This window comes from Pseudomonas sp. 05N36 (assembly GCF_056397385.1).
On sequence record NZ_JBFTNH010000011.1, the window covers coordinates 1 to 57,671 of the forward strand.

50 protein-coding genes (1 of these 50 running past the window's edge) are annotated in these 57,671 nt (G+C 60.3%); 26 read left to right on the forward strand and 24 right to left on the reverse strand.

Features of this window, described 5'->3' with window-relative positions:
* Positions 1-212 precede the first annotated feature (212 nt).
* On the reverse strand, positions 213-683 hold the full coding sequence (locus AC1DIH_RS15210) for a DUF1289 domain-containing protein (protein WP_019690966.1): 471 nt from the start codon (positions 681-683) through the stop codon (positions 213-215).
* Positions 684-1,091: 408 nt separating this feature from the next.
* On the opposite strand from AC1DIH_RS15210, the gene acnB reads away from it, so the two are divergent.
* Positions 1,092-3,692, forward strand: coding sequence for a bifunctional aconitate hydratase 2/2-methylisocitrate dehydratase (acnB, locus tag AC1DIH_RS15215; RefSeq protein WP_427536645.1), 2,601 nt, complete (start codon positions 1,092-1,094; stop codon positions 3,690-3,692).
* A 194-nt stretch (positions 3,693-3,886) separates the two neighbouring features.
* Here the strand turns inward: acnB and AC1DIH_RS15220 are convergent, their stop codons facing one another.
* Positions 3,887-5,545 carry a SulP family inorganic anion transporter gene (locus AC1DIH_RS15220; protein WP_477772284.1) on the reverse strand — a complete coding sequence of 553 codons (1,659 nt, stop codon included), beginning with the start codon at positions 5,543-5,545 and terminating at the stop codon, positions 3,887-3,889.
* Between the two features lie 229 nt (positions 5,546-5,774).
* Positions 5,775-7,055, reverse strand: coding sequence for a serine/threonine transporter (locus AC1DIH_RS15225; protein WP_477772285.1), 1,281 nt, complete (start codon positions 7,053-7,055; stop codon positions 5,775-5,777).
* Positions 7,056-7,546: 491 nt separating this feature from the next.
* Between AC1DIH_RS15225 and AC1DIH_RS15230 the strand changes: the two genes are divergently transcribed.
* Both AC1DIH_RS15230 and AC1DIH_RS15235 read left to right on the forward strand, forming a co-directional pair.
* On the forward strand, positions 7,547-8,071 hold the full coding sequence (locus tag AC1DIH_RS15230; RefSeq protein ID WP_477772286.1) for a cysteine hydrolase family protein: 525 nt from the start codon (positions 7,547-7,549) through the stop codon (positions 8,069-8,071).
* Between the two features lie 217 nt (positions 8,072-8,288).
* Positions 8,289-9,239, forward strand: a complete 951-nt coding sequence (locus AC1DIH_RS15235; RefSeq protein ID WP_477772287.1) for a 2-hydroxyacid dehydrogenase — start codon at positions 8,289-8,291, stop codon at positions 9,237-9,239.
* A gap of 15 nt (positions 9,240-9,254) precedes the next feature.
* Here the strand turns inward: AC1DIH_RS15235 and tssA are convergent, their stop codons facing one another.
* From tssA to AC1DIH_RS15260, 5 genes are all read right to left on the reverse strand, one after another.
* Positions 9,255-10,355: a type VI secretion system protein TssA gene (gene tssA, locus AC1DIH_RS15240; protein WP_477772288.1), complete on the reverse strand. Its 1,101-nt coding sequence runs from the start codon at positions 10,353-10,355 to the stop codon at positions 9,255-9,257.
* Entirely contained in the window at positions 10,352-14,170 is a 3,819-nt protein-coding gene (locus AC1DIH_RS15245; protein ID WP_477772289.1) for a type VI secretion system protein, read from the reverse strand. Before AC1DIH_RS15245 ends, tssA begins: the two co-directional genes overlap by 4 nt.
* Positions 14,167-14,934, reverse strand: a complete 768-nt coding sequence (locus AC1DIH_RS15250; RefSeq protein ID WP_477772290.1) for a DotU family type IV/VI secretion system protein — start codon at positions 14,932-14,934, stop codon at positions 14,167-14,169. The genes AC1DIH_RS15245 and AC1DIH_RS15250 overlap by 4 nt, the downstream gene beginning before the upstream one ends.
* 18 nt (positions 14,935-14,952) lie before the next feature.
* Positions 14,953-16,284 (reverse strand): type VI secretion system baseplate subunit TssK, encoded by a 1,332-nt coding sequence (gene tssK, locus AC1DIH_RS15255; RefSeq protein WP_477772291.1) that lies wholly within the window; start codon positions 16,282-16,284, stop codon positions 14,953-14,955.
* A gap of 62 nt (positions 16,285-16,346) precedes the next feature.
* On the reverse strand, positions 16,347-16,817 hold the full coding sequence (locus tag AC1DIH_RS15260) for a type VI secretion protein (protein ID WP_347929649.1): 471 nt from the start codon (positions 16,815-16,817) through the stop codon (positions 16,347-16,349).
* A 205-nt stretch (positions 16,818-17,022) separates the two neighbouring features.
* Here AC1DIH_RS15260 and tssB point away from each other — a divergent pair, with 205 nt between their 5' ends.
* From tssB to AC1DIH_RS15315, 11 genes are all read left to right on the forward strand, one after another.
* Positions 17,023-17,583 carry a type VI secretion system contractile sheath small subunit gene (gene tssB / locus AC1DIH_RS15265; protein ID WP_427533773.1) on the forward strand — a complete coding sequence of 187 codons (561 nt, stop codon included), beginning with the start codon at positions 17,023-17,025 and terminating at the stop codon, positions 17,581-17,583.
* Between the two features lie 28 nt (positions 17,584-17,611).
* A complete protein-coding gene (tssC, locus tag AC1DIH_RS15270) occupies positions 17,612-19,099 on the forward strand; it encodes a type VI secretion system contractile sheath large subunit (RefSeq protein ID WP_427533774.1) in 1,488 nt (495 codons plus the stop codon).
* 74 nt (positions 19,100-19,173) lie between these two features.
* The gene (locus AC1DIH_RS15275; RefSeq protein WP_427533775.1) at positions 19,174-19,674 is read left to right on the forward strand and encodes an Hcp family type VI secretion system effector; all 501 of its coding nucleotides are present in this window, start codon (positions 19,174-19,176) and stop codon (positions 19,672-19,674) included.
* Positions 19,675-19,689: 15 nt separating this feature from the next.
* Complete coding sequence (gene tssE / locus AC1DIH_RS15280; protein ID WP_477772292.1) at positions 19,690-20,133, forward strand: type VI secretion system baseplate subunit TssE; 444 nt, start codon at positions 19,690-19,692, stop codon at positions 20,131-20,133.
* The gene (tssF, locus tag AC1DIH_RS15285) at positions 20,117-21,907 is read left to right on the forward strand and encodes a type VI secretion system baseplate subunit TssF (protein ID WP_477772293.1); all 1,791 of its coding nucleotides are present in this window, start codon (positions 20,117-20,119) and stop codon (positions 21,905-21,907) included. Before tssE ends, tssF begins: the two co-directional genes overlap by 17 nt.
* A complete protein-coding gene (tssG, locus tag AC1DIH_RS15290) occupies positions 21,871-22,896 on the forward strand; it encodes a type VI secretion system baseplate subunit TssG (RefSeq protein WP_477772294.1) in 1,026 nt (341 codons plus the stop codon). The genes tssF and tssG overlap by 37 nt, the downstream gene beginning before the upstream one ends.
* Before the next feature lie 2 nt (positions 22,897-22,898).
* Positions 22,899-25,448, forward strand: coding sequence for a type VI secretion system ATPase TssH (gene tssH / locus AC1DIH_RS15295; protein WP_477772295.1), 2,550 nt, complete (start codon positions 22,899-22,901; stop codon positions 25,446-25,448).
* Positions 25,449-25,514: 66 nt separating this feature from the next.
* Positions 25,515-26,006: a nucleic acid/nucleotide deaminase domain-containing protein gene (locus AC1DIH_RS15300; RefSeq protein WP_477772296.1), complete on the forward strand. Its 492-nt coding sequence runs from the start codon at positions 25,515-25,517 to the stop codon at positions 26,004-26,006.
* A 239-nt stretch (positions 26,007-26,245) separates the two neighbouring features.
* A complete protein-coding gene (locus AC1DIH_RS15305; protein ID WP_477772297.1) occupies positions 26,246-27,211 on the forward strand; it encodes a hypothetical protein in 966 nt (321 codons plus the stop codon).
* A gap of 42 nt (positions 27,212-27,253) precedes the next feature.
* Positions 27,254-29,263: a type VI secretion system Vgr family protein gene (locus AC1DIH_RS15310; protein ID WP_477772298.1), complete on the forward strand. Its 2,010-nt coding sequence runs from the start codon at positions 27,254-27,256 to the stop codon at positions 29,261-29,263.
* A gap of 13 nt (positions 29,264-29,276) precedes the next feature.
* Entirely contained in the window at positions 29,277-29,819 is a 543-nt protein-coding gene (locus tag AC1DIH_RS15315; RefSeq protein ID WP_477772299.1) for a toxin-antitoxin system YwqK family antitoxin, read from the forward strand.
* 57 nt (positions 29,820-29,876) lie between these two features.
* On the opposite strand, the gene AC1DIH_RS15320 is transcribed toward AC1DIH_RS15315, so the two are convergent.
* Complete coding sequence (locus AC1DIH_RS15320) at positions 29,877-30,269, reverse strand: DUF4280 domain-containing protein (protein WP_477772300.1); 393 nt, start codon at positions 30,267-30,269, stop codon at positions 29,877-29,879.
* Positions 30,270-30,458: 189 nt separating this feature from the next.
* On the opposite strand from AC1DIH_RS15320, the gene AC1DIH_RS15325 reads away from it, so the two are divergent.
* The 3 genes from AC1DIH_RS15325 (at position 30,459) to AC1DIH_RS15335 (ending at position 33,771) form a co-directional block, all read left to right on the forward strand.
* The gene (locus tag AC1DIH_RS15325; protein WP_477772301.1) at positions 30,459-31,526 is read left to right on the forward strand and encodes a phosphotransferase family protein; all 1,068 of its coding nucleotides are present in this window, start codon (positions 30,459-30,461) and stop codon (positions 31,524-31,526) included.
* 35 nt (positions 31,527-31,561) lie between these two features.
* Positions 31,562-32,329, forward strand: coding sequence for an SDR family oxidoreductase (locus AC1DIH_RS15330; RefSeq protein WP_477772302.1), 768 nt, complete (start codon positions 31,562-31,564; stop codon positions 32,327-32,329).
* Between the two features lie 326 nt (positions 32,330-32,655).
* Positions 32,656-33,771, forward strand: coding sequence for a Gfo/Idh/MocA family protein (locus tag AC1DIH_RS15335; protein ID WP_477772303.1), 1,116 nt, complete (start codon positions 32,656-32,658; stop codon positions 33,769-33,771).
* A gap of 28 nt (positions 33,772-33,799) precedes the next feature.
* Here the strand turns inward: AC1DIH_RS15335 and AC1DIH_RS15340 are convergent, their stop codons facing one another.
* Together AC1DIH_RS15340 and AC1DIH_RS15345 are read right to left on the reverse strand one after the other, a co-directional pair.
* On the reverse strand, positions 33,800-35,227 hold the full coding sequence (locus tag AC1DIH_RS15340) for an FAD/NAD(P)-binding protein (RefSeq protein WP_477772304.1): 1,428 nt from the start codon (positions 35,225-35,227) through the stop codon (positions 33,800-33,802).
* Between the two features lie 70 nt (positions 35,228-35,297).
* The gene (locus AC1DIH_RS15345) at positions 35,298-35,861 is read right to left on the reverse strand and encodes a helix-turn-helix domain-containing protein (protein WP_477772305.1); all 564 of its coding nucleotides are present in this window, start codon (positions 35,859-35,861) and stop codon (positions 35,298-35,300) included.
* Here AC1DIH_RS15345 and AC1DIH_RS15350 point away from each other — a divergent pair.
* The 7 genes from AC1DIH_RS15350 to AC1DIH_RS15380 all read left to right on the forward strand — a co-directional run bounded on the left by AC1DIH_RS15350 (position 35,856) and on the right by AC1DIH_RS15380 (position 43,194).
* Entirely contained in the window at positions 35,856-36,881 is a 1,026-nt protein-coding gene (locus AC1DIH_RS15350) for a DMT family transporter (RefSeq protein ID WP_477772306.1), read from the forward strand. The two genes, AC1DIH_RS15345 and AC1DIH_RS15350, sit on opposite strands and share 6 nt — an antisense overlap.
* Before the next feature lie 243 nt (positions 36,882-37,124).
* Complete coding sequence (locus AC1DIH_RS15355; protein ID WP_477772307.1) at positions 37,125-40,043, forward strand: monovalent cation/H+ antiporter subunit A; 2,919 nt, start codon at positions 37,125-37,127, stop codon at positions 40,041-40,043.
* The gene (locus AC1DIH_RS15360; RefSeq protein WP_003202835.1) at positions 40,043-40,387 is read left to right on the forward strand and encodes a Na+/H+ antiporter subunit C; all 345 of its coding nucleotides are present in this window, start codon (positions 40,043-40,045) and stop codon (positions 40,385-40,387) included. The genes AC1DIH_RS15355 and AC1DIH_RS15360 overlap by 1 nt, the downstream gene beginning before the upstream one ends.
* A complete protein-coding gene (locus tag AC1DIH_RS15365; protein ID WP_477772308.1) occupies positions 40,384-42,069 on the forward strand; it encodes a monovalent cation/H+ antiporter subunit D in 1,686 nt (561 codons plus the stop codon). Before AC1DIH_RS15360 ends, AC1DIH_RS15365 begins: the two co-directional genes overlap by 4 nt.
* Positions 42,066-42,554 carry a Na+/H+ antiporter subunit E gene (locus tag AC1DIH_RS15370; RefSeq protein ID WP_477772309.1) on the forward strand — a complete coding sequence of 163 codons (489 nt, stop codon included), beginning with the start codon at positions 42,066-42,068 and terminating at the stop codon, positions 42,552-42,554. The genes AC1DIH_RS15365 and AC1DIH_RS15370 overlap by 4 nt, the downstream gene beginning before the upstream one ends.
* Entirely contained in the window at positions 42,551-42,829 is a 279-nt protein-coding gene (locus AC1DIH_RS15375) for a K+/H+ antiporter subunit F (protein ID WP_477772310.1), read from the forward strand. The genes AC1DIH_RS15370 and AC1DIH_RS15375 overlap by 4 nt, the downstream gene beginning before the upstream one ends.
* The gene (locus AC1DIH_RS15380; protein ID WP_427530783.1) at positions 42,826-43,194 is read left to right on the forward strand and encodes a Na+/H+ antiporter subunit G; all 369 of its coding nucleotides are present in this window, start codon (positions 42,826-42,828) and stop codon (positions 43,192-43,194) included. Before AC1DIH_RS15375 ends, AC1DIH_RS15380 begins: the two co-directional genes overlap by 4 nt.
* A 142-nt stretch (positions 43,195-43,336) precedes the next feature.
* Here AC1DIH_RS15380 and AC1DIH_RS15385 read toward each other — a convergent pair whose 3' ends face one another.
* The 4 genes from AC1DIH_RS15385 to AC1DIH_RS15400 form a co-directional block, all read right to left on the reverse strand.
* Complete coding sequence (locus AC1DIH_RS15385) at positions 43,337-43,774, reverse strand: DUF3995 domain-containing protein (RefSeq protein ID WP_477772311.1); 438 nt, start codon at positions 43,772-43,774, stop codon at positions 43,337-43,339.
* A gap of 139 nt (positions 43,775-43,913) precedes the next feature.
* On the reverse strand, positions 43,914-44,927 hold the full coding sequence (locus AC1DIH_RS15390) for an ABC transporter substrate-binding protein (protein ID WP_477772312.1): 1,014 nt from the start codon (positions 44,925-44,927) through the stop codon (positions 43,914-43,916).
* 119 nt (positions 44,928-45,046) lie between these two features.
* A complete protein-coding gene (locus tag AC1DIH_RS15395; RefSeq protein WP_123583364.1) occupies positions 45,047-45,250 on the reverse strand; it encodes a hypothetical protein in 204 nt (67 codons plus the stop codon).
* Positions 45,251-45,721, reverse strand: a complete 471-nt coding sequence (locus AC1DIH_RS15400) for a hypothetical protein (protein ID WP_371917629.1) — start codon at positions 45,719-45,721, stop codon at positions 45,251-45,253. It abuts the gene before it with no gap.
* Positions 45,722-46,131: 410 nt separating this feature from the next.
* Here AC1DIH_RS15400 and AC1DIH_RS15405 point away from each other — a divergent pair, with 410 nt between their 5' ends.
* Positions 46,132-46,323, forward strand: a complete 192-nt coding sequence (locus tag AC1DIH_RS15405; protein WP_477772313.1) for a hypothetical protein — start codon at positions 46,132-46,134, stop codon at positions 46,321-46,323.
* Between the two features lie 159 nt (positions 46,324-46,482).
* Complete coding sequence (locus tag AC1DIH_RS15410; protein ID WP_477772314.1) at positions 46,483-46,713, forward strand: hypothetical protein; 231 nt, start codon at positions 46,483-46,485, stop codon at positions 46,711-46,713.
* A 42-nt stretch (positions 46,714-46,755) separates the two neighbouring features.
* On the opposite strand, the gene AC1DIH_RS15415 is transcribed toward AC1DIH_RS15410, so the two are convergent.
* The 9 genes from AC1DIH_RS15415 to iolD form a co-directional block, all read right to left on the reverse strand.
* On the reverse strand, positions 46,756-46,959 hold the full coding sequence (locus AC1DIH_RS15415; protein ID WP_054596745.1) for a hypothetical protein: 204 nt from the start codon (positions 46,957-46,959) through the stop codon (positions 46,756-46,758).
* Between the two features lie 135 nt (positions 46,960-47,094).
* Positions 47,095-48,747, reverse strand: a complete 1,653-nt coding sequence (locus tag AC1DIH_RS15420; protein WP_477772315.1) for a methyl-accepting chemotaxis protein — start codon at positions 48,745-48,747, stop codon at positions 47,095-47,097.
* Between the two features lie 173 nt (positions 48,748-48,920).
* Entirely contained in the window at positions 48,921-49,325 is a 405-nt protein-coding gene (locus tag AC1DIH_RS15425; protein ID WP_019691009.1) for a TraR/DksA family transcriptional regulator, read from the reverse strand.
* Positions 49,326-49,861: 536 nt separating this feature from the next.
* Positions 49,862-50,884, reverse strand: a complete 1,023-nt coding sequence (locus AC1DIH_RS15430) for an ABC transporter permease (protein ID WP_477772316.1) — start codon at positions 50,882-50,884, stop codon at positions 49,862-49,864.
* Between the two features lie 70 nt (positions 50,885-50,954).
* Positions 50,955-52,520: a sugar ABC transporter ATP-binding protein gene (locus tag AC1DIH_RS15435; protein WP_477772317.1), complete on the reverse strand. Its 1,566-nt coding sequence runs from the start codon at positions 52,518-52,520 to the stop codon at positions 50,955-50,957.
* A 70-nt stretch (positions 52,521-52,590) separates the two neighbouring features.
* Positions 52,591-53,517 (reverse strand): sugar ABC transporter substrate-binding protein, encoded by a 927-nt coding sequence (locus tag AC1DIH_RS15440; protein ID WP_477772318.1) that lies wholly within the window; start codon positions 53,515-53,517, stop codon positions 52,591-52,593.
* Positions 53,518-53,871: 354 nt separating this feature from the next.
* Positions 53,872-54,924 carry a Gfo/Idh/MocA family protein gene (locus AC1DIH_RS15445; protein WP_477772319.1) on the reverse strand — a complete coding sequence of 351 codons (1,053 nt, stop codon included), beginning with the start codon at positions 54,922-54,924 and terminating at the stop codon, positions 53,872-53,874.
* Positions 54,925-55,177: 253 nt separating this feature from the next.
* On the reverse strand, positions 55,178-56,188 hold the full coding sequence (iolG, locus tag AC1DIH_RS15450) for a bifunctional inositol 2-dehydrogenase/D-chiro-inositol 1-dehydrogenase (protein ID WP_477772320.1): 1,011 nt from the start codon (positions 56,186-56,188) through the stop codon (positions 55,178-55,180).
* A gap of 34 nt (positions 56,189-56,222) precedes the next feature.
* Positions 56,223-57,671, reverse strand: partial view of a 3D-(3,5/4)-trihydroxycyclohexane-1,2-dione acylhydrolase (decyclizing) gene (gene iolD / locus AC1DIH_RS15455; protein WP_477772321.1) — the 3' portion only. The gene runs 483 nt beyond the window's last position; the window shows 1,449 of its 1,932 coding nt (coding positions 484-1,932); the start codon falls outside the window, past its right edge; it ends in the stop codon at positions 56,223-56,225.

Here is a 57,671-nt window from a genome sequence, read left to right on the forward strand (position 1 = left end):
ACCTGGCCAGAGGACCTGGCCAGAGGTTTCAAGAAGACTCAGGCCCTGGTAATCCTTGCCCGCAAACTCGCCCGGGTGGCGTTCGCCCTGATGAAAAACCAGAGCGAATACCGACCGAATCGACCGCTGCAGGGTTGTCCTGCAACATAGAATCTCCCACAGTAGATTTATGTACACTCGCAAGAGATTAGTCGGCTGTCAGGCCGCCAGGATCAGCCGCCAAACGCATCCTTCAGGAAACCTGGCGCGATATAGCGCTGGTAATGCGCTTCCGACAGCAGGAAGAATTCCCGATCAATGGCATCACGCAACTCCGGCAAGTTCCAGTCGCGAAACTCCGGCAACAACACCATCCCGTAGGCCTCCAGATTATTGATGACCCGCGCCCCCCGGGCAATCAACTGGTACGCCCAGCAATATTGCGACTGATGCGGCACAAAACGGATCTTGCGCTGCTCCAGCTGCTCACGCAGACGCCAGGGATCGAAAATCTCGATTTTCCCGGCCATCACCTGCACCAACAGCTGCTCAAGACGCAGCCAGACCGCGCGCTTTTCTTCTTCGTTGTAACCGTTCCAGTGAATCACCTCATGGTGGAAACGCTTGCAGCCGCGACACACCAGATCACCGTAAACAGTGGAACAGAGGCCGACACAGGGAGTCTTGATGGTTTGATTGGGCATAGGTAGGCAGAACGCGAGAAAGCAAAACAGGTCGGCATGTTAGCCCTTTGTCTAACATTCATCACCCCTCAAAGTTCAGGGCCTAACTTACCTTTAATTTTTTTTTGCCGTAGAATCAGCCAGCCTTTTAAGGCGCCAATGTCCGTTAGAAGCTGTTTTCAAAGCGTCACGAGCACAGTCGTTCCTTCAGAGCGGTGTTGGCGATGAGTATTTCCAGCGGGGAAAAACTCAGCGCCAACCCTCATCAGCTCCCCGTTCTGCAGGCGTAAAACTTTGAAAGCAGCTTCTGTAAGGAATTGTCGGTAATTCTGGCTAAGCGGCCCACAACGCCACGCAGCGCATGAGTACGGCAATTTCGGGATGAGCGTCCCGGACACCCATTTGGGACCACTGATGAGGGTAATAACTGTGCTTGAAGCCTACCGCAAACATATCGAAGAGCGTGCAGCACTGGGTATCGTTCCCCAGCCGCTTAACGCCGAACAAACTGCAGGCCTGGTTGAGCTGCTGAAGAATCCTCCTGCTGGCGAAGAAGCTTTCCTCGTTGACCTGATCACCAATCGCGTTCCGCCTGGAGTGGACGAAGCAGCCTATGTAAAGGCCGGCTTCCTGTCCGCGCTGGCCAAAGGCGAAGCCACTTCTCCCCTGATCGACAAAAAGCGCGCGGTTGAACTGCTTGGCACCATGCAAGGCGGCTACAACATCGTGACCCTGGTTGACCTGCTCGACTCCGCCGAACTGGCCGCCGTCGCTGCCGCCCAACTCAAGCACACCCTGCTGATGTTCGATGCTTTCCACGACGTCGCGGAAAAAGCCAAGAACGGCAACGTCCACGCTCAAGGCGTACTGCAATCCTGGGCTGACGGCGAGTGGTTCAAGAACCGCCCGGTGCTGGCCGACAAGATCAGCCTGCGCGTATTCAAGGTCACCGGCGAAACCAACACCGACGACCTGTCCCCTGCCCCTGATGCCTGGTCGCGTCCAGACATCCCGCTGCACGCCCTGGCCATGCTGAAAATGGCCCGTGACGGTATCGTGCCGGATGAGCAAGGCGTTACCGGTCCGATGAAGCAGATCGAAACCATGCGCGGCGAAGGTTTCCCGATCGCCTACGTCGGCGACGTCGTGGGTACCGGTTCTTCGCGTAAATCGGCAACCAACTCGGTGCTGTGGTTCTTCGGCGACGACGTACCTTACGTGCCGAACAAGCGCGCTGGCGGTTTCTGCTTCGGCAGCAAAATCGCTCCGATCTTCTACAACACCATGGAAGATGCCGGCGCACTGCCAATCGAATTCGACGTCACCAACATGAACATGGGCGACGTGATCGACCTGTACCCTCATGCTGGCAAAGTCTGCAAACACGGCACTGATGAAGTCCTGACCACCTTCGAAATGAAGACCCCGGTCCTGCTCGACGAAGTCCGTGCTGGCGGTCGTATCCCGCTGATCATCGGCCGTGGCCTGACCGAGAAGGCGCGTGCCGAACTGGGCCTGCCACCGTCCGACCTGTTCAAGAAACCGGAAGCTCCGGCTGAAAGCACCAAGGGTTTCACCCTGGCGCAGAAAATGGTCGGCAAGGCGTGCGGCGTAGCCGGCGTTCGTCCAGGTACCTACTGCGAACCGAAAATGACCACCGTCGGTTCCCAGGACACCACTGGCCCGATGACCCGTGACGAACTGAAAGACCTGGCGTGCCTGGGCTTCTCGACCGATCTGGTGATGCAGTCCTTCTGCCACACCGCGGCCTATCCAAAGCCGATCGACGTCACCACTCACCACACCCTGCCAGACTTCATCATGACCCGCGGCGGCGTTTCCCTGCGTCCGGGCGACGGCATCATCCACAGCTGGCTGAACCGCATGCTGCTGCCGGACACCGTCGGCACCGGTGGTGACTCGCACACCCGCTTCCCGATGGGCATCTCGTTCCCGGCCGGTTCCGGTCTGGTCGCGTTCGCCGCAGCCACTGGCGTGATGCCACTGGACATGCCGGAATCGATCCTGGTGCGCTTCAAAGGCAAAATGCAACCGGGCGTCACCCTGCGTGACCTGGTTCACGCCATTCCTTACTACGCGATCCAGGCTGGCCTGCTGACCGTAGAGAAGAAAGGCAAGAAGAACGCCTTCTCCGGCCGCATCCTGGAAATCGAAGGCCTGGACAACCTGAGCATCGAGCAAGCTTTCGAGCTGTCCGACGCTTCGGCTGAACGTTCGGCTGCCGGTTGCACCATCAAGCTGTCGAAAGAGTCGATCACCGAGTACCTGAGCTCCAACATCACCCTGCTGCGCTGGATGATCGGCGAAGGCTACGGCGATGCACGCACCCTGGAACGTCGTGCTCAAGCGATGGAAGCCTGGATCGCCAACCCTGAGCTGATGGTTGCCGATGCTGACGCCGAATACGCTGAAATCATCGAAATCGACCTGAACGACATCAAGGAGCCTGTGCTCTGCGCGCCGAACGATCCGGACGACGCCCGTCTGCTGTCCAGCGTTGCTGGCGAGAAGATCGACGAAGTGTTCATCGGTTCGTGCATGACCAACATCGGTCACTTCCGCGCTGCCGGTAAACTGCTGGATCAGGTCAAGGGCCAGCTGCCAACTCGTCTGTGGCTGTCGCCGCCGACCAAGATGGACGCTCACCAACTGACCGAAGAAGGCTACTACGGCATCTACGGCAAGGCTGGCGCGCGCATGGAAATGCCGGGCTGCTCGCTGTGCATGGGTAACCAGGCTCGCGTTGAACCGAACTCCACCGTAGTGTCGACCTCGACCCGTAACTTCCCGAACCGTCTGGGCGATGGCGCCAACGTCTACCTGGCTTCGGCCGAGCTGGCGTCGGTGGCTTCGATCCTGGGTCGCCTGCCGACCGTCGAGGAGTACATGGCCTACGCGAAAGAAATCGACACCATGGCCAGCGATGTCTATCGCTACCTGAGTTTCGACCAGATCGCCGAGTTCCGTGAAGCTGCAGCGAACGCCAACATCCCGGTCGTTCAAGCCTAACGCCTGTGGCGAGGGAGCTTGCTCCCGCTCGGCTGCAGAGCAGTCGTAAAATCAGCCCCGCATTCTATCTGAATACTCGCGGTGTTTGATTTTTGGGCCGCTTCGCGACCCAGCGGGAGCAAGCTCCCTCGCCACAAAAAAACGCCGCGCACCGTAAGGTGCGCGGCGTTTTTTTATGCCCGAAAGTATTGCCCTTAGCCTTTAAGCGCCTCCTGCACCGCCCCGTCGACGCTCAAGTCACAGAGAGTGACCTGCAAACGCTTGACTTCAGGTAGCGCCGAGAGTGCCGCTTGCGCCTCGAGCTTGAGACGCGCCAGCACCAGGCGCTTGCCTTCGTTGCGTACCCGCAAGAAGAACTCCTGCAACGCCTCGATGCTGGTGCCGTCCAGGTTCGGTGACTCTTCCAGGCTGAGAATCACTGTATGAATCGGCGTTTCAGAGTGCCGAATCAGGTGCAAGGCACCGCCAAGAATTCGCTCCGCATTAGCGAAAAACAGCGCTTCGCCCGGTCGGACAATCAGCATCCCCGGCACGGCCTTGGCCAAAGGATGACGTTGCACGTCGACAAAATCGTGACCGGTGCCGATGTGCCCGAGAACCTGGATATCCGCCGCCGACATCTGCTTGAGCATCAGCAGCACACTGATCGCCACCGCCACCAGCAAACCGTCCAGCACCCCCAACACCAACACGGCCGCCACGGCGCAGATCACCAGCAGGCGATCACGTCGCCAGATGAAATAGCGCCCCAACGGTTGCAGGCTCAAGCCACGGCCCAGCGCATGCATGACGATTGCGGCCAGAATCGGCTCAGGGGTCAAGGCAATATAAGGCAACACCGTCAGGACAATGATCAGCACCACCAGCGCTGCCACGCCCCCGGCAAATCGCGACGTCGCACCGGCGGCCTCATTCGCGGAAGTTGCGGAATAGCCTGCCCCTGCCGGCATCCCGTGAAACAACCCGGATAGCAGGTTCGACGCCCCCAGCGCCAGCAAATCCCGGTTCGAGGACACCCGATCACCATGCTTGAGTGCAAACGAGCTGATCGAGCCGTAGGACTCCGCATACAGGATCATCACCATGGCAAAGCCCAGTTCCCCGAGGCGCAACCAGTCGGCAAAGGGCAGTACCGGCAGCTTCGGGACCTCAAGGCCAAGGTCGATAACCCCGATCATCCTGACCCCGTAGGCCGGCAGGTTCAGCCATTGTCCCGCCACGATGCCGATCACCACCACCAGCAAGCCACCCGGCAAGCGCCGGAGCCGCCCGAACAACCACAACAAGGCCAGCGCCACCGCAGCCACACCGGCGCCGGCCCAGTTCCACTGAGGCAATTGCTCCAGCAACTCCGGCAAAAAGCGAATCGGATTGCCGTTGCTCAGGTGCACGCCGACCACGCTGGCGAGTTGTTTAAGGATGATCGTCAGCGCCAGGCCAAAGGCAAAGCCGCGCAATACCGGTTTGGCGATAAACGACGTCACACTGCCCAGCTTGAACAATCCGGCCAGCAAAAAGAACGCGCCGGTCACCAGTACCAACCCGATGGCCAGGCTTGCACGAAGTTGTGGGTCGCCATTGGCCAATGTCGCGGTGGCGGCCGCCAGCACGGCGGCTGACGAAGAGGTTGCGGAAACGATGGCAAACCGGCTGGTGCCAAACAGTCCATAGCAGAGTAACCCGGCGAACAGCGCAATCACCCCGGCCTGCGGCGCCAGGGCCGCAATACTCGAATACGCGACAGCCTCGGGCAGCAGCAGACCGGCAATCGATAAGCCGGCCAACAGGTCCTGCAAACGGTTGGGACGCTCGGTGGTGGTTGGGGGCGATACAGTCGGCGGATCAGTCGGCAATCAGGTGTCTCCAGGCAATCAATTCCAAGCCGGCCAGATCGACAACGGCACAAAACAGAACATCGATCACACTGCTTTGCAGGCACAAGCGTAGCCTCAAATCCGCCATGACATGTGAGCTGGATCAGTTTGCCCCCGATAACCGGCGCAGAGGGTTGCGCCGAGCTTTTCGACCGAGCAAAAAAACGGCCGCTGCACGTATAAGCGCAGCGGCCGTTACCTCACTGAATCAGGCGGCCAGCGAGTAGATCAGCGCTGAAATCGCCACCAGGCCCACCAGCGTCACGAAGACGTTGGAGGCCTGGCCGCGATAACGCGCCATAGCCGGCACCTTGCGGATCGCGTACATCGGCATCAGGAACAGAATCGCCGCGATGACCGGGCCACCGAGGGTTTCGATCATTCCCAGGATGCTCGGGTTCAGCGTCGCGACGATCCAGCAGACCACCAGCATGAACGCTGCGGTCATACGGTCCAGGGTCTTCGGTGCCGGACGGCGACCGCTCTTGACGATCAGCCCCTTGAGGCCTTCGCTGGCGCCGATGTAATGGCCCAGGAACGACTTGGAAATAGCCACGAACGCAATCAACGGCGCGGCGAACGCGATCGTCGGGTTGCTGAAGTGGTTGGCCAGGTACGACAGGATCGACAGGTTCTGCGCCTTGGCCTCGGCCAGTTGTGCGGGCGACAGGGTCAGCACGCAACTGAAGACGAAGAACAGCACCATCACCACCATCAGGGCGTGAGCGCGGGAGAGGATTTGCGAGCTGCGCTCTTCGGCGTGCACGCTATAACGACGCTTCTGGTCCACCGCAAAGGCCGAGATGATCGGCGAGTGGTTGAACGAGAACACCATCACCGGAATCGCCAGCCACAGCGTGTGCAGCAACGCCGAAGGCGCAGGCAAGGTGCTCGCGGTGGCGAGAATGCCGCCGTTCCAGTGCGGAATCAAAAACACTGCCAGAAACAGCAACGCAACGATGAACGGGTACACCATCAGGCTCATGGCCTTGACGATCATCTGCTCGCCGCAGCGCACCACGGCCAGCAGACCGAGGATCAGCACGAACGACAGAATCGCCCGCGGTGGCGGCATGATGTGTAACTGGTGCTCGAGGAAACTGCCCACGGTGTTGGTCAGGGCAACGCTGTAGATCAGCAGGATCGGGAAGATCGCGAAAAAGTACAGCAAGGTGATCAGGGCGCCGGCCTTGATCCCGAAATGCTCTTCTACGACCTCGGTGATGTCTGCCCCTGCCCGACCGGACAACACGAAGCGAGTCAGGCCACGGTGCGCGTAAAAGGTCATGGGGAACGCCAGCAACGCCAGGATCAACAGCGGCCAGAAACCGCCGAGGCCTGCATTGATCGGCAAAAACAGGGTACCCGCACCAATCGCCGTGCCAAACAGGCCCAGCATCCAGGTAGTGTCATGGCGATTCCAGCTGCTGAGGCTCGCTGGTGCCGCCGCTTCATAGCGTTCATCAACGCTATTGGCCTGATCATTCATCCGGTCAGATCTCCGCATTCCGGTCACTTGCCACTCGGTCAGGACGAGTCAGAAAAGGCTGACAGGCAGCGCCCTGGCCGAAACAGGGGCGCGATTGTCCGGGATTAATGAGCAGAAGCAAAGACTTAGCTGAGGAATGGTTATGCAGATCAGATGGTCGGAAAAGGCGTTACGCGCCACAGCCCACACAATCCGCCGGCTGAACGCAAGAAATCCGGAGAAGCTGCTTTATGGGGGGGCGCTTAATCGGCGAGTCGAGTGCAGTCAATAATCGCCTTGCGACTGCATTGACATGTTCGCCGAACCCACAGCATGATCGGCCTCATGAACTTCCCTGCGCTGAACCTCACCCGCACCACCACGACCGCTTCCGGCGGGTCGTGCGGTGGCTGGCTGAGATAAAAACAGCGCAGTGAACCCCAGGCCCCGCCAGCGATGGACGGGGCCTTGTTGTTTCTCCCGTCCGTTCGGCAATTCATGGAGAAACACCTATGCCATCGGCACTTTTGATCATCGATATGCAGGTCGGTCTGTTAAACGGCCCGGACAAGCCCCACGACGGCGAGCGAGTACTTGCCAACATCCGGCAGCTCATTCACCGGGCCCGAGAGTGTGAAGTGCCGATTTATGCGGTACGCCACACCGGCCCTCAGGGTTCGCCCATCGAGGCTGGCAGCCCATTCTGGCAATTGCTTCCCGAGCTGGAGCTGGATGCCAATGTCGACACCCTGCTTGATAAAACCCGCCCCAATTGTTTCCTCGGAACTCGACTGACACAACAACTCACCGACGCCTCGATAAACCATGTGTTCATCGTCGGCATGAAAACCCAGTATTGCATCGACAGTACCTGCCGAGCCGCAGCCGAACAGGGCTTTGAGGTTACGCTCGTCGCCGATGCTCACACCTGCATGGACACTGCGGCGTTATCGGCCAAAATGATCATTGAGCATCACAATGCAACCCTTGGCGGGCCGTTCGTGAAATTAATGAACACAGCGGACGCCAGGTTCTGATGCGCTGAAAAGATCGCAGCCTATGGCCGCTCCTACATTGACCACGTTCGCCGCAACGATTGTGATCGCGTAGGAGCTGCCGCAGGCTGCGATCTTTTGATCTTGCTTTATTACTTTCGTCAGCTCCTACACTGAGTTCTGCAACTTTTGGTAATTGCCAAACCACTCTGTAGTCAGCAATCTGAACCGCTTATTCCAATGCCTACAGGAGCCCAGCATGCCTGCAACCGTACTGGTACTGGTTGAAACCATTAACGACTACCTGCCGATTCTCGAACATCAAGGCTTCCACCTGATTCTCGCCCCCACCCCCGCCGAACGTGCCGAGGCCATCGCCAGTCACCGCGGGCAGATCGACGCCGTGCTGACGCGCGGCCCGCTGGGGCTTTATGCCGATGAAATTGCTGCGCTACCAAACCTGAAAATCATCTGCGTGATCGGTGCCGGATACGAGCAGGTCGATCTGCAAGCCGCCAGTGACCGGGGCATAACCGTCACCAATGGCGCTGGCGTCAACGCCTCGTCGGTGGCCGATCATGCGATGGCCTTGTTGCTGTCGCTGGTGCGTGACATCCCTCGGTGCGACGCGGCGGTGCGCCGCGGTGAATGGCCGAAGATCATGCGCCCGTCACTGGCCGGCAAGCGCCTGGGTGTTCTGGGGCTCGGCGCCGTCGGCATGGCCATCGCCAAACGGGCCGCCAATGGCTTCGACATGACGGTGAGTTACCACAGCCGCCAGTTGCTCAGCGACGTCCCCTACGATTTTTGTTCGACGCCCACCGAACTGGCTCGGGCCTCTGACTTTCTGATCGTGTGCACGCCCGGCGGCATCGGCACGCAGCACCTGGTCAACAAGCAGGTGCTGGATGCCTTGGGCCCCCAGGGTTTTATCGTCAACATTGCCCGCGCCAGCGTGGTTGCTACCAGCGACCTGATTAGCGCGCTCGAGCAACGGCGGATCGCCGGTGCTGCGCTCGATGTATTCGATGAAGAGCCTCAGGTGCCGGATGCACTCAAGGTATTGAGCAACGTGATCCTCACGCCGCATGTGGCCGGCCTGTCGCCGGAAGCGACCAAGGGAACCGTTGAACTGGTCGGGCAGAACCTGATGGCGTTTTTCTCCGGTCGTCCGGTGTTGACGCCCATCAAGTTGCCCAAGCCGCTCTGAGAGGAGTGGCGATGTTCAGAGCACACCCAATAACGTCCAGAGTCGGCGCGACTCCGCGTCAGCCGATATCAACTCGCCCAACAGTTCACTCAGCGGTTTATTGCCCCACTCCACTCCGCGCCTGATCAAGTAAGGCACCGGGCTGTGGGGCTCGGTTCGCGCCAGGTACTCGGCAATCAGCAGCAACTGCCGATAAGCCTCTTCGCGACTCACCGGTTCACGCAGTGCCTGTTGGGCTGGCGCGGGTTCTGGCTCCAGAGTGTTTTGTGGCGCCTGGACCTGCGGTGGCTCGACCGGGGCCTGGGTGGGTTGACGTGGATGCATGGCGATGAACTCCTGAACGAGCGTCAACAGCGCCTCGATGATGCTCCGCAATGATTTGTAGCCTGGCGCCTGATTGCCCAGGTAGGCATCACTCCAGTCCTCCAGCCGTTGCAGATGCTGCAAGCTCAGCAACAGGCTGCCTTGGCTGCGCAACCAGAAGGACAGCGGTGTCGCGCGTATCTGTTCGGTGAGTTTTTTCTGCTCGTTGCGTGCAGCTTCAGCTGAGGTTTTTGCAGCCTTGGTGTCATTGACCATCACCTGCTGCACTTGCAAGCGCCGCCAGTCATCCAGGCAGAAATCCGCAAATTCGCTGGTGCGCGTGTCGAACAGCGGCACCCGGGTGAGCAGGATTTCGCTGTAGCGTCGCGCCAGCCATTCGAGAGGAATCACCCGCCACGACTGATCGCCCTCCTCGGCCTGAGGGTGAAGTTGCTCGGGGTAGCGCTCGCATAGACCCGCCACCAGCGCCAGGCTGCCCGGCAACCCTTCCAGGCCGTCCAGATGCAACCAGGCCTCGCCGAGCCAGGCACTGAGCATCAAGTCCTTGCTGCGCTCCAGCAGCAAGCGGCTGGCGAGTTTTGCCTGTTCCGGCCATTGGGCACGCTTGATCGACGACTGCCAGACCCCTGTCGGCAAACTGGTGTCGTCCTCGCGGCGCAGCTCGCGCAACTGATCGAACTCAGGCTCATAGCGCAGGTCCTGGCCACAGGGCGCTTCATCGCTGATCGGTTCGATCAGCTGTGCGATCAACTCCGGCAGCGGCGATGACAATGATAGTGACGGCAAACTCACAAGCCCTCCTCGTTCGTCACGATGGCCGCCGTCGAACCCGTCGAGACAAAGGGTGAACGCGGCGCACGGGTCGGCAACGGTTGAATGGACAACGGCAGTTTTGATCCCTGAGTCATCCATGACAGGCGCATGAACATCTGTGTCGGCTCCTCAATGCTGGTGCTCGCGGCGACCGGCAAGCGCAAGGTCAGTGGAAACTCCGTGTAGTCCATGCTTGGCTGGCGCTGATTCGACTGGTGCGAACGCATCAGCCGCAGCAACGACCAAGGGCCGCCGTACTCCCAGCCCGCTTCCAGGTCCCGGATCACCAGGTTCGGTTGCAACGGGTCGCTGACCGGCCGCTGAGGACCATTCCTGGCCCAGCGCAACGTCAACCTGACGGGCTGGCCGACCATCCAGCGCAAGTTCTGCTGGGCCTCGCCGGGATAGCTGATCTGTTGATTGCCGGCATTCAAGCCCCAGGCGATGACCTGATCGGCGCCGTGCTCTTCCTCGCGATCAGTGCGCCAGCGCACATCCATCTCCACCCCGAGAATGCCGCTTTTATCTCGCACAAACAGCGGCCCGAGCCAGGTGCTGGCCTGTTTCAAGCGATTGAGAAAGTCCTCGGCGGCCAAGCGTTCCGGTGTCCGGCTGAGCTGCAATCCGGCTTGCGCCACCGGTAGGCGCTTGTCGATCAACTCCAGCAAATGCTGGACCCGCGCCGGGTCGGCATCGGTCACCTGGGTGCCATTGGAGAACGGAAAACGCTCGGCCAGGTACTGATTGAAATAGTTGGCCAAGTCGTTCCACGCCGCCGAAGCCTGTTGCTGTTGCAGCGACTGGCAGCGCTGCATCGCGGTTTGCTGCAGTTCCTGAGCCCTCAGGGCAAGCGTCCCACGGCCACCGGAAAGGTTGGCGGTTTGCAGGATTTGTGCGCAGGACCCGGCATCCATGTCGATAAAGTCCCGGCTCACCAACTGTTCGATCTGTGCCGCAGAACTGGCAGGATTCTGCTCCTTGTACTTGAGCAGTTCATCATTCAAGGCACTGAACTGCACAACTCGTTCGTAATCCAGTCCCGACAGATTCTGCTGCTGGACCTTCAGCCACTCCAGCGCCGACGTACGTTGTTCGGTAATACCCAACATGGTGTTGAACTGCTGCTTGAGGCTCAGCTTCAGGTCCTGCACATCACTGGCACCGTACAGCTGCAAACCGAGGTTTTTCGAACCATCCCAGCGCGCAATACTGGTCCTTTCGCTGAACAGCGGCTGGGCGATTATTTCGTTCAGGCCATTGGCGACCTCGGCCAACGCGCGGCGGTTGAGTGCGTTCTGCAAACGGGTGGCCAGGTCACTGCGGCGCAACTCGACAAAGGCTTTTTGCAACGCCACCGCCTGCGAGGCCTGCACATTGAACCCTGTGCCTTGCTGCACCTGGCCGCCCTGCTCCTCCAAGCTGAACCACATCGCCTTGGCCGCCGCCCCTTCCGCCGCCTGAAGCAGCGCGCCCCGATAGGCTGGCGGGATACGTGGCAACTCTTCGCTGACGTAACTTTTGTAACTGGCGAAGTAATTCAATGCGCTGTTGAGACCATCGCTGTCGGCGCTCTGCCCCTGTGAAGCACTGAGGCTGGAATCGTCCTGACGCAGTGCGATGGCCACAAAATCGCGCTTGAACAACGCCTGCACGGCGTTGTCCAGCTGGCTGACATGCTCTTGCAAGGCCAGTTGTCCGCTGCCTTGCTGAACCAGCAAATTGCCACGCGAGCCGGCCTGGGCAATCCATTGATCACGAAAGCTCTGCTGCAACTTCGACGCCTGCATGTCCAGTTGTTGCTCCAGTTGCGGCCCGAGCAAGGCGCTTTGGCGGACTTTGTCCATCAGCTCGCGGTAGCCCGGCACCAGGTCTTGGCCCTTGCCTCGTCCCCACGCCGAGTTGGTCAAGCCAATCAGTGCTTGCAGGTCGTCAATCAGCGCCCTCAAGTCCTCGAGTTCGCTGAGTGAGTTGCCACTGCCGGACTCCAGCCGCTCCAGGTGCAACTTCAGGTAACCGGCCTGACGCACGAAGTTGTCAGCCAGGAAGTACTGGTCCAGCCAGCGCTCCATCAGGCCTTCAAAATTCGTCGAGATGGTCGAGCGTTCCGTGCTCAGGTCCAGCGCTTTCAACCCGCTGGTGTCGGAATTGAGCAACACCCGGTTATAGAAGGCCGAGCGCCGCAACGTGCCGACGTTGAGGTTCAGCGACAAGGCGTTATTGCTCAGCAGCACCAGGTCATCGAGGGGGCTGCGGGGATTATTCAACGCCTGATTGAACCACTGGTTCTGTTGTTCGAGACGCACCGCGCGCTCGACCAGTTCCTTGGCCTTGACGTAGTTTTGCCATTGCGCCGGGTCTTCGCTTTCCACGTTCACTCGACGTTCGGTATTGCGGATCGCCTTGAGCTGCGCCAGGTCCGACACCAGCAACTCTTGCAGCGGCACCAGCAACTGCCGCTGGGCAGTCAGCCGCAACTCGTCTTCCAGTTGCGCATCCAGCGAGGAAAACCAGGAAGTGGGAAAGACCACCGAACTGAACGTCCAGCGCGGGGCTCGCTCCAGTACCCGCCAGAAACTCTCGACGTTACGTCGCGTCGGTTCCAGTCGATGGCTTTCGTCCGTGACCGCGACATAATTTTTCTGCGCACCTTGCAGCAAGCGTGACAACTCATGGGCATCCTTGACCGAGTCGTGCCAGACCCAAACCATACCGATCGCCCACACCAGGCCGACCACCAGCGCCACCACGCCAGTCACCCGTTGCCAGCGTTGGCGCAGCCGCAAAATCCGCGGTACGACCTGAGCCACGCCACGCTCGGCGACGATCCGGCGCTGCCACAACTGCCGGGCAAACGCGCTCTGCTGCAACACCGAGTCATAAGCCGAGAAGCTGTCTCGAGTACTCTCCGGCGCTTGGTCGGCGGTGAAGTAGATCCCGCGAAAACGCGGCGCCTCGCCTTGTGCGTTGCCCTGGAAAACCGGTTCAAGCAGGGTTTGCAGTGTGCGCCGCAGCGCTTCGAAACGGTCCGGCAGGGCAAACAACTCGCTGCTCAAATGCCCGGACAAGGCGCCGATCTCGATGATCGATTCCGACAATGCCCGACTCACCTGATCCAGCGCCTGATCACTCCAGTGCGATTGCCAGACCGCTTCAGGCGAATACGGCGACGACCAGCCCAATGCCCGTTCCCTTGCTTCGGACGGCAATGCAGCAATCAACGCCTGGAAGCCCGGCAATTCTTCCATCCCGGTAATGACCACGTACACCGGCAGGCTCAGACCAAAACGCTGCAACAGATCGATGAAGCGCCGCCGTGCCGCCAGACCGAGACTGGCGGCCTGCTCCGGATCGCCCAGTTGACTGGCTGGCACGGTCCAGATCACCGCGTCCAGCGGCCGCTGGCCACGCAGGCGCACAATCAACCCCAACAGTCGCCACCAGCCACCCCGCTGCAGGTTCAAGCCTTCATCGGGCAAAAACAACGCCTGTGGCACCACCAGCACTGCACCCTCGGGGTCCGACCACCAGCGCCCGAACCAGGCCGGTTTGTCGGTGGGTTGCAAACGCCATTGGGCACACAGCTGGGTGCCCTGGGTTTCGTTGCCGAGCATCAGCAGCCACGGAATCTGATAGCGATCCTGCGTGCCCTGCTCCTGCTCCATGTGCCGGACCGACAGATAAAAACTGCGAATCGCCGCGCCGCTCTGGGTCCGCAACCACCACACCGCCACCAGCAATACCGCCAGCAGCAACAGCACCGCAACGACAGTCAAGACAATCCCCAGGGTGCTCATGAGTCTTGCTCCTGGGCCGCTGCCATATCGGAAAGGTGCATGACCGGCTCGAGCTCTTGATGAATATCGCGCCAGAACATCTGCCCCAACCCGGTCATCAACAGCACGACGCCGAGGATCGCCAGCGCCAGACGAAAGCCGTCGGGTAGCGACAAACGCAGGGGCAACTGCACGGGAGTCACCGCCGAAGGCTGCTCCAGCCGGGCGCTGACATCGGCGTAATCAGGCTCGTGTTGCCAGGCAAACGCGAACAACGCCAACCGCCACTTCTCATGCTGGAGCTGGTTCTGCTCGCCGCGCAGACGCCCCTCAAAACCCAGTACCAGGCATTGCAAATAGACATTGGCCAGATCCCGGGTGGCTGGCACCTGGTCGTCGAGCAGTGCCTTGATCGCCAGTGGCAGCCGTTCGCCCGCCTGACGACTGGCGTACATCCGTGACTCCAACGGTTTGTCCTGCCAGCCGAGCTGACCCGGCCAGGCGGTAAACAACAGGGTCTCGTCGATCAGCGCGACAAACGCATACACCACGGCGGTCACCTGTTCGGTGGCGGCATCACCGACTTTGGCAAACGCGGTTCGCCACAAGCGCTGGGTAATCTGCGTGGAAAACTCGACGACGGCTTCGACCAACGCTTCATCGTCACTGTCTTTGGACTGTTCGTTCCAGGCCAGCGACCACTCTTGCCAGGCCTGACGAAAAGCACTGCTCAGTGGCGCTTCGTGGAGGCCTCGTGCAGCGCCGCCGACGTTCCCTTCAGGCATTCGATTCCCCTTCCCTGATCAAGCGTTTTCACTGGCTTGAGCGACAAACAGCACCACTTGCCACGGGCTGCTCGCCAGCTGCGAGGCCGGCGCGACAATCTGCAACGGCAGTTGCCCGTCGAACCATTGCCCCTCTGCGGTGACCACAAACAACCGGGTATCTTCGCCCACGCTGTAGGCCACCTGCTCATTGCGACTCATGGCCTCATGCGCCAGGCCGCGCATGCGTTGGCGACCGAGCAGGGCAACGTGCGGCGCGGAGGCGATGATCGCGCGGCTCAACCATTCACTCGCAGACTGCTCGCTGGCGCCATTGGGCATGCGCAAGCCGATCACCAGGCGCTGGCTCGGTTGATCGTCGGGCAACTGGATCGAGAAGAGGTGTTCATGACGTTCGAATGGCAGGCTGCGATAGCCGGCGCGAATCAATTCGAGGGTCTTGTCCAGCCAGTCGAGCACGCTCTCGTAGCCGCGCTGCAACTCGAGAAAATCCAGCGCGGCGAAGGCCGGCACCCCTGCCAGCGGATCAAGCGCCGACCAGGCACCGGCCAGCCCCAGCAGCAGACCATACAGCGCCTGAGGCGTCGCGAGCCGACTGCTCAACAAACCCTCGACTTCCGGCAGACGTGCCCAGAGTGCCGTCAGTTGGCGGCGGATTTCTGCGGCGTCATCCTGGTTACCGGCTTGCTGTGCCTGGCGCAAGCGACCGGCCAGAAACATGCATTTCTCTCGTGCCCGGGCGCACAGACCGGCGACCCAACGGCCCAACACCGACTCCGGCAGCAGACACGGCGTTGGTGCGGTGTAGGGCAACTGCAAAAAGCCGCCGCCTTCCTTGCGAATACGCACCAGCGGTACACAGATCGAATCGGCCTTGTTCAGTTGCGTGCACAAACGCGGATTGGGCCGCCATACCGTAATCGACTCGGGGTATTGACCGCTGGTGAGGTCTGGCAAGGCATCGCCGATTACCGATTGCAAGCGTCCGGTGAGCGGCAGTAATTGCCCGGCACGCCACAACGGGCTGACCGCCAGGTACACGGTCACGGTGGCATTGTCCGTTGCATCGACCGCTTCGCTGACATCGAGCTCCAGCATCGGTCCCACACCGGCCTGCACATTGATCGGCAAACCATCCGGCAACGTCGCCTGCAAGGCGAGCAAGCGAACGTGCCCGGCACTGAGTGCCGAGGGGTCGATGTCGAGATGGGTGACACCCCAGAACCAGGGGTTGCAGGCCTTGGCAAAATGCGCGACCAACGCTTCGGCGCGCAGACCCTGCAACTGAAAATGCTGGGGCAGCAACTGCATGCCCTCGTGCCAGCAAACCGCGTCAGGTAGCAAACTCATACGATTCCCTTCGACGTCGAATGGCGCCGCTTGCCGCGGCCTGGCGATCTTTTCAGTGCAGATCAGTGCGCAGTGTCGCTGACCAGTGTCATCTCGCGACTGTCGAACTTCAGCCAGGCCTTGCTCTGATCGTCCAGTCGAAGTCGGTGCGCTCCGGGTGTGTTATAGCTCGCGAAGATCAAAAGTCCAGCGGCCCGCTTGCCGCCCAAGGGGAAGGGTTGTTGATCGATAAACTGCCCTGGAACCAGCTCCAGCCCCCAGACCGTCATCAGTTGTCGGTAGTCCCGTTGAAACTGCTCGCGCTCGCTGAACCATTGCCGAGCGGTCAGCGCCGACAGCTGTTTGAGCAGGTCCGGATCATTCACCGCGACAAAATCCACGGCAATCGGCGTGTCGTCATTGGCATGGGCGGCGACGTCCAGCGTCAGGCGATCGAGATCGACTCGCGGCCCGAACAAGGAACAGCCCGCGAGTAACAGGAACGAGAGAGAGATAAAAAAACCTGCGCGCACAATGAATTTTCCTTTTCTCATGACGGTCCAAAATTGTTTTTGTTTGCATTTTTATAGACCTGTTCTAGCGTCTTGGGTAGTTCGGTCGGTACGACGAATGTGGAAGGTTCGTCAAAGGAATGACAGTTCCAACTGCCCTCCCTTTCTAACCTACGGTTCGGTAAGGGAATGCGATGAACGGGCCCTCCGGTGCATTGCTCCCGCCCATGCATCGGAGTCAGCCACCATGGCAGAAAGTACTCAGCACAAGCTCGACAGGGTCCGTCCACCCCGTGTGCAAATCACCTATGACGTTGAAATAGGTAACGCCATCGAGAAGAAAGAATTGCCTCTGGTGGTCGGCATTCTTGCCGACCTTTCCGGTAAACCCCTCGAGCCCCTCCCCAAGCTGAATGAACGGCGTTTCACCGAGATCGATCGCGACAACTTCAACGAAGTGCTCGCCTCCATCGCCCCGCGCGCCACCTTGCAGGTCAACAACACACTCACCGGCGATGACAGCAAGCTCAACATCGAGCTCAAGTTCGGTCATATCGATGACTTCGACCCGGTCAAGGTGGTCGAGCAAGTGACACCGTTGCGGCGCCTGTTCGAAGCGCGTCAGCGTCTGCGCGACCTGCTGACCAAACTCGATGGCAACGATGACCTGGACAAGTTGCTACGCGATGTCATCGCCAACACCGAAGGCCTGCAAGAGATCAAGTCGGCCCGGCCTGAAGCGCAGCCCGAAGCGCAGCCTTCTGCACCTGCCGGCGATGCCGACGCGGCGCCAGAAGCTCAAGCCTGATCGTCCATTCACTTAGGGAGAAATTGCCATGCCCGCCTCATCCAGCGCCCAGGCCCAAGCCAGCGAGAATGTGAACGAGACCTTGTCTCTGCTCGACCGAATCATCGCCGAAGGGCGAATGGCCCACGACGAAAGCCAGAAGGATTACGCCCGCGACATGCTCGCGGAGTTCGCCACCCAGGTTCTTGATAAAGGCATGGCCGTCGACAAGGACACTGTGGCGATGATCAACGACCGCATCAGCCGGATCGACGAGCTGATCAGCGCCCAGCTCAACGAAGTCCTGCACCATCCGGACCTGCAAAAACTCGAAGCGTCCTGGCGCGGCCTGCACCTGCTGGTGCAGAACACCGAAACCAGTTCCAGGCTGAAACTGCGCCTGCTCAACGTGACCCAGAAAGAACTGCAGAACGATCTGGAAAAAGCCGTCGAGTTCGACCAGAGCGCGCTGTTCAAAAAGATCTACGAAGAAGAATACGGGACCTTCGGCGGTCACCCGTTCAGCCTGCTGGTCGGTGACTACACCTTCGGCCGGCATCCGCAGGACATCGGCCTGCTGGAGAAACTCTCGAACGTCGCCGCTGCCGCCCATGCGCCGTTCATTGCCGCTGCCAGCCCGCGACTGTTCGACATGAACAGCTTCACCGAGCTCGCGGTGCCGCGTGACCTGTCGAAAGTCTTCGAGAGCCAGGAGCTGATCAAGTGGCGCTCCTTCCGTGAAAGCGAAGACTCGCGCTACGTCTCGCTGGTGCTGCCGCACTTCCTGCTGCGCCTGCCTTATGGCCCGGACACCAAGCCGGTGGAAGGCATCAACTACGTTGAAGACGTCAACGGCAGTGACCACAGCAAATACCTCTGGGGCAATGCGGCCTGGGCCCTGTCGCAACGCATCACCGAGGCCTTCGCCAAGTACGGTTGGTGTGCGGCAATTCGCGGTGCCGAAGGCGGTGGCGCCGTCGAAGGGCTGCCCGCCCACACATTCCGCACCACCTCCGGCGATCTGTCGCTCAAATGTCCGACCGAAGTGGCAATCACCGACCGTCGTGAAAAAGAGCTCAACGACCTCGGCTTCATCGCCTTGTGCCACAAGAAAAACAGCGACGTGGCGGTGTTCTTCGGTGGCCAGACCACCAACAAGTCCAAGGTCTACAACACCAACGAGGCGAATGCCAACGCGCGGATCTCGGCCATGCTGCCTTATGTACTCGCGGCGTCCCGTTTCGCCCACTACCTGAAGGTCATCATGCGCGACAAGGTCGGCAGCTTCATGACCCGCGACAACGTGCAGACCTACCTCAACAACTGGATCGCCGACTACGTGCTGATCAACGACAACGCCCCACAGGAAATCAAGGCGCAGTACCCGCTGCGCGAGGCCCGGGTGGATGTCTCGGAAGTCGCCGGCAAACCGGGCGTCTATCGGGCCACGGTGTTTCTGCGACCGCACTTCCAGCTCGAAGAGCTGACGGCCTCGATCCGCCTGGTCGCCACCCTGCCGCCACCGGTAGCCGCCTGACCTGCCTCCCGCCGGCCTGGCCGGCGGGATTCCCTTCGTTTATCTAGCGCGTTTTTCTTCAGGAGTTACATGCGATGGATGCAATCATTCTCGACCTCGGCGGCGACATCAAAGGCGACAGCCTGCTCGAAGGTTACAAGGACAAGATCGAAGTCATGTCCTACAGCCACAACGTCGCGATGCAGGTGACCAACGACGTCAGCAACTCCGAGCGTACCTCCGGCAAACCACACATCGGCGAGTTCACGCTGACCAAGTTCGTCGACAGCTCGACCCCGTCTCTCAATGAGTATTGCTGCGCCGGCAAACCGATCCCGGAAGCCAAGATCACCATCGGGCGCAACGCGGCCGAAGGCAGCGGCCAGTTGATGCCCTTCATCATCTACACCCTGACCAACGTGGTGCTGTCCAACGTCAGCGTCAGCGGGGGTACGGGCGGCAAACCGGTGGAAACCCTCTCGCTGAACTTCACCAAGATCAAGTGGGAACTGACCGCACAGAAAGACGATGGCACCAAGGAAGGCACGGCCGCTTCGACCTGGGACATGGCCGCGAACAAGCTGATCAAGGGCTGACGGAGTACCCCGACCATGACCGGCACCGGCATTTTGCCGCCGCTGTTCGAACGCCTTGCCGCCAGCGAGGCGGATACCGTGCAGGCGTTCGATCGCCAGGCACTGTTGGAGTCGGTCCGTATCGAGTTGCTGCGTTTATTCAACACCCGTCGTGGCCAGCGCCCGCTGACCACGCCACCCAGCGTTATTGACTACGGCATCGCTGACTGGACTGCACTGCAGCAACAGCGCAGCGATGACCGTCGTCAACTGACGCGGCAGATTCGTGAAGCCATCGACGCCTTCGAACCACGCCTGCGACTCGGCACGGTCGACGTCACGCCGGTCCCCGAAAATCCGCAACAGCTGAGTATCAAGCTGCAAGGTGAGCTACGCAGCGGCAAGCAGCATTGGCCTGTCGCATTTGTCATCGAGAACGCCGGCGATGGCCTTGAGGTGCGCGATGAGCGACTCGATTGACCCGCAACTGCTCGATTACTACCAGCGAGAACTGACCTGGCTGCGCCACGCCGGGAGCATTTTCGCCGAACGCTACCCCAAGGTTGCCAGACGCCTGGAGCTGTCTCCCGGCGAATGCCCGGACCCACATGTCGAACGTTTGCTGGAAGGTTTCGCCTTGCTCGCGGCGCGCCTGCAACGGCGACTCGACGACGATTACGCCGAGTTCAGCGACGCGCTGCTGGAACAACTCTATCCGCTGACCATGCGGCCGCTGCCGTCCTGCGCCATCGTCCAGTTCGAACCGGATCCGAGCAAGGGCAACCTGGCCGGTGGTTACCCGCTGCCGCGCGATACGCCGTTGTACGTCACCACCCGCCACGGTGAGAGCATCCACTTTCGCACCAGTGCCGCCGTTCACCTCTGGCCGCTGGAAATCAACGAGGCCTTGCTGCTGGGAAGCGACGAAGCCCAGGCTCTGACCGGCGTCGCCCAGGCACGCTCGGCGCTGCGCCTGAGTCTGCGCTGCCTGGGCCAAAGCCAATGGGCGGAGCTCGGCATCGAGCAGTTGCGCCTGCACCTGGCGGCATCGCCGGTGATCAACGCAAAACTCTACGACTTGCTCGGCGCCCATGCGATTCAGCTCCTCGCCGGGCCGCCCGGCAGCACACCAAAAGCGCTGGCCGGGCTGCCGAAAATCGTCGGTTTCGCCAACGATGAGGTACTGCTACCCGATGAAGACGGTGTGCATCCGGGGATGCGTTTACTCGCCGAGTACTTTGCCTTTCCAGACAAATTCAGTTTTTTCGACGTGCCGCTGGCGGGTGCACTCAGCGACAGCCAGACGCTGTACCTGTACATCGTTTTCAACCAGGCCCCCGGCAGCCGTATGCACTTGCAGGCCAGCGATATCGCGCTCGGTTGCACGCCGGTGATCAACCTGTTCCCGCGAACTTCCGAGCCACTGCGCCCGGACGGCACTCGGAGCGAATACCGCCTGGTTGCCGACAGCCATCGGGAAAACAGCGTCGAAATCCACAGCATTCGCGCCCTGCGCGCCAGCACCTCGCAGGGCGTGCAGCGTGTGCCGGCGTATTACGGCAGCCAGCACGGCGGCAATCATCGCTGCTATTGGCACGCCCGGCGAATCAGCGGCATGACCCCAAACCGCTTGGGCACTGACCTGATGCTGAGCCTGGTGGACACCCAGCTCGACCCGTTTGAAGAGGTGACGGAACTGAGCCTGACCGCCGAGCTGCTTTGCACCAATCGACACCTGGCCCAGAGCCTGTCGGCCGGAACACCGCTGGGTTTCGAGCGGCCGGGGCCGGTCGCCTCGGCGCGCTTGCGTAATCCGCCGAGCCCGCAAAGCCTGCCGCGGCTGGACGGTGAATCGCGCTGGCGACTGGTATCGCAACTGACCCTCAATCATTTGTCATTGGTCGAAGGTCCGCAGGCGCTGGACGCACTCAAGGAAATCCTGTCACTGCATAACCTGCGTGACGAGGCCAGCGCCCTGCGGCAGATCGAAGGCCTGCTGAGCCTGAGCTGCGAGCGCGTCATTGCGCATGTCGGTGAAGACGCCTGGCGCGGCTGGCGCAATGGACTGGAGGTTCGCCTGCAACTCGATCCGCAGCATTTTGTCGGCACCAGCGCAGTGCTGTTTTCAGCGGTGCTGGCGCAGTTTTTCTCACTCTATGCCACGGCCAATCGCTTCGTGCGTACGGTGCTGGTTGAATCGGACAAGGAGATCAAGGCATGGCAACCCCAAGCCGGCATGCCGCTCTCCCTCTGAGCCTGAGCCAACGACTGCGCCGCGATCCTCAGGCGTTCGAGTTGTTGCAGGCCTTGTTGCTGCTCGAACGCGAGCATCCACAAGCCGAATCGCTGGGTAGCGGCACTGCACCGCAGGCTGAAGCGCTGCATCTGCGCGGCCCGCTGACGCCGTTGTTCGCCGCCAGCCAGGTTGAAAGCCTGACCGACGATAGCGACCTCAAACCGACCCTGACCACCCCGGTTTTCGGCCTCGGCGGGCCGGACGGCCCCCTGCCCTACGCCTATCAGGAATGGCTGCAACAACGTGCCCGCGCCAAGGATTATGCGCCCGCCGAGTTCCTCGATCTGTTCCAGCACCGACTGCTCAGCCTGCTCTACAAAGTGCTGCGCAAACACCGGATTGCCGTGGGCTTTTCAGTGCCTGGCGCAACACCGGTGCACGCTCAGTTGCGAGCGTTGACCGGCCTGCTGCCCAAGGCCCTGCACGATCGTCAGGCGATTCCCGATGCCGCCGTGCTGGCGTGCAGCGCGTTGTTTGCCGACGGGCGCCGTTCGCTCGCAGGCTTTGCCGCCATCGTGCGCGAACAGTTCGAATGGCCGGTTGAGCTCAGCGCCTATGAAGGTGCCTGGCGCGAGATTCCACCCGCCAGTCGCAGCCGCTTGCAGCCCGGTGGGCGCAACCTGCAACTGGGGCGCAGCGCCGTGGCCGGCACGCGGGTCTGGGACGAACATGCCGGCATCCGTCTGACCCTCGGCCCGCTGACATCCGCCCAGGCCGCCGCCTTCTTGCCGGACGGTGAAGCGCACGCGGCCTTGGCCAGCCTCAGTGCGCTGTATTTCGGTCCGGACCTGGAGTGCACACTGGTGCTGCTGGTGCGTGGCGCCAGCCCAATCAAACTCGGTCGTCAGTCACCACCACTGTTGAGCTGGAACGGCGGCCTGCAGCGCCAATCCAGCCTTGCCATGCAACGCATCGAAACTCGTCTTCGTCAGCTGGAGATCACCTGAACATGGAACTGGCCAGCCTGATCGGACGCCTCAACCCGGACAACCGCCGCGCCCTGGAACGGGCCGCCCAGCGTTGCCTGCAACGTGGTCATCATTACGTTGAAATCGAGCACCTGTTGCTTGAACTGCTGGAAATCGAGGGCGGTGACTTCGCCTACCTGCTGCCGCGCTTCGGCCTGGAACGCGATGCCTTGACGGCGGAAATCAACAAGGCCCTGGAATTGTTCAAGACCGGCAGCACCCGCACCCCGGCACTCTCGGCGCACACCATCGGCTTGCTGGAAGACGCCGTGGTGCAGGCCAGCGTGCTTGGCCTTGAGAGCATCCGTTCCGGCCTGTTGCTATTGGCGCTGCTCGACCGCGATGAACGCCGCAGCCTGTTGCTCAACAGTGCTTCGTCGCTGCTGCGCATTCCTCGGGATGCCCTGCGCAGCAATCTGCTGGAATGGACCGAAAGCTCCCGCGAGCACGTTGGCGCCGCCCGCTCGGTCGCCGCAACCGCCGGCAAACCGCAGCAGAAACAGGACTCGATACTTGATCAGTTCACCCAGGACCTGACCGCCGACGCGCATGCCGGGCGCATCGATCCCATCGTCGGGCGTGACGGCGAAATTCGCCAGTGCGTCGACATCCTGCTGCGCCGTCGCCAAAACAATCCGATCCTGGTTGGCGCGCCCGGCGTTGGCAAAACCGCAGTGGTCGAAGGCCTGGCCCTGCGCATCGCCGCCGGGGACGTACCGCCGTCGCTGCAAGAAGTCAGTCTGCGAGTCCTTGACCTTGGTCTGTTGCAGGCCGGCGCCGGGGTCAAAGGTGAATTCGAGCAGCGGCTCAAAGGGGTGATCGACGCCGTCCGTAGCGCGGAAAAACCGATCATCCTGTTCATCGACGAAGCCCACACCCTGATCGGTGCCGGCGGTGTCGAGGGTGGCAGCGACGCCGCCAACCTGCTCAAACCGGCGCTGGCCCGTGGTGAACTGCGGACCCTGGCTGCGACCACCTGGCTTGAGTACAAGAAATACTTCGAGAAAGACCCGGCCCTCGCCCGACGCTTCCAACTGGTACAGGTCGAAGAACCGGATGAAATCACTGCCGTGGAAATGCTCCGCGGGGTCGCCGCCAAACTCGAACAGCACCACGGCGTGCAGGTGCTGGATGCGGCGATTCATGAGGCGGTGAAACTGTCCCATCGCTACATCTCTGGCCGACAACTGCCGGACAAAGCCATCAGCGTGCTCGACACTGCCTGCGCGCGGGTCGCCCTCGGCCAACACGACGTACCGCCACCACTGGAAAGCCTGCGTCATCGCCAGCAAAGCCTCAAGGATGAAGTCGAGCGCCTGCGCCGCGAACAGGCCACCGGCCTCGATCACCGTGAGCGCATTACCGTGCTCGAGACCGAGTCCACCAGCAACGTGCAGGCCATTCGCGAACTGGAGATCCGCTGGAGCGAAGAACGCGTCGCCGTGCGCGAGCTGCTGGAAACCCGGCGCGAACTGCTGGCCTTGAGCGAACGCGCCGACAACGACAAACCGGACGACGTCACTGATGGACGCCTCGACCATCTGGCCGCCGAACTGCTGCGCCTGGAAGCCGGCCTCGACGCCATTCGCCAGGACGACCCGCTGGTGCCGGAGCAAGTCGATGCGAAAACCGTTGCGGCAGTGATTGCCGGCTGGACCGGCATCCCGGTGGGCAAGATGCTCGCCGACGAAGCCCACGCCGTGCGCACCCTCGGCCAGCGCATGAGCCAACGGGTGATGGGCCAACGCACCGCGCTGAACACCATCGCCCAACGCTTGCAGGCGTATCGCGCCGGCCTCACCGACCCGCAAAAACCGGTCGGGGTGTTCCTGCTGGTCGGCCCCACCGGCGTCGGCAAAACCGAAACCGCCTACGCCCTGGCCGATGCGCTGTATGGCGGCGAACGCAACCTGATCAGCATCAACCTCTCGGAATACCAGGAAGCCCACACCGTCAGCCAACTCAAAGGCGCCCCGCCCGGCTACGTCGGCTACGGCAGCGGCGGCGTGCTGACGGAAGCGGTGCGGCGCAAACCCTATTCCGTGGTGCTGCTGGACGAAATCGAAAAAGCCCACCCGGATGTGCTGGAGGCTTTTTACAACGTCTTCGACAAGGGCCTGATGGAAGACGGCACCGGCCTGGTGGTCGACTTCAAGAACACCGTGATGCTCGCCACCAGCAACGTCGGCGCCGAACTGCTGCTCGACACACCGACCGCGCACCTGGACAGCGATGCCTTCAGCGAAGCCCTGCACAACGTGCTGCTGAAAACCTTCCGCCCGGCGTTCCTGGCGCGCATGACCGTGGTGGCGTACCGGCCGTTGGATGAGGCGACGCTGGAAGGGATTGTGTTGGCGAAACTGGAGAAATTACGTGGCCGGTACAAAGCTGCGACCGGGAAACAGTTTGAGTTTGATGCCGGGATTGTGCAGGCGGTGTTGGCCAAGTGCAGCGCGGCGGGTGCTCGGGATGTCGAGAATGTGTTGATGACGCAGGTGACGGGGAAGTTGGCGGAGTGGGTGTTGGAATAGTTAACCTAATTTGCCTTGGGCATCCCGAAATACAAGTTATTTATGGATATAAATTCAGGAGTTCATATGCTATCTCCAAGAAAATTCGTCAATCGCCGCGACAAGGCCTATCACAACAACAGACTGAACAGCGTTCAACAACTGGACAAAGTCGCAAGCTATCTATTGGGACTTAACTATTCCGGGTACGCCTCACCAACACCAAAATCCCAAAGCTTAATCCAAATGGACTGCGTGGCTGTAGCCGTTGTCAACAATGAATGGTTAATAGCTTCCAACACCCAGCGAATTGGTGATGATGAAATTATCAGAATGGCCAACGAGTTGGGATTCGATATTGTATATGCACTAATCAAAAGAGGTAACGGTCACATGCACGCTGAAATGCAAATATTAGAAGAGCTTGCAGCGTCGAAATACAGCAGTGCAAACGTTTTCATCGGCGTTTCAAAACCCTGTTGTAAAAAATGCGCAGAATGGATTGTTCATGCAGGTGCAAAATACACTGCCCATCATGATTCAGATGTAGTTCACTGGGAGAAGCCCGACCTTAGTTAAAATAAACTGATTTTTTTGAAAGTACTGGATTGCAGAGACCAAGCTAAAAATTAAATCAGTTTCCATTCCACATCGCTTTCCAACATAAAATAAAAAAGGACAAAAATAATGCCTACAGTGGAAAAGGGGACTGATTTATTTTGGATCACCCTGCATGGGTGGCCTAAGCATGTGCAGATAAATCCGCCCCTTTTCTCTGTATTGATTAATCATCTGGTAGGTCAATCCCAGGAGTGCCCATGAGCTTTCTCTACCATTCCACTCATATCAACAATCTGGCGGGGATAAAGACCCAGGGTCTTGCACCGCCCAATAAACGGGCCGCAAGCTCTGTCGCGGGAGCCACCACCGCCGATCAGTTGGCCAATCAACTGAGTAAACAAAAGACATTCAACAAATTCAACTTCTTGTATTTGTTCAATAAGGGTGCCGACCTGGATCAGATACGGACCTATCCAGCCAGTGAACTGCCCCTTCCTAGCATGGTGATCACCGGTGAAATAAGGGCAGAGTCCAACTTCAACTATTCAGTGGACAAGGTCACCCTCGGCAACAAAGTAGAGCAAGGCTGCAAAGACTATCTGGACGCACTCAAGTCCCGCTCTGGCGCACTGACTTCAGTACCCAGCACGGTTTCAGGTGCAGCAGCGTCGAGCTCAAGCAGCAGCACATCGTTGCCTGTGCGCAACTCATCAATGTTCAAAACCCAGTGGGAGGGCCTGATCGCGGATTTTTCGACGACGCACCCTGGGCATTTTCTGTCCAAATTAGCCAGTTTCCAGCGCGAGTATTACTACCGTGCCGAGAACGCAATCACTTCCGAACACATCTACTTGTTCCAGTACAGTGCATTGAAGAAGTACTACTCCGGGTACGTCGATACGATTTCCGGTGGTGATCATCATCGGATCGCCATTCTTCGCCTGGATAACTCGGTGCTGAATGACAGTCAATCTGACCCCTCGCAGCCGGAAGGCCTGATTTCGAAAACTGTCGTTGCCGCTGAACACCTCAGCTATGTCATCGGACTGACCAAACTGCAAGTCACTAACTCCTCGGCAGACGCCATTGCACAGTTCGATGCCTTGCAATGGCTGCCACTGGCGCAGTACGCCCCGGCATCCGCTTCGGCAATACCCGCTACCGATGCCAGCAGCTCTTCGAGTACGGCGCCTCAGCCAGCCAGCCTGGGTGAAGAAGGTTAAGTTCGATGACCGGTACAAGCCGTTTCCAGCCGAGACCACCCGATGCCCCGCACAACTGATAGCAACACTACCCTCTCCCTCACCGCCACCTCGCTGTCGGCGCTTTATCCTGAGTCAATCTCCGGCGAAGAATCGCTTAACGCCCTGAGTTCGCAAACCCTCAACGGCCTCAACGACGGCGCGTCCCTCACCCTGGCCAGCGCCGTCGCCAGCCACATCACCACCACCCTGCACAACGACGCCCTGACCCGTCCGCTCGATGCACTGGTCGCCGAGATCCGCCAACTCCCCGCCGACGCGACTGCCGAGCGCTATCAACTGCTGCTACGTCCCTGGCTCTGGTGGCTGACCCTGGCCAGCAACAACCGAGTGTTCCAGAACCTCGCCACCTCGGACATCGTCACCACCATTTTCAAGGCCCACGGTTTCACCGATTTCCAGTTGAAGCTCACCGGCAGTTACACCCCACGCGAGTACTGTGTGCAGTACGGCGAAACCGATTTTGCCTTCGTTTCACGGTTGCTGGAGGAAGAAGGGATTTTCTGGTTTTTCACCCATGAAGACGGTAAGCACACGCTGATTCTGGGGGACAGTAACGATGCCTTCGTGCCCATCCCCAACGGGCCGAAGGTGACGTATCTCGGGCAACGAATGGGCGAGCGCGAATTACATGGCATCCGTTCCGGGCAAGTCTGTGTGCAGGCGGTGGCCGGGGTGTATCGGGCGACGGATTATGAGTTCACCACACCGACCACGTCCCTCTACGATCAGGCTGAAGCCGTGGCCGGGCCGCGCTCCATCTATGAGCATCCGGGTGGTTACAACGCCAAGGCCCGGGGCGATGCGCTGACCAAGCAGCGGGTGGACGGTTTGCGCAGTCAGGAAAAGCGCTTTGTCGGCGAGAGCGATTGCCGCTGGCTGGTACCGGGGCACTGGTTCACGCTGGCCGGTCACGATGATGCGACGCTGAATATCGATTGGGTGGTGACGGCGGTCACTCATGAGGCCAGTCACGACAGCTACCGCAACCGTTTCGAAGCCATCCCCAAAGCCACGCCTTATCGCCCGGCGCGGGTCACGCCCAAGCCACGGATGCATACGCAAACGGCGCTGGTGGTCGGCAAATCCGGCGAGGAAATCTGGACCGACCAATACGGCCGGATCAAGTTGCAGTTCCCCTGGGATCGTGACGGCAAGAATGACGAAAGCAGTTCCTGCTGGGTTCGCGTGGTGTTGCCGTGGAGTGGCAAGGGTTTTGGCATGCAGTTCGTGCCACGGATCGGTCAGGAGGTGATCGTGACCTTTATCGACGGCGACCCGGACCGGCCACTGGTCACCGGTTGCGTCTACAACGGTGACAACGCCCTGCCCTATGCGCTGCCAGCGAACCAGACCCAATCCGGAATCAAGACCAACTCATCCAAAGGTGGCGGCGGTTTCAACGAGTTGCGCTTCGAGGACAAGAAGGACGCCGAAGAGGTGTTTCTGCAGGCGCAGAAGGACTTCAAGATCAACGTACTCAACGACACCACCGCCAGCGTCGGCCATGATGAAATCCTCACGGTAAAGAACGCCCGCACCCGCACGGTCAAGGAAGGCGACGAGACCGTGACCCTGGAAAAAGGCAAACGCAGCGTGACGATCCAGACCGGCAGCGACAGCCTCGATGTCAAAGACAGCCGCACGGTGAAGGTCGGTGCCGATCAGAAGCACAGCACCGGCGGCAACTACGAACACAAGGTCACTGGCGATTACAGCCTGACGGTGGACGGTAACCTGACCATCAAGGTGAGCGGCACTCTCACACTGCAAAGCGGTGGCAGTTTCGCGATCAAGAGTGGCGCCGATCTGGCGGCCCAGGCCAGCACCTCGATCAGTCAGAAGGCCGGCACCTCCCTGAGCAATCAGGCCGGCACGGAGCTGACCAACAAGGCCGGCACTTCGCTGACCAATGATGCGGGGGTCAGCCTGACCAACAAGGGCGGCGCCGAACAGACCGTGGACGGCGGCGGCATGCTGACCATCAAGGGCGGACTGGTGAAGGTCAATTGAGGAGCGAGCGAGGATGCCATCGGAGAAACTGGAACTGGAACGTGGTGACAGCCGGCTCGACGGACGAATGCTCGACGGCCGGCTGGAAGGCCCGCTGCACATCAAGGAAGCCGGAAAGCCCCAGGCCGCCTTGAATTACAGCCAGGGCGAACTGCAAGGCAGGAGCCTGCTGTATCACCCCAATGGCAAGTTGTCGGCACAACTGCCTTTTGTGCATGACAAGTTAGAAGGTGTCGCGACGTTTTATGCGCCGCAAGGCTGGCTGCAACGCAAGGCCACGTATCGTCGGGGCCTGCTGCATGGTGAAGCCAGTAACTATTTTCCCGATGGGCAAGTGGCTGAAGTGGAGTATTACCGCGACGGTGTACGTGAAGGGGTTTACCAGCGTTTTCACCCTAACGGCAAACCCGCCGTCAACGCCCGCTACCTCAACGGCCAGTTGCTTGAACCTGAGCAAGGCTTTGCCAGCGATGGACGACCGTTGGATGCCGAGGGCAAACCGATCTCACGAATGCGCTGGTGGTATCGGCGTTGGGCCGATCCAACACAAGCCTGACGCTGCCCTGTAGCAGCAGGCTACGCCAGCTGCTACAGGGCAGCGGTGCTCTTGGGATCATGGGATCAGCATCTGCATCTGCCCCGGCATTGCGATCTTGATCACCCCGCCCCAGTTGCACATCAAGCTGCAGTTGGCATCGAGGGCAGGCATTCCCCCCAGCAACAGGGTCGGCGCTCCGGGCATCCACGGGGCAGCAGTGGCCGGAATGCAGGGCATCGGCGTCAGCACGCCGAGGGCGGCCGCCATGGCCGCGGCGACCATTGGGTTGGCCGGGCTCATGCACATGCCAAACGGCATGATGTTCAGCAGCGGAATGTGATCCATGATGTTCGCCGCCGGCATGCCCCCGGTCAGCGTGCGGTTCACCGGCAGCACGTTGAGCACCCCCGGCGCCGCACCGAAACTGCATTGCAGGGTCGCGGTGGCGCACACTTGCGGACAGCCCATGTCGAATCTCCTTCCTGGACGCGATGCTCCTCTGAACCATAGTCCGCCGAGCCTGTTCTCGCACATCAGGAACGCTGATTATCCGGCAACACGCTAACCTATAAGACCTTGCCGCGCTTGTGGCGCCCCCGGCACGCCATTAGATTAGTCAATGATGTCTGGCCTCCAAAATAAGCAGAAGGGATAAGCATGGCGCTTACTGACCAGTCCACCCGTATCCGCTCTGGCGAAGAACTGGATGCCAGCCTGATCGATCCGTACCTCAAGGCGCACATTCCGGGCCTGAGCGGGTTGCCACAGATCAGCCAGTTCCCCGGTGGCGCTTCGAACCTGACATACCTGCTCGAATACCCCGAGCAGGAGTTCGTGCTGCGTCGGCCGCCGTTTGGCCACAAGGCCAAGTCTGCCCACGACATGGGCCGTGAGTTCCGCATTCTCAATCAGCTCAAGGACGGTTTCCCGTATTGCCCGAAAGCCTACGTGCACTGCACCGACGAATCGGTGATCGGTGCCGAGTTCTATGTGATGGAACGGGTCAAGGGGATCATCCTGCGCTCCGAACTGCCAGCGGAACTGGGCCTCGACGCCGCTAAAACCGAAGCCCTGTGCAAGAGTTTCATCGACAAGTTCGTCGAACTGCACCGCGTTGATTACCAAGCCTGTGGCCTGGCCGACCTGGGCAAGCCGCAGGGTTATGTCGCGCGGCAGATTCGTGGCTGGAGCGAGCGCTACGAAAAAGCCCTGACACCCGACGCTCCGAGCTGGGAAGCGGTCAAGGCTTGGCTCAACGACAAGATGCCAGCCGACCATCCAACGTCGAGCATCGTCCACAACGACTACCGTTTCGACAACGTGATCCTCGACCCGAACAACCCGATGCAGATCATCGGCGTACTGGATTGGGAACTGACCACCCTCGGCGATCCGCTGATGGACCTGGGCAACACCCTCGCCTACTGGATCGAAGCGAGCGACCCGGCGCCGGTGCAACTGATGCGCCGTCAACCGAGCCACGCCCCCGGCATGCTGACCCGTCGCGAGTTCGTCGATTACTACGCCGAACGTTCGGGAATCCGGATCGACAACTTCGACTTCTACTACACCTACGGGCTGTTCCGCCTGGCCGGTATCGTGCAGCAGATCTATTACCGCTTCTTCCATGGCCAGACCCAGGACAAACGCTTCGCGCAGTTCATTCACATGAACAAGCTGCTGGAGCAGATGAGCCTGCAAGTCATCCAGAAATCCAGCCTCTGATCGCGCCCGGCGCCTGCCCACCTCAAGGAAAAACCATGTCCAAGACCCATTTGTTCGACCTCGACGGTAAAATCGCTTTCGTCTCCGGCGCCAGCCGTGGCATCGGTGAAGCGATCGCCAAACTACTGGCCCAGCAAGGCGCCCACGTGATCGTATCGAGTCGCAAACTCGACGGCTGCCAGCACGTGGCCGACGCGATCATCGCTGACGGCGGCAAAGCCACCGCTATCGCTTGCCACATCGGTGAAATGGAACAAATCACTCAAGTGTTCGCCAGTATTCGCGAACAATTCGGTCGCCTGGACATCCTGGTCAACAATGCCGCGACCAACCCGCAGTTCTGCAACGTGCTGGACACCGACCTCGGCGCCTTCCAGAAAACCGTCGACGTGAACATTCGCGGCTACTTCTTCATGTCGGTGGAAGCCGGCAAGCTGATGCGCGAAAACGGTGGTGGCAGCATCATCAACGTCGCCTCGATCAACGGCATTTCGCCGGGCATCTTCCAGGGCATCTACTCGGTGACCAAGGCGGCGGTGATCAACATGACCAAGGTCTTTGCCAAGGAGTGCGCGCAGTTCGGCATCCGCTGCAACGCCCTGCTGCCAGGCCTGACCGACACCAAATTTGCCTCGGCGCTGGTGAAAAACGACGCGATCCTGAAGACCGCGTTGCAACAGATTCCGCTCAAGCGTGTGGCGGATCCGAGTGAAATGGCTGGGGCAGTGCTTTATTTGGCGAGTGATGCGTCGAGTTATACGACTGGGGTTTCGCTGAATGTGGACGGTGGTTTCCTGTCCTGATTTTCTGTCTCCTGTGGCATAGGTATCTACATAAATGCAATGCAGGACTACTCCCGTAGCAGCTGCCGAGCCCGCGAGGCTGCGTTCGGCTCGGTCCGCGCTCGGGCGAAGCAGTCGTAAAATCAGAACGCGCGGTACATCAGACAGATCCCGCACACCGGGTTTACGACTGCTCCGCAGCCGAACGCAGCCTCGCGGGCTCGGCAGCTGCTACGGGAAAAGGGGCGCCCCCAGAATTTAGCGAATTTTAATTCCATTGTTTGCATTTAGAGAATATTTATTCCATAACTAGGCATCCTGAAAACAATAATCCAAAGGACCCTGTTATGCGCGAACTCGGAATCGGACTTATCGGCACAGGCTTCATGGGCCGTGCCCACGCCCTGGCCTTTCGCAATGTCAGCGCGGCGTTTGAACTGCCCTTCACGCTGCGCCTCGCCGCGCTTGCCGACGCCGATCCCGCTCGTGCACAAGCGTGTGCCACGGCCTGGGGCTTCGAACAGGCTCACAGTGACTGGCAACAGTTGATCGACGATCCCAAGGTCAACCTGATCGCCATCACCACACCGAACCATCTTCATTACCCGATGGCCATGGCTGCTATCGCCGCCGGCAAACCGCTGTACTGCGAAAAGCCACTGGCGGTCAGTCTTGAGCAGGCCAGTGCCATGCACCTGGCAGCCAAAACCGCTGGCGTGGTCACCCGCGTGGGCTACAACTACCAGCACAACCCGATCATTGGCTTAGCCCGCGAGCTGATTCGAAACGGCGAGCTGGGCGAGATCATCAGCTTTCAAGGCGAATTCAGCGAAGACTTCATGGCTGACCCGAACTCGCCATGGTCCTGGCGCTGCGAGGCCGAACATGCCGGCGGCGCGCTGGCGGACCTGGGCAGTCATTTGCTGGCCATGGCGCGCTATCTGGTGGGCGATGTCGAGGCAGTGTGTGCCGATACCCAAACGGTGCACCGCCAGCGTCCAGCCACGGCGGGCAGCCTGGAACAACGCAGCATTGCCATCGACGATCAGGCCCAAGCCCTGCTGCGCTTTGCCAACGGCGCGCGTGGCACCTTCAGCAGCAGTTGGCTCAAGCATGGCTACAAGAATCATCTGAGTTTCGAGATCAGCGGCACCAAGGGCACCCTGGCGTTCGATCAGGAGCGCTTGAATGAGTTGCGCCTGTGCCGCGCCGGCCAGGACGGTTTCCAGCGTTTACTGGCCGGACCGAACCTGCCCGGCTACGCGGCGTTTAGCCCTGCGCCAGGGCATCAACTGGGCTACAACGAGTTGAAGACGCTGGAAGTGCATGCGCTGATCATGGCCCTGGCCGGACAAGGCCAGGACGGCACGGATTTCGAGGAGGCCTGGGAAGTGGAGCGCTTGGCAGCGGCGATTCGGCTGGCAGCGCGGGAGCAGCGCTGGGTCAATATCAGGGAGGTCTGATCGCTCCAGCGCTGCGTCATGGCAACGCTCAGCGCACCAGGCGTAGTGCCAGCGCCTTGGCCTGGCTCGCCACGTCGGTCACTGCCGTGCTTTCCCACCACATTCCGCGCAGGGGTGGGCCCATGGCGAACAAGCGCTGGGCAACCTGCCCCTCGGCATCGATCACCGCCCCGCTCGGATCCGCTGCGATCCCCAGCGCCAATGGCCCCGGTTGTATCAAGCCGCGGGCCAGCAGTTGCTGCGGCAAAGGTCGGGCGACCCGGCGCCAGTCGTATTCGATGCCGCTGGAGTTGATCAGCGCATCGCCACTGACCACCGTCACTTCAGACTCACCGCGAAGACGAATGCGAATGCTCACCTGCCCCTCCCCCGAGGGTGCCAGGCCCTTGAACGACGCAGCCTGAATCCGCAGCCGTCCTTCCTGGTGCAAACGCGCCACCAGCTCCGCACTCAAGGGCGGCGAGCGATGATGATGACTTTCCCACCATGGCCGCACATGCCGCACAAACTGCCGGCGTTGCACATCCGTTGCCTGGCTCCAGAGCCGCCCGATATGCGCCTGCACGGTATCCAGCGGCGCCTGCCAGTCGATACCCTCCGCCATCGCCGCACGGCAATGGCGCCGCAGTTCATGCATCAGCTGACGCGGGCTGCGAATGTCGGGATCTTCGGCCAGAAAATCCACCCACGCCGGCGGTTGCCGACGCACATGCGGCAACAAGCCGTGACGGGAAAAAACCTCGATCGGCCCACGATGCCCGGCCTGCTCCAGTGACACCACCGCATCGACCATGGTCAGACCCGAACCGATGATCAACACCGTCGACTGCGGATCAAGCTGCGTCATGGCCGCCACATCCCAAGGATCGACGGCTGCAGCGTTCAAGCCACTGGACTCGGTTTGCGGGGTCCGCGCAGCCGGAAACAAGCCAGTCGCCAGCACCGCAAAAGCGCCGCGCAACCGCGAGCCATCACTCAAGGTCAGTAACGTGGCGTGTTCATCGGTTTGCAGGTCGAGCACTTCCCCGCGCACATGTTCGACGCTTGAGCCATAACCCGCGCCGACGGCCTGGGCTTCGGCCAACCGCTGCTGCACATACAGGCCGAACATGCCGCGAGGCGGGAACAACTCGGCGACCGGCACCGACTGCTGGCCCGACTCCGGCCAGCCGCCGTTCGCAATAAATGCCGTCAGCCATTGAGTCAGGTCATCGGGGTTGTCCGGGTCGACACCCATCCGCGCGGCGTTGCCGTTCAGCGTATGGCCCAGCTCAACCGCGCTGTAAGCCTCGCCCCGACCCAACTCGGCGCGGGGCTCAATCACCAGCACCTGACGCTTGCCGGGCAAACGCAGCAACTGCATGGCCAGTAACGCGCCGCTCAGGCCACCGCCGATGATCAGGATGTCGGCGTTGCGAATAATGTCTGTTGCCTGTCCGCCAGGGTTTTCAGTCATGCGGTTCTCACGGATCGAGGGGAATGTCTGAAATGTATCACTGGATGGTTATCGGGACCGATGATCTGTTTCAGAGCACCACATTGCGCACAAACCGCGTCGCCACTGCTCCATCGTTGCGATACGCGTGGGGCCGGTTACTGGCGAAGCTGATGAACTCACCCGTCGCAAGGCTGCGTTCCTCGTCCCCCAGCACCAGCGTCAGGCTGCYTTCAAACACATACAGCTGTTCACTCCAGCCATCGGCATCCGGCTCCGAAAGGTATTGCTCGCCCGGCTCCAGCCGCCACTCCCAGAGCTCGACTTCACGGCTTGCATTGGCCTTGGCCAACAACACGGCTTTACTGCCGGGGATCAATCCAGCCCACGCCAGTTCGTTGATGCGGCTTGGGTCACGCACTTCGGGGGCCTGGATCAAATCGCTGAAAGCCACGTCCAACGCCTCAGCCACCCGGTCGAGGGTGGTCAGGCTGACGTTTTTCTCACCCGCTTCGATGGCCACCAGCATCCGGCGGCTGACCCCGGATTTTTCCGCCAATGCGGTCTGGCTCAGCTCTGCGGCGTGGCGCAGGCGTCGGACGTTCTGGCTGACGTGTTGAAGGACGGAGGCCCGTTGGCCGGAATCTTTGTGCACTATATTGCTCACTTAGTGGGTTTGCGCAGTATACTGCCCAACTTCGGGCGCATTGTGCGTCCCCCTCAGGTAGTGCGCAAGGCCATGACGTCGGTGAATTCTTCCAAACCCTCTGCCTTTTTCTCACGGTTCAGCAAGGCTGAATGCGTGCTGGTGCTGATCACCATGGTCTGGGGCGGGACGTTCCTGCTGGTGCAGCATGCGATGACGGTCAGCGGGCCGATGTTTTTCGTCGGCCTGCGCTTCGCTGCAGCGGCGAGCATCGTCGCGCTGTTCTCCTGGCGCAGCCTGCGGGACCTGACCTTGTTTGAACTCAAGGCCGGCGTGTTCATTGGTGTAGCGATCATGCTCGGCTACGGCCTGCAAACCGTCGGTTTGCAGACCATCCTCAGCAGTCAGTCGGCGTTTATCACCGCGCTTTACGTGCCGTTCGTACCCTTGCTGCAATGGCTGGTGCTGGGACGTCGGCCGGGGTTGATGCCGAGTATCGGCATCATGTTGGCGTTTACCGGGTTGATGCTGCTTTCAGGCCCGGCCGGGGCGTCGTTGAATTTCAGCTCGGGGGAAATTGCCACGCTGATCAGCGCCGTCGCCATCGCTGCCGAAATCATTCTGATCGGCACCTATGCTGGCCGAGTCGACGTGCGTCGGGTCACCGTGGTGCAACTGGCAACCACTTCGGTACTGGCATTTTTGATGATCGTGCCGACTCAGGAAGCGCTTCCCGGTTTTTCCTGGGTGCTGCTGGCCAGCGCGGTGGGCCTGGGCGCTGCCAGCGCGGCGATACAGGTGGCGATGAACTGGGCGCAGAAAAGCGTTTCACCGACCCGCGCGACGCTGATCTACGCCGGCGAACCGGTCTGGGCTGGAATTGCCGGGCGCATCGCGGGCGAGAGGCTGCCGGGGCTGGCGCTGTTTGGTGCGGCGTTGATTGTCGCGGCGGTGATCGTTAGTGAACTGAAGACCAAGGGCAAGACTGCTGCGACTGAAGAAGAGTTGGAGCAGGAAGCACAAGGTTAAGGCGTGAAATCTGCAGCGCTTGAAAAATAGCTATCGCGAGCAGGCTCGCTCCCACATTTGGTGCGTACCCCTGTGAGAGCGGGCTTGCTCGCGAAGGGGCCAGAACGATCGGACACTGCCCTCTGAAACAATGTGAATCAGGCGTTTTCAGCCTACCTTGTAGGATCCTGCCACAGCTTGGCAGTTGGTGATCAGGGACTCGGCACGTATGATCCTTCACAAACTTTCGCAGATTAGAAGCCTATGTCCCTGATAGTTCTACTGCTTCTGCCTTTTATTGGCAGCTGTCTGGCGGCCTTGCTGCCGCACAACGCGCGTAATACCGAATCGATACTCGCTGGCCTGGTCGCCTTGATCGGCACCGTCCAGGTGGCGTTGCTGTATCCGCAAATCGCCCACGGTGGCGTGATTCGCGAAGAATTTTTCTGGCTACCGAGCCTGGGCTTGAATTTCGTCCTGCGCATGGACGGTTTCGCCTGGCTGTTCTCGATGCTGGTGCTGGGTATCGGCACGCTGGTTTCGCTGTACGCGCGGTATTACATGTCGCCGGACGACCCGGTGCCGCGCTTCTTTGCATTCTTCCTGGCGTTCATGGGCGCCATGCTCGGGCTGGTGATCTCCGGCAACCTGATTCAGATGGTGTTCTTCTGGGAGCTGACCAGCCTCTTCTCGTTCCTGTTGATCGGCTATTGGCACCACCGCGCCGATGCTCGCCGTGGCGCCTACATGGCGCTGATGGTGACCGGTGCCGGGGGTTTATGCCTGCTGGCGGGGGTGATGCTGCTCGGCCATGTCGTGGGCAGCTATGACCTGGACAAGGTCCTGGCCGCCGGCGATCTGATTCGCGCCCATGCGCTGTACCCCATCCTGCTGCCGCTGATCCTGATCGGCGCCTTGAGCAAAAGCGCCCAATTCCCCTTCCACTTCTGGCTTCCCCACGCCATGGCCGCACCGACACCGGTCTCGGCGTACCTGCACTCGGCGACCATGGTCAAGGCCGGGGTTTTCCTGTTGGCACGGCTGTGGCCGTCGCTGTCCGGCAGCGAAGAGTGGTTCTATATCGTCAGCGGGGCTGGCGCCTGTACGTTGTTGCTCGGCGCTTACTGCGCGATGTTCCAGAACGACCTCAAGGGCCTGCTGGCCTACTCGACCATCAGCCATCTGGGCCTGATCACCCTGTTGCTGGGCCTGAACAGCCCGCTGGCCGCCGTCGCGGCAGTGTTTCATATTCTCAACCATGCGACCTTCAAGGCCTCGCTGTTCATGGCTGCCGGGATCATCGACCACGAAAGCGGCACCCGCGACATACGCAAGCTCAATGGCCTGATCAAACTGATCCCGTTTACCGCGACCCTGGCGATGGTCGCCAGCGCCTCGATGGCCGGCGTGCCGTTGCTCAACGGTTTCCTTTCGAAAGAGATGTTCTTCGCCGAAACCGTGTTCATCAATGCCTCGGCCTGGATCGAAACGACCCTGCCGATCGTCGCGACCATCGCCGGTACGTTCAGCGTCGCCTACTCGCTGCGCTTTACCGTAGATGTGTTTTTCGGCCCGACCGCCACCGACCTGCCGCACACCCCGCACGAACCGCCGCGCTGGATGCGTGCACCAGTGGAGTTGCTGGTGTTCACCTGCCTGGTGGTCGGGATTTTCCCGGCCCAGGTGGTCGGCCCGCTACTCGCCGCCGCGGCCCTGCCGGTGGTGGGTGGAACCCTGCCCGAATACAGCCTGGCGATCTGGCACGGCTGGAACGCGCCGATGATCATGAGCCTGATCGCCATGTCCGCCGGTATCGTTGTGTACCTGCTGCTGCGCAATCCGCTCAAACGCGGACGGTTCGAATACCCGCCGATCATCGGTCGGCTCAACGGCAAGCGCCTGTTCGAATGCAGCCTGGTGGTGATGATGCGTCTGGCCCGGCGGCTGGAACGGCGACTCAGTACCAAGCGCCTGCAAACCCAATTGTTCCTGCTGGTGCTGGTAGCGGTGTTGGCGGGGTTGATTCCGCTGCTGCACAGCGGACTGAGCTGGGGCGAGCGGCCGAAGATCCCCGGCTCGATCGTCTTCGTCACACTCTGGTTGCTGGCGATTGCCTGCGCGTTGGGCGCCGCCTGGCAAGCCAAGTACCACCGACTCGCGGCCCTGACGATGGTCAGTGTCTGCGGCATGATGACCTGCGTCACCTTCGTCTGGTTCTCGGCGCCGGACCTGGCCCTGACCCAATTGGTGGTCGAGGTGGTGACCACCGTGCTGATCCTGCTTGGCCTGCGCTGGTTGCCACGGCGGATCGAAGAGGTCTCGCCACTGCCCAGCAGCGTGCCCAAGGCGCGGGCTCGCCGTTTGCGCGACTTGCTGCTGTCGAGCGCGGTCGGCATCGGCATGGCGCTGCTCGCCTACGCCATGCTGACCCGCCAGACACCGAACGATATTTCCTCGTTCTACCTCAGTCGCGCGTTGCCCGAAGGTGGCGGCAGCAACGTGGTGAACGTGATGCTGGTGGACTTCCGCGGCTTCGACACCCTCGGTGAAATCACCGTGCTGGTGGCCGTGGCGCTGGCCGTGTTCGCCCTGCTCCGACGCTTCCGCCCACCGAAGGAAAGCATGCAGCTGCCGGCACAACAACGCCTGCTGGCACCGGACGTGGTCACCGATCTGGTCAACCCGCGTCACGCCAGCGATACCGCGCTGGGCTTCATGATGGTCCCGGCGGTGCTGGTGCGGCTGTTGCTGCCGATTGCAGTGGTGGTGTCGTTCTACCTGTTCATGCGCGGGCACAATCAACCGGGCGGCGGATTTGTCGCCGGGCTGGTGATGTCGGTGGCGTTCATCCTGCAATACATGGTCGCCGGCACTCAGTGGGTCGAGGCGCAGATGAACCTGCGGCCGGTGCGCTGGATGGGCACCGGGCTGCTGTTCGCCACGCTCACCGGCCTCGGTGCGATGGTCGCCGGTTATCCGTTCCTGACCACCCACACCTGGCATTTCGGGCTGCCGCTGCTGGGCGAGATTCATATCGCCAGTGCGCTGTTTTTCGACATCGGCGTGTACGCGGTGGTGGTAGGTTCGACACTGCTGATCCTGACTGCCCTGGCGCACCAATCGGTGCGTGGCCACAAGCCGGGCAGCCAGCCTAAACCCATTGCCAAGCCAGGAGCTGCCTGATGGAAGAAGTCATCGCAATCGCCATTGGCGTACTGGCAGCCTCCGGGGTCTGGCTGGTGCTGCGCCCACGGACCTTTCAGGTCGTCATGGGCCTGTGCCTGCTGTCTTATGGGGTCAACCTGTTCATCTTCAGCATGGGCAGCCTGTTCATCGGCAAGGAGCCGATCATCAAGGACGGCGTGCCCCAGGACTTGCTGCATTACACCGATCCGCTGCCTCAGGCACTGGTGCTCACCGCCATCGTCATCAGCTTCGCCATGACCGCATTGTTCCTGGTGGTGCTGCTGGCGTCCCGGGGCCTGACCGGTACCGACCACGTCGATGGCCGGGAGCCTAAAGAATGAGCTGGATGCCCCATCTGATCGCTGCACCGATTCTGCTGCCGTTGCTGACGGCGGCGCTGATGCTGATGCTCGGCGAAAAACACCGCCCGCTCAAAGCCCGGATCAACCTGTTTTCCAGCCTGTTGGGCCTGGGGATTTCCGTGCTGTTGCTGCAGTGGACCCAGGCGCAAGGCGTGCCCGGCTCCATCGGCGTGTACCTGCCGGGCAACTGGCAGGCACCGTTCGGTATCGTGCTGGTGGTCGATCGCCTGTCGGCGCTGATGCTGGTGCTGACCGGGATCATCGGCGTCAGCGCCCTGCTGTTCGCCATGGCCCGCTGGGACAGTGCCGGCGCAAGTTTCCACGCGCTGTTCCAGATTCAACTGATGGGCCTCTACGGGGCCTTCCTGACCGCCGACCTGTTCAACCTCTTCGTGTTTTTCGAAGTGCTGCTGGCGGCGTCTTACGGCTTGATGCTGCACGGTTCGGGGCGCGCCCGGGTGTCGTCGGGCCTGCATTACATTTCGATCAACCTGCTGGCCTCGTCGCTGTTCCTGATTGGCGCGGCGCTGATCTATGGCGTCACCGGCACCCTGAACATGGCCGATCTGGCGCAGAAGATCCCGCTGGTGCCGGAAGCCGATCGCGGCTTGCTGCATGCCGGCGCGGCGATTCTGGCCGTGGCGTTCCTGGCGAAGGCCGGGATGTGGCCGCTGAACTTCTGGCTGGCTCCAGCCTACTCCTCGGCCAGTGCGCCGGTGGCGGCGCTGTTCGCGATCATGACCAAGGTCGGCGTCTACACCTTGCTGCGTCTGTGGACCCTGCTGTTCTCCGGCCAGGCCGGTGCGTCGGCATACTTTGGCGGCGACTGGCTGACCTACGGCGGCATGGCGACGATTATCTGCGCGGCATTGGCGATCCTCGCCACGCAGCGACTGGAGCGCATGGCCAGCCTGAGCATCATGGTGTCGGCGGGCATCCTGTTGTCGGCCATCGGTTTTGCCCAGCCGAGCCTGATCGGCGCGGCGCTGTTCTATCTGGTCAGCTCGACCCTGGCGCTGAGCGCGCTGTTCCTGCTGGCGGAGCTGATCGAACGTTCGCGCACGGCCATCGAGATGCCGCTGGACGATGAAGTCGAAGTACCGCCGCGACCGCTGGAATCCTCACCGCCGACCAAGGGCACCAACCTCGACGACGATCAGAAAGCCGTGGTCGGCCAGGTGATTCCCTGGACGATGGCCTTCCTTGGCTTGAGCTTCATTGCCTGTGCATTGCTGATCGTCGGCATGCCGCCGCTCTCCGGGTTCATCGGCAAACTCGGCTTGCTCAGCGCCCTGCTCAACCCGTTGGGCCTCGGCGCCTCGGGCGAGCAGCCGATATCAAACGCGGCGTGGAGCCTGCTGGCGCTGTTGATCCTGTCCGGGCTGGCTTCGTTGATCGCCTTCTCGCGCCTGGGCATCCAGCGTTTCTGGACGCCCGCAGAACGCCCTTCACCGGTGCTGCGACGCCTGGAATGCGTGCCGATTTTTGCCCTATTGGCCTTGAGCATCGCGTTGACCTTCAAGGCCGAACCGCTGATGCGTTACACCCAGGCGGCCGCCGACACCTTGAACAATCCGCAGCAATACGTGACTGCGGTACTCGGCACCCGCGCCGTACCAAACCCCGAAGCCAAGGCTGCGATGCAGGAGGTGCAACCATGAAGCGTCTGTTTCCTGCCCCCTGGTTGTCGTTGGCCCTTTGGGTGCTGTGGCTGGTGCTGAACCAGTCCATCAGCCCCGGCAACCTGCTACTGGGCGCGATACTGGGTTTTTGCGCGCCACTGATGATGCGCAAGCTGCGACCGTTGCCGATCCGCATTCGTCGTCCCGGAGTAATCCTGCGCCTGATCTTCCTGGTCGGCTGTGACGTGTTGGCGTCCAACCTCGCCGTCGCCTGGGGCGTGTTGAACGCCGGTCGACGGCCGCCACACTCGACGTTCATCAAGGTGCCGCTGGACCTGCGTGACGCCAACGGCCTCGCGGCGCTGTCGATGATCACCACGGTGATTCCCGGTACAGTCTGGTCGGAGCTGGCGCTGGATCGCAGCATTCTGCTGTTGCATGTGTTCGATCTGGATGACGAAGCGCACTTCATCCAGCACTTCAAGGCGACTTATGAGCGCCCCTTGATGGAGATTTTCGAATGAGCACCCTGCTTTCGAATGCGGTCCTGTTCAGCCTGTTCATTTTTTCGCTGGCGATGGGACTGACGCTGATTCGCCTGTTCAAAGGTCCATCGGCACAGGACCGGGTTCTGGCGCTGGATTACCTGTACATCCTCGCCATGCTGATGATGCTGGTGCTGGGGGTCCGCTATGCCAGTGACACCTACTTCGAAGCGGCGCTGCTGATCGCACTGTTCGGCTTCGTCGGTTCGTTTGCCCTGGCAAAATTCCTGCTGCGTGGCGAGGTGATCGAATGAATGAGTTGGGTCAGTTGTCTTTGTGGGTCGAGATCCCGGTGGCGATCCTGCTGGTCGCCAGCAGCCTGTTCGCGTTGATCGGCGCCATCGGCCTGCTGCGTTTGAAGGACTACTTCCAGCGCATGCACCCGCCGGCGTTGGCCTCGACCCTGGGCGCCTGGTGCGTGGCACTGGCGTCGATCATCTTTTTCTCGGCGCTCCAGTCGAGCCCGGTGTTGCACGCCTGGCTGATCCCGATACTGCTGTCGATCACCATGCCGGTCACCACCCTGCTGCTGGCGCGTGCGGCGCTATTTCGTAAACGCATGGCCGGGGATGATGTGCCGGCTGAGGTCAGCAGTCGGCGGACTGAAAGTGGTCGATGATTGCAAAGGGTTGTGGTGAATGGAAAGGCCTCATCGCGAGCAGGCTCGCTCCCACATTAGATCTTCAGTGAACACAACATTCGTGTACACCCGGGGCCAGTGTGGGAGCGAGCCTGCTCGCGATGGCGATAGCCCGGTCGCCTCAAGCCCACGCAACGGCTAACAACCCCGCCCCCAACACCACACACAGCGGTGAATAGGCCCAGGTGTCGAGGCGCGCGAACTTCGATCCGGCCTGCTCCTTGAAAAAGCCGACCAGGTTCGAATCACCGATCGCGCGGGCAAACATCAGCAAGGCGATTGCACTGATCAGCCATTGCAGCGACCAGTGCCCGACTGCCGGCACAAACAGGCCGACTCTCAGGCACACCATCAAGGCTATCAGCAACAATCCGACAGCCACTGCCAGGGTTCCGAGTGCAGAAGGTTTGAAAGCCGGCCGCAGCCCTTCCTCCGCACCGTCTTGTACCTGTGGCACCACAGCGTCACTGGCCCAACGACCGCCGAGCGCCCAGTACAGATGAATCAGGCTGATCAGCACAAACGCGGCGACGATCCATTGAGCAAGCACAAACGTCATGAGTGGGGTTCCTGGAATCGATGGCAGAAGAAACAGCCTAGACCAGAGTTTTTATCAGTGCGTTGTTCCACGGCAATGTTGCAGTCACGCACCATGAAATTCGCCTGAACGCTGCCCCTTCATTGATCGATTCGCTGCCCTACAGACTGGCAGAGACCTTGTCTGCGACATCCTTGGGCAACCACGCCCGCCAGACCTCCGGGTGCGCCTTCATGAAGGCTTCAGCCGCCTGACGCGGCGCGGTGTGGTTCTCGCTGATTTCGGCCAGGGCCTTGTTCAACGGCCCGATAGGCAGGTCGACCTTGCTGAAAAACTCGGTCACCTGCGGATACTGTTTCTGGAACGGCGCGGATACCCCAATCGACAGTTTCGAGGGCAGCGAGCGTGTTGGTTTTGGATTGGGGTTATCGGCATCGGTCAGGGTCTTCCAGGCCTCGGCATCGAACGGCGGCTCTTCCAGTTGAATCAGCTTGAAGCGTCCGAGCAATGGCGTTGGCGACCAGTAATAAAACAGCACCGGCTTGCCACGGCGAATGGACGAGGTGATCTCCGCGTCCAGCGCCGCGCCGGAACCGCTGCGAAAATTCACATAACTGTCCGTCAGGCCATAGGCCTTGAGCTTCTGCTTGTTGACCACTTCCGAGGTCCAGCCGATCGGGCTATTGAGGAAACGGCCTTTGCCGGGGCTTTCCGGATCGCTGAAGACATCCTTGTAGCGCGGCAGGTCCGACACGCTGCGCAAGTCCGGCGCCAGTGGCTTGATGCCTTTGGCCGGATCGCCCTTGATCACGTATTCCGGCACCCACCAGCCTTCGGTTGCACCTTTGACGGTATCGCCGATACTCGCCACCTTGCCTTCAGCCTCGGCCTTGACCCAGACCGGACTGCGACCGGCCCACTCTTCGCCAATGACCTGAATGTCATTGTTGGCCAGCGCGGTTTCCAGGGTAATGGTGGTGCCCGGCAAGGTATCGGTCGGCAGGCCGTAACCCTTCTCGACAATGATTCGCAAAATGTCGGTGATCAGACTGCCGCTTTCCCAGTTCAGGTCAGCGAAGTGGATCGGCGCCGGGGCGGCCATTACGATCATGGACGACAACAACAGACCAACGGTGGTTAGCAGACTTCCCAACAGCAGTCGAAACCCTTTCATGCGTTACACCTCATGCTGTTCACAGCCATGGCAGGACGGCTTTGCGCACAAAGGCCGCGCACCTGCGAATACTCAGTCAACTGACTGTAGTAGAGGTTTGTGCGTTCGAGGTCCAACGATCAACTTTCAGAAGAGTCCTGCAAGTGCTGCAACTCCCTTCGCACCATGCTGGCGTACTCCGCCGGACGCAAGGTGTAGATCTGTGATGCCACCCAGCTTAGCCAGGCGCCCTGCAGAACAGCCTTCTGAGCGAACAGGCGCTGGGCTTGTGCACGAGCACTGTCGAGGTTTTGCTCATGGAAGTCAGCCCGGGACAGGCTCATTTATTCACTGGCCTTGAACGTTATGAGCTCGCCTTTGCGCCACTTGGCAGCTTTGCCGGTTACCGCTTTCAAGGTTTTGGTCAGGCCTTCCTGTAGCTGTTGGTGAGCGGCAAACACCGTCACTACGCTATGGCCTTCCTTGAACAGAATGGCGTGGCCGTCTGCCGTGGTCACAAATGCGTAATCACCGAGGCCGTAGACCGTCAGTTTGATCTCGCGAAACTTGATTTCGAATTTACCACCTTCGCGACTCGGCAATACCGCTGCGCGGAAATGATCGCCGACCTTGAGCTCCAGGCGAGGCTTGTCGTCCACCACCAGTGCCGACTCGGTGTCGATCTCGGCGACGTAAATACCTTCAGGGGTCTGTTCGGTGATGTAAACGAAACGTGATTGAAACTGCTTGACCAGCTTTGCGCGCAGATCACCCAGCACGAACAAAGCATGCATATCGAGATTACTTACTGCCAAGGAAACATCCCCACATCTGAAAATGACGCTACCCGCAGAAAAAACAGGCAGCAGAAAAACGGTCATACCGAAAATGTCGCAACAATGACCAAGCTGAAATCGTGAAGCGAGCAGAAAGCTCCTTCATCGCAGGGTAGGAAAAGACTACTGGAATGCCCATCCTCCCGTCTTCCCTGGCGGTCGTCAGATGCTGAAGGAAATCGCCCTTCTAACGGCCAGAGAATACTGGACTATCTACTTTAGGGAGAAAACTGTTTAAAAAAAGCACTTTTCTGACATATCGCCAGAAAAAAATTGCTTTAGATAAGCATGAACCTCCAACCCGTGGAGGCGATTCTAGAGCAGCCATGCGCCCCTAGACTACCTAAAGCGACGTGTATCCGTCGGCAAACCATAGAAAAGGAATTCATATGAGCACGCTGACCCTCTCTGCCCAGCACACAAACACCCCGACCTATAGCCCTMACCTGCGTTATCAGGTGGTTCTGGCGGGTAACCGCTTTTTCCATATCAAAGAAACCGCAACGGGTCGTGTAAGAGGTTTCCGTGGTGACCACAACGAAGCCTGCGCTCTCGCCAGAAACCTCGAAACTCGCCTCTGACACACCCGATTGCGTTCGCCTGCGCTGTCGTTTCGTCACACCGATGACTTAACTGCGCCGCAGGTAAGCAACAACTGCCATACTGCCCGACCATTGAAACTCAGCCCCTTCGGCAGGCTGCGTTGAAAACAACAGAATAATTTCCAAGGGAAGGCGTACGTGACGGAATTTGATATCGGCGAATTTTTTATTTGGGGTGAAGCCAGAGACGTCGATGGCGAATTCCAGGCAGTGATTGTCATGCGCGCCAAGCCTCCGCTGACCACCGTGACTTACCACCAGGTCGAGAAAGACCGCTGGTTCAAGACCAAAGACGTCGCCGCCGCCGCGGCCATGGAATCTGCCAAGGCGCTGAAGCTTGCTGTTGATGGAGGCGCATTGAACGCCTGATCAACAGGTCGCGACTTGAGCAGTCTCATTAGCGAAAACGATTTAATGCAGGCTGTCGGGTTTTTCGGCGTTAAGTTGCGCCAACCAGGCAGCCTTGCATTCCTCGGCCTCATTACGGCTTGAGAATGCAGTGCCACGCTGCTCGCCATTGAGCAAGACGACCCAGCACACGCTTTGCCCCGCGGCCCGCAATCCGGCAGGCACGCCACTGCCAATCATCACCGCCACATCGACTTTACTTTGCATGAGGGCACCTCGGAATCGTTCATTAGCTTCCTAACAATGTAGAAATGTTAATGAGTCCCGCTCCCTGGAAATAGCCGCCCGCCTGCACAATTTTCTTGCATAACCGGTAACAATCGCGTGTTCCCAGGACCAGCCTTAACGTGGACTTTCAGGCTTGTAACCTAAGCGCAATCCACCCCAATGCCGCCCTTTGAGCATGATTGGAACCGACAAGTCATGCATCAATTCGCCCGTATCACGAGTATAGGTCTGAAGTAACACAGGCTGTTGATGGCTGCCACAGCGAATACCGGTGCGGTCACTGAATTTGCGTTTGGTACGGTTGTGCAACGTGTCGACGTGTACGTCGCCGGTCAGCGGCTGGCTGAAGATCGCATTGTGTGTCGGTACGTAGCCTTGCTGGGTACAGGCGATCGCAAACACCAGACCTTCATGCCGCTTGAGCAACGGTTCCTGAATCCCCGGCAGCACCTGATCGGCATAGCGGTCAAAACGGGTCTGGAACTTGGTGGGCGCCGTGTTGGGAATTGCCTGATAGTTACGGTCGAACAGGTCCTCCAGACTGACGCGCCCCTGGTCGATGTCCTGCGAGAAACGCTCTGCGATCTGACTGGCACCTTCGCGTGCCAGGTCATAGACCCGTTGGTGGTAGTCGTCCAGTCCGACTTCGGCGAGGCGTTCGCTGATGGTCTCGGCCTGCCCCTCCATTTGCACCGCCGCTTGCGCCAGGTGCCGGGTCTGCTGATCACTGACTGCCAGATCGCTGCGCATCTGTTCGACGGCATGAAACAGACTGTCCAGTTGTTGGTGATTATTGCTTGAGCCACTGGCGATTTCACCGACCTGGGCTTCAACCCCGGCGGCCAGTCGGGCGATGTTTTGCAATTGTTGCCCGGTGTGCTCGACTCGCTCGACACCGCTGTTCAAGTCACTGGACAACTGGCGGATCTGCTCGACCACCTGCGCGGTGCGCTGCTGGATATCGGCCACCATCAACCCGACCTCCTCCGTTGCGGCAGCGGTGCGCCCGGCCAACCCGCGGACCTCATCGGCGACCACCGCAAAACCACGGCCATGCTCCCCGGCCCGCGCCGCTTCAATCGCCGCATTCAGCGCCAATAGATTGGTCTGGCTGGCGATCGTCTGAATCACCAGCGTCACTCGCTGGATGTCTTCACTGCGCACACTCAGGGCTTCGATCAGCTCACGGCTGTCGTTGGCGCGCACACTGAGCTGGTGCATTCGCGTGATGGATTCGGCCAGCACGGTGCTTCCCAGAACACTGCTCTGGTGGGCTTCACTGGCGGCGCCCAAGGCTTGCTGGCTGAGTTGTGAAGTCGCTTTCTCAGTCCCGATCATGACTTCGGCACTGCTGACGATCTGCGCGGCAGCATCGAGTTGCGACTGCAGTTTGCCGGCCAACTGCTTGACCGAATAGGCCACACCCGCAGCAGACAGCGCGTTATGACTGGTGGAATAAGAAAGATCGCGGGTCAGATCGGTGATCGCACTGGACGTGTCGGCGACGGGGACGTCGACGGTTGCCCGCGAACGCAGACGGGGCAGCCAGATAATCAGCACTGCCACCGGTAAACAGAAATAAAGCGACCAACCGCCGAGTGCCAAGGCGCACAGCAACAGCATCAAGGCCACGCTTTGCAGCGCAGGCGCCAACCAGCGCACATCAGCCTTGGGTGAAACCCGCGATTGCGCTGCTGCGCCAGCCAAAGATCCGTCGCCTGCCATGTTCGTTACCCCCACTGCGTTTTCTATTTGTTGTGTCAGCATTAAGCGCCACTAGAAGGCCATTATCTATGGTCCATTAGTCGTGGTGCTTGCAGCAGATCAATAGAAGTGCGGGGATATTTTCCGGGCGGCAAAAAGCTTCGCGGGCAAGCCTGCTCCCACAGGTGAAGGGTGACCTGTGGGAACGGGCTTGCCCGCGAATGGGCGCTACTGAATCAGGCCTGACGCTGGTGCTTGTCGATTTGCTCGTGACGTTCTTGAGCTTCGATGCAGTACTTGGTGGTCGGGCTGATCAGCAGGCGCTTCAGGCCGATCGGCTCGCCGCTGTCGTCGCACCAGCCGAAGGTGTCGTCGCCGATACGCTCCAGCGCTCGTTCCAGCTGAGGCAGCATGCGCTGATCACGATCAATAGCGTTGACCAGCCAGGTGCGCTCTTCTTCGACCGAAGCCGCGTCAGCCGGGTCAGCCGGGGTATCCAGGCTTTCAATGGCGATGCGGTTCTGTTCGATGCGCTCGTGGGTTTCCACTTTCATGGCTTGCAGCAGCTCGGTGAAAAAAGCCTGTTGCTCGGCATTCATGTAGTCATCCGCCGGCATGGCCAGCAACTTTTCCTTTGTCATTGATTTCTCTATAAAAAATACGTGCATTAAGGCGAATCAGGGAGCTTTCCGGTCGACCTTCAAGGCCTCGGAAAGGCGCCGTACATTCCAAGCGCCACCCGGCACTCAATTTACGAGGGGCGGCAGTCTAAGGCCGACTTGCAACCTCAGCAACTGAAAAGACAGGGAATTTGTCCGATAAAGCCCTTAAATTGCTCTCTGGCAAGCTTTGAGGCGGTTATCGGAGTGCGTTTATAGCAAGAAATTCAATCGAGCGGCTGTATATAGAAGACAAACGGCTACGTCACGCAGGTCAGCACCGCAAAAAGTGCCTTTAGAACACGGTTTCGACCTTTATCCCGCCGATCACCGCCGAATGGTTGTCAAGGTTTTTCCAGTGCGAGATGTGGGTATTGCGAAGTACAACCGTTGGACACCGGACCTGTGGGAGCGAGCTTGCTCGCGATGCAAGCGCTGCGGTTTTCCTGGAACACCGCGGTGATGCTATCGCGAGCAGGCTCGCTCCCACACAAGCATTGCTCCCATGGAGGAGCAGCTCAGCGCTTGAGTTTGCGCTTGTTGCGGTATTGGTCGATGACCACCGCGATCACGATGATCAGGCCTTTGATGATGTCCTGGATGTAGGCGTCGACGCCGACGAAGGTGAAGCCGCTGGCCATCACCCCGAGGATCAGCGCGCCGATTACCGTGCCGGTAATGCGTCCCACGCCACCCGCCAGGCTGGTACCGCCAATCACCGCTGCGGCAATCGCGTCCAGTTCATACGACATGCCCATCCCGGCCTGCCCGGTTGCGGCACGGGCCGACGCCACCACGCCCGCCAATCCCGCCAGCAACCCGGCGATGCTGTAGACGATCACCAGATGGCGTTTGACGTTGATCCCGGAGGTGCGCGCCGCCTGCATGTTGCCGCCGATGGCGTAGGTGTATTTACCGTACTTGGTGTAGCGCAAGGCGATGTGGAAGATCACCGCCACCACCAGAAAAATAATCACCGGCATCGCGCCGTGGCCGATGGCCGTGTAGGAATCCGAGAGCATGCTCACCGGCTGGCCTTCGGTGTAGTAACGCGCCAGGCCACGGGCCGAGACCATCATGCCCAAGGTGGCAATGAACGGTGGAATCCCGGTGACGGCAATGATGCTGCCATTGATTGCCCCCGCCAGCAGCCCGACGCCGAGCCCGGCAATCACCGGAATCCACACCGGCAGATCAGTCAACGACGGAAACACCGCACGGGCGAAATCCGAAGTCTGCGCCAGGCTGGCGGCAATCATCGCCGATAAGGCCAGTACCGAGCCCGACGACAGGTCGATGCCGGTGGTGATAATCACCTGGGTCACGCCAATCGCCAGCAGGCCGATGATCGACACTTGCAGGATCATCAGGACCAACCGCTGGGAGTTCATCAAAAAGCTCTGGTCGCGCACGATCCAGCCGAACAGTTCAAAGACCAGGCCAATGCCGATCAGCACCAGAAAGATACTCAGCTCGGTCGGCAAGCGCCGACGACTCTTGGCCGGTGCCATGGCAGGCTTGTTTTCCAGTATCGCGTTCATAACCACTCACCCTTCTTATTGCGTTGCCGGACGCAGACGAAACCGCCGCCAGCCTCAATGTGTTGAACAACTAGTGAACCGCGGTCATCCCGGAGGCCAGTTGCATGACCCGCTCCTGAGTCGCCTCGCTGCGGTCGAGGGTGCCCATCAGGTCGCCCTCGTGCATGACCATCACCCGGTCGCTCATGCCGAGCACTTCCGGCAGCTCCGACGAAATCATGATCACCGCCATGCCCTCGCTGGCGAGATAGGAGATCAGTCGGTAAATCTCGGCTTTGGCGCCGACATCGATGCCGCGGGTTGGCTCGTCGAGAATCAGGATCCGCGGGTTGGTCATCAGCCAACGGGCGAGCAAGGCTTTTTGCTGGTTGCCGCCGGACAAGGTGTCGATGCACTGCTCCAGCGATGGGGTTTTCACCCGCAGCTTCTTGCACATGTCTTCACACAGGGCGCGCAAGGCTTTCTGCTGGATAAAGCCGTTGCCGGCGTAATGCGGCAGCACCGCCATTTCCATGTTTTCCAGGACCGACAGGCACGGGAACAGGCCGCTGAGCTTGCGATCCTCGGTCAGCAACGCAAAACCCTTCTCGATGGCCATGTGCGGATCGCTGATGCGTACCGGCTGGCCATCGAGACGAATTTCACCGCCGTCGCTCGGGGTGATGCCGAAAATCGCTTCGGCGACGTTGGTCCGGCCCGAGCCCATCAGCCCGGCGATGCCGAGGATCTCGCCAGCATGCAGGTCGAAGGAAACGCCCTTGAAGACACCGTCCAGACGCAGGTCACGCACCGACATCAACAGATCGCCAATCGGTTTCTCGCGCACCGGGAACAACTGGCTCAGTTCACGCCCGACCATCATCGAGATCAGGCTGTCGCCATCCATGCTGTCGGCCCGTTGCAGGCCGATGTAGGCACCGTCACGGAACACCGCGACTTCGTCGGCGATGCTGAACACCTCGTTCATCTTGTGGGTGATATAGATGATGCCCTTACCCTGGGCCTTGAGGTCGGCAATGATCGAGAACAGGTGGGCGACCTCCTTGTCGGTAATCGCGGAGGTCGGTTCGTCCATGATCAGGATGTCCGAATCGTAGGACACCGCTTTGGCGATCTCGACCATCTGCCGCTCGGCGATGCTCAGGTTGCCGACCTGTTCTTCCGGGTCGAGATTGATCCGCAGCCGTTCGAGCAATTGCGCGGTGCAGCGGTGCATTTCCCGGTGATCGATCATGTGGAAACCGTTGAGCTGCTCACGACCGATCCAGATGTTCTCGGCGATGCTCATGTGCGGCATCAGGTTGAGCTCCTGGTGGATCATCGCGATCCCGGCCTGCAAGGCTGCCAGCGGCGTATCGAAGGTCACCGGCTTGCCACGCAGACGCAGCTCACCGGCGTCCGGCTGATAGATGCCGGCGATGATTTTCATCAGGGTGGATTTGCCGGCGCCGTTCTCGCCCATCAACGCCAGTACCGAACCCGGACGCACCCGCAGCTGGACATCGGACAAGGCCACCACACCTGGGAAACCCTTGCTGACGTTGACGATCTCCAGCAGGTACGGCTCATCGACAGATACAGCGTTTGGCTGGACACCCACCAACGGGATGTTCGAAGCAGTCGCTGAAGCGAACATGATCAGGTACTCCATCAGCAAGGTTGGCAATGCCACCTTGCATGCTTATTGTTGTTTTTGAACGGACTGACTATTTGAACTGGTCAACGTTTTCCGGGGTGATCAGGCGATACGGCACCCACACGGCTTGCTCGACCGGTTCGTTCCTGGCCATCTTCACGGCGGCGTCGATGGAGTCGACAGCCTGGCCGTTGGCGTCCTGGAACACCGAGACTGCCAGATCACCTTTCTTCACGGCGCGCAGGCCATCCGGAGTACCGTCGACACCGGCGATCAACACACTACCCTTTTCCACGCCGGCCTGTTTCAAGGCCATGGCTGCGCCGATGGCCATCTCGTCATTGTTGGAGACGATGGCGTCGAACTTGCGGCCCTGGGTCAGCCAGTCGTTGACCAACGTCATGCCTTTATCGCGCAGCCAGGTCCCGGTCTGTTCCTGGTCGATCTTGATGCCCGGGTATTTGGCCAGCACCTCTTTGACGCCTTTGGTGCGGTTGGTGGTGGAGTTGTTGGCGAGGTCGCCGAGCAGGATGACGATGTCACCCTTGCCCTTGAGCTTTTCGGCGAGGTACTGCATCTGCATCTGGCCGGCTTCCAGATCATTGGAGGCCACGGTAATCACGCCTTTGGGCAGGTTCAGGTCATCCGGACGACGGTTGACGTAGACCAGCGGAATCCCGGCCTTGACCGCCGCTTCGGTGATTTTTCTGGTCGCGGCGGTATCCACCGGATTCACCACGATGGCGTCGACTTTCTGGCTGATGAAACTTTCAACCTGGCTCAGTTGCTTGACCACGTCGCTGCGGGCGTCTTCGAACTGCAGCTTGACGCCATCGGGCATGGACTTGGCTTGCTTGTCCATGGATTCACGCAAGTAGGTCAACCAGGTGTCATCGAACTGGGACATGCTGACGCCAATCCTCAGGTCAGCGAGTGCAGCGCCGCTGGCAAGCATCAGGGACAGGGCAAGCGAGGCGAAACGGATCTTGGTCTTCATGAAAAGTCTTTCTCCACATTCTTGTAGGTTTTATGGATAAGGCGCAGGACGAATTCAGTGAGTGGGCAAGCGAACGATCGGTGCGCCGGGAATGCAGCACACCAAGGCGCCCTTGCGTTCAACGCAAAGGCAACCGGAAAGGGAAAAGGTTTGAACACGAGGCAGGAACGCGCTACGTAAAACGTGCAGAGCAGAGCTGAAGGTTTTCATCGACGGTACCTATCGTTGTTTCTTGTTTTTGTTTCGCCCTCCCCGCACTCAAGGCTGGCTTGAGGTCGATCGGGACGTTGATAGTCGGCAACCTGGAAATGACTTTATTGGAATTTAATTTCCATATCAACTCATTTTAGAATTTTATTCTGATTTAATTCCATGCCCGCACACAGGCTTGATTTCAATCACCTGACGGCGTTCGAAACTCAGCCGTGCGGCGTCTAGAACGCGGGTGGTCGCCAGTGCATCACGGGCCTCGACCGGCAGTGGGCCAGCGCCTTGCAACGCGGTTTGCAGCTGTAAATAGAACTGATTCCAGCAACCGCGCTCAGACGGAACCCGCTCGCGCTCTACACCGTGCTCGAACCAGCCCCAGCGTCGATGCTCTTCAACGCCCCAGCGATCACCTTCGGACGTTGGCGTCAGCCCGGCCAGCGCCAGGGCCTCTTGCCCGTCCAGACCGTCGACGCTGTAGCAACCTGCCGTGCCGTTGACCCGAAAACGCGGCCCTGGATTGTTTTGCAGGCAACTGCCGTTCAAGTGCGAGATCACACCATTGGCATGGGTCAGCGAGAGGAAAAAGCCGTTGTCGAAAAGCTGATCTTCAGTGCGGTAATCCAGTTCGGCGTAGACCCGCGTCACCGGTCCGAACAGTTGCAGCGCCTGATCCACCAGATGACTGCCCAGATCGCGCAGGAACCCGCCGCCGCTGCCCTTGCCCACCGACTGCGGCGAATGGCGTTCTACGCTGGACTCAAAGCGGGTGACTTGTCCCAGCGCACCGGAGTCGATGAGTTTGCGTACCGTGAGGAAGTCTGAATCCCAGCGCCGGTTTTGATAAACGCTGAGCGAGACCTTGCGCTGCTCGGCAGCGGTCACCAGTGCTTCGGCCTGTTGAGCATCGGCGGCGAAAGGTTTGTCGCAGACCACTGGTACTCCGTGTTCAATCGCTTCGAGCACCAGCGCCGCCCGCCCTTCCAGTGTGGTGGAAATCACCAACACATCGACCCCGGCTTCCACCAATTGGCCAATGTTGTCGAAGGCCGGGACGCCGGGGTATTCAGTCGCCAATAGCTGACGGCGCTCGGGGGAACGCGTGACCACGCCGACAAAAGTCGCCGCCGGCAAACTGCTGATCAGCGGCGCATGGAAAAACCGACCACCGTGGCCGTAACCGACAAGTCCGATTCGCATGAAGCTTTCCTTATAGATAACTACCGGATGTGCATGGCCCTTGTGGGAGCGAGCCTGCTCGCGATGCAGGCGATGCGGTTTATCAGAGGCACCGCGTTGATCCCATCGCGAGCAGGCTCGCTCCCACAGGATTTGCGCAAGGCTTCAGCGACAGAGTTCGCTTTTGACCCGCTCGAGCATCATCCGGTTGGATTCGTCCGGGCGATCTTCCCAGGCGGCCTCGCCCAGACCGATGTCGATTGCCCCCTTGGGGTTAGCCGTAGAAACGGGGGCGGTCTGGCAGTGCGACGTTGATGATCGCCCCGCTCTGTTGCGCTTCAATGCAGGCATCTGCTGCCACCGCTGCGGCAAAGCCATCCCACGCCGACGGCCCACCAACCTGCCCGGCACGCACGCCGTCGATGAACGCCTGCAACTCAACGTCGTAGGCGGCGATGAAGCGGTCCTTCCAGTCCATCAGAATCGCGTTGGACAGCTTGGCCCCGCTGCGCATCTGCACCTGCGACGGCTCCGGCAGCTTGGCGATGCCGGTCTCGCCGACCACTTCGCACTGAATGTCATAGCCGTACTGGCAGTTAACGAAGACTTCGACGTCGATACGCGTGCCCTTGGCGGTTTCCAGCAAGACAATTTGCGGGTCTTTCAGGTGGGCGTGGGCCTTGCTGGTCTTGCGCGGGAACACCACTTGTACCGACACGTAATCGTCGTCGAGCAACCAGCGCAGCACGTCCAGTTCATGGATCAGCGTGTCGGTGATCGCCATGTCGGTCTTGTAGTTCTCACCCACGGTCGGGTTGCGGTGAGCGCAATGCAGCATCAGCGGCTCGCCGATCTGGCCGCTGTCGATCACCGTTTTGAGTGCTCGATAGCCCTCGTCGTACGGGCGCATGAAACCGACCTGCACCAGACGTTTGCCGTGGGCCACTTCAGCCTCGACGATCTTGCGGCAGCCCTCGGCGGTGACCGCCAGCGGCTTCTCGCAGAACACCGGTTTACCCGCCGCAATCGCCGCCAGCACGAACTCTTCGTGGCTCGGCCCCCAGGAGGTGACCAGAATCGCTTCGACGTCCGGCGCCTTGATCAGCGCGTGGCCGTCCGGGTACACCTCGGCGGTCAGTTTCAGGTCGGCAACCACTTTGGCCGCCTGCTGCAGATTAATGTCGGTAACCGCCACCACCTGACTGTTGAGCAGGGTCTGGCTGCAACGACGGATGTGATCCTGACCGATGGCGCCGGTGCCGATGACGCCTAGCTTTAAAGACATGTGAAGACTCCTTCCTGTTGAGATGGCAGAGCAATCAGTACTGACGGGCCTTGGCCAGTCGTTCATTAAGGGTTTTGGCTACCGCATCGGTGCGCGCGCTGGTGGAGACCTGCGCCACGCCCACCCGCCACCAGGACAAGTATTTGTGGATCATGGTCTTAGGCAGGACCTTGATGTCGATCAGCGTCGACACCGTCTGCAACCACGCATCGGCCAAGGCCGCTTGCAGTTGTTCGACGGTGTTGACCTTGTAGGTCTTGCAACCGTAGGCCGCCGCGCTCATGGCAAAGTCCACCGGGACAAAGCCACCATCGAGCTTGCCCGTTTCAGGATTGCGGAAACGGAACTCGGTGCCGAAGCTGTCCATGCCGTGTTCCATCTGCAAGTTGTTGATGCAGCCGAAGGTCATGTTGTCGAGCAGGATCACGTTGATCTTGCGCCGCTCCTGAATCGAGGTGGCCAGCTCCGAATGCAGCATCATGTACGAGCCGTCGCCCACCAGCGCGTAGACCTCGCGCGTCGGCTCGGCGAGTTTCACTCCAAGCGCAGCATTGACCTCGTAACCCATGCAGGAATAACCGTACTCGACGTGATAGGTGTTCACGCCCTTGCTGCGCCAGCTGCGCTGCAAGTCGCCGGGCAAGCTGCCGGCAGCGGCGACGATTACCGCGTCGTCGGCCAGGGTTTGGTTCAACACGCCGAGCACGCGGCTTTGGGTCAGGCAGGAACCGGTCAGCTCGATGAATTCGCGCAGCACCGCCGGGTCCATGTGGTCGTTGATTTCCGGGATGAAGTCCTGGGTCTGGTATTCGACCTGATAGACACGATCCACTTCTTCATCCAGTTGTGCCTTGGCCTGACGCGGTTGGTCGCCCCAGCCGGAGCGGTAATCGGTCAAAGCTTCAGACAATGCCTGCAAGCCGGACCTGGCGTCGGCCAGCAGCTGCACGCCATCGAGCTTCAGCACATCGCAAGGGCTGATGTTCAGGTTGAGAAACTTCACCTCGGGATGCTGGAACAGCCATTTCGACGAGGTGGTGAAGTCCGAGTAGCGGGTGCCGATGCCAATGATCAGGTCGGCTTCCTTGGCCAGCAGGTTCGCCGCCAGGCAACCGGTTTCGCCAATCCCGCCGACGTTCAGCGGATGACTGGAAACCACCGCACTCTTGCCGGCCTGGGTCTCGGCGAAGGGAATGTCGAAACGTTCGGCAAACGCCTGCAACGCGGCATTCGCGCCCGAGTATTTGACCCCGCCGCCGCAGATGATCAGCGGTTTGCGCTTGCCTTTGAGCAGCGCCACGGCATCGCCGAGCATGGCGTCGGTGGCCGGGCGCCGGTCGATGCGGTGCACGCGTTTTTGCAGGAAGTAATCGGGGTAATCGTAGGCTTCAGCCTGTACGTCTTGCGGCAGGGCCAGCGTCACCGCGCCGGTTTCCGCCGGATCGGTGAGCACGCGCATGGCGTGGATCGCCGCGCTCATCAG

What these genes read in the sequence shown, in the direction of transcription:
- AC1DIH_RS15355 (WP_477772307.1), top strand. Translation starts at nt 37,125, where the DNA reads ATGTCCCTGATAGTTCTACTGCTTCTGCCTTTTATTGGCAGCTGTCTG.
- tssG (WP_477772294.1), top strand. Translation starts at nt 21,871, where the DNA reads ATGGCAACCCCAAGCCGGCATGCCGCTCTCCCTCTGAGCCTGAGCCAA.
- AC1DIH_RS15315 (WP_477772299.1), top strand. Translation starts at nt 29,277, where the DNA reads ATGCCATCGGAGAAACTGGAACTGGAACGTGGTGACAGCCGGCTCGAC.
- tssE (WP_477772292.1), top strand. Translation starts at nt 19,690, where the DNA reads ATGACCGGCACCGGCATTTTGCCGCCGCTGTTCGAACGCCTTGCCGCC.
- AC1DIH_RS15275 (WP_427533775.1), top strand. Translation starts at nt 19,174, where the DNA reads ATGGATGCAATCATTCTCGACCTCGGCGGCGACATCAAAGGCGACAGC.
- AC1DIH_RS15430 (WP_477772316.1), bottom strand. Translation starts at nt 50,884, where the DNA reads ATGAACGCGATACTGGAAAACAAGCCTGCCATGGCACCGGCCAAGAGT.
- AC1DIH_RS15420 (WP_477772315.1), bottom strand. Translation starts at nt 48,747, where the DNA reads ATGCTGACACAACAAATAGAAAACGCAGTGGGGGTAACGAACATGGCA.
- tssB (WP_427533773.1), top strand. Translation starts at nt 17,023, where the DNA reads ATGGCAGAAAGTACTCAGCACAAGCTCGACAGGGTCCGTCCACCCCGT.
- AC1DIH_RS15260 (WP_347929649.1), bottom strand. Translation starts at nt 16,817, where the DNA reads ATGAGAAAAGGAAAATTCATTGTGCGCGCAGGTTTTTTTATCTCTCTC.
- AC1DIH_RS15325 (WP_477772301.1), top strand. Translation starts at nt 30,459, where the DNA reads ATGGCGCTTACTGACCAGTCCACCCGTATCCGCTCTGGCGAAGAACTG.
- AC1DIH_RS15210 (WP_019690966.1), bottom strand. Translation starts at nt 683, where the DNA reads ATGCCCAATCAAACCATCAAGACTCCCTGTGTCGGCCTCTGTTCCACT.
- tssK (WP_477772291.1), bottom strand. Translation starts at nt 16,284, where the DNA reads ATGAGTTTGCTACCTGACGCGGTTTGCTGGCACGAGGGCATGCAGTTG.
- AC1DIH_RS15225 (WP_477772285.1), bottom strand. Translation starts at nt 7,055, where the DNA reads ATGAATGATCAGGCCAATAGCGTTGATGAACGCTATGAAGCGGCGGCA.
- AC1DIH_RS15380 (WP_427530783.1), top strand. Translation starts at nt 42,826, where the DNA reads ATGAATGAGTTGGGTCAGTTGTCTTTGTGGGTCGAGATCCCGGTGGCG.
- AC1DIH_RS15435 (WP_477772317.1), bottom strand. Translation starts at nt 52,520, where the DNA reads ATGTTCGCTTCAGCGACTGCTTCGAACATCCCGTTGGTGGGTGTCCAG.
- AC1DIH_RS15310 (WP_477772298.1), top strand. Translation starts at nt 27,254, where the DNA reads ATGCCCCGCACAACTGATAGCAACACTACCCTCTCCCTCACCGCCACC.
- AC1DIH_RS15365 (WP_477772308.1), top strand. Translation starts at nt 40,384, where the DNA reads ATGAGCTGGATGCCCCATCTGATCGCTGCACCGATTCTGCTGCCGTTG.
- AC1DIH_RS15335 (WP_477772303.1), top strand. Translation starts at nt 32,656, where the DNA reads ATGCGCGAACTCGGAATCGGACTTATCGGCACAGGCTTCATGGGCCGT.
- AC1DIH_RS15445 (WP_477772319.1), bottom strand. Translation starts at nt 54,924, where the DNA reads ATGCGAATCGGACTTGTCGGTTACGGCCACGGTGGTCGGTTTTTCCAT.
- AC1DIH_RS15245 (WP_477772289.1), bottom strand. Translation starts at nt 14,170, where the DNA reads ATGAGCACCCTGGGGATTGTCTTGACTGTCGTTGCGGTGCTGTTGCTG.
- AC1DIH_RS15385 (WP_477772311.1), bottom strand. Translation starts at nt 43,774, where the DNA reads ATGACGTTTGTGCTTGCTCAATGGATCGTCGCCGCGTTTGTGCTGATC.
- AC1DIH_RS15235 (WP_477772287.1), top strand. Translation starts at nt 8,289, where the DNA reads ATGCCTGCAACCGTACTGGTACTGGTTGAAACCATTAACGACTACCTG.
- tssF (WP_477772293.1), top strand. Translation starts at nt 20,117, where the DNA reads ATGAGCGACTCGATTGACCCGCAACTGCTCGATTACTACCAGCGAGAA.
- AC1DIH_RS15415 (WP_054596745.1), bottom strand. Translation starts at nt 46,959, where the DNA reads ATGCAAAGTAAAGTCGATGTGGCGGTGATGATTGGCAGTGGCGTGCCT.
- AC1DIH_RS15230 (WP_477772286.1), top strand. Translation starts at nt 7,547, where the DNA reads ATGCCATCGGCACTTTTGATCATCGATATGCAGGTCGGTCTGTTAAAC.
- AC1DIH_RS15395 (WP_123583364.1), bottom strand. Translation starts at nt 45,250, where the DNA reads ATGAGCCTGTCCCGGGCTGACTTCCATGAGCAAAACCTCGACAGTGCT.
- AC1DIH_RS15370 (WP_477772309.1), top strand. Translation starts at nt 42,066, where the DNA reads ATGAAGCGTCTGTTTCCTGCCCCCTGGTTGTCGTTGGCCCTTTGGGTG.
- AC1DIH_RS15375 (WP_477772310.1), top strand. Translation starts at nt 42,551, where the DNA reads ATGAGCACCCTGCTTTCGAATGCGGTCCTGTTCAGCCTGTTCATTTTT.
- tssH (WP_477772295.1), top strand. Translation starts at nt 22,899, where the DNA reads ATGGAACTGGCCAGCCTGATCGGACGCCTCAACCCGGACAACCGCCGC.
- AC1DIH_RS15330 (WP_477772302.1), top strand. Translation starts at nt 31,562, where the DNA reads ATGTCCAAGACCCATTTGTTCGACCTCGACGGTAAAATCGCTTTCGTC.
- AC1DIH_RS15360 (WP_003202835.1), top strand. Translation starts at nt 40,043, where the DNA reads ATGGAAGAAGTCATCGCAATCGCCATTGGCGTACTGGCAGCCTCCGGG.
- AC1DIH_RS15320 (WP_477772300.1), bottom strand. Translation starts at nt 30,269, where the DNA reads ATGGGCTGTCCGCAAGTGTGCGCCACCGCGACCCTGCAATGCAGTTTC.
- AC1DIH_RS15425 (WP_019691009.1), bottom strand. Translation starts at nt 49,325, where the DNA reads ATGACAAAGGAAAAGTTGCTGGCCATGCCGGCGGATGACTACATGAAT.
- AC1DIH_RS15390 (WP_477772312.1), bottom strand. Translation starts at nt 44,927, where the DNA reads ATGAAAGGGTTTCGACTGCTGTTGGGAAGTCTGCTAACCACCGTTGGT.
- AC1DIH_RS15305 (WP_477772297.1), top strand. Translation starts at nt 26,246, where the DNA reads ATGAGCTTTCTCTACCATTCCACTCATATCAACAATCTGGCGGGGATA.
- tssC (WP_427533774.1), top strand. Translation starts at nt 17,612, where the DNA reads ATGCCCGCCTCATCCAGCGCCCAGGCCCAAGCCAGCGAGAATGTGAAC.
- iolG (WP_477772320.1), bottom strand. Translation starts at nt 56,188, where the DNA reads ATGTCTTTAAAGCTAGGCGTCATCGGCACCGGCGCCATCGGTCAGGAT.
- AC1DIH_RS15250 (WP_477772290.1), bottom strand. Translation starts at nt 14,934, where the DNA reads ATGCCTGAAGGGAACGTCGGCGGCGCTGCACGAGGCCTCCACGAAGCG.
- AC1DIH_RS15340 (WP_477772304.1), bottom strand. Translation starts at nt 35,227, where the DNA reads ATGACTGAAAACCCTGGCGGACAGGCAACAGACATTATTCGCAACGCC.
- AC1DIH_RS15300 (WP_477772296.1), top strand. Translation starts at nt 25,515, where the DNA reads ATGCTATCTCCAAGAAAATTCGTCAATCGCCGCGACAAGGCCTATCAC.
- AC1DIH_RS15440 (WP_477772318.1), bottom strand. Translation starts at nt 53,517, where the DNA reads ATGAAGACCAAGATCCGTTTCGCCTCGCTTGCCCTGTCCCTGATGCTT.